Annotated in this window: 47 protein-coding genes, 2 tRNA genes and 2 pseudogenes; 31 read left to right on the top strand and 20 right to left on the bottom strand. The window is 63.5% G+C overall.

Annotated elements, in window-relative coordinates; translation table 11 throughout:
• Positions 1-125 precede the first annotated feature (125 nt).
• The 4 genes from V8352_RS05265 to V8352_RS05250 form a co-directional block, all read right to left on the bottom strand.
• A complete protein-coding gene (locus V8352_RS05265) occupies positions 126-803 on the bottom strand; it encodes a hypothetical protein (RefSeq protein WP_336423217.1) in 678 nt (225 codons plus the stop codon).
• Positions 804-954: 151 nt separating this feature from the next.
• On the bottom strand, positions 955-2145 hold the full coding sequence (locus V8352_RS05260) for a hypothetical protein (protein WP_336423216.1): 1191 nt from the start codon (positions 2143-2145) through the stop codon (positions 955-957).
• 90 nt (positions 2146-2235) lie between these two features.
• Entirely contained in the window at positions 2236-3990 is a 1755-nt protein-coding gene (gene ggt / locus V8352_RS05255) for a gamma-glutamyltransferase (protein ID WP_336423215.1), read from the bottom strand.
• 1 nt (position 3991) lies between these two features.
• A complete protein-coding gene (locus V8352_RS05250; protein WP_336423214.1) occupies positions 3992-4972 on the bottom strand; it encodes a 2-hydroxyacid dehydrogenase in 981 nt (326 codons plus the stop codon).
• Positions 4973-5077: 105 nt separating this feature from the next.
• On the opposite strand from V8352_RS05250, the gene V8352_RS05245 reads away from it, so the two are divergent.
• From V8352_RS05245 to V8352_RS05215, 7 genes are all read left to right on the top strand, one after another.
• Positions 5078-5653: an SH3 domain-containing protein gene (locus tag V8352_RS05245; protein WP_336423213.1), complete on the top strand. Its 576-nt coding sequence runs from the start codon at positions 5078-5080 to the stop codon at positions 5651-5653.
• Positions 5654-5850: 197 nt separating this feature from the next.
• Positions 5851-5925 (top strand) — tRNA-Gln (locus V8352_RS05240).
• A 398-nt stretch (positions 5926-6323) separates the two neighbouring features.
• The gene (locus tag V8352_RS05235; protein ID WP_336423212.1) at positions 6324-7172 is read left to right on the top strand and encodes a GGDEF domain-containing protein; all 849 of its coding nucleotides are present in this window, start codon (positions 6324-6326) and stop codon (positions 7170-7172) included.
• A 288-nt stretch (positions 7173-7460) separates the two neighbouring features.
• The gene (locus V8352_RS05230; RefSeq protein WP_336423211.1) at positions 7461-8486 is read left to right on the top strand and encodes a carbon-nitrogen hydrolase family protein; all 1026 of its coding nucleotides are present in this window, start codon (positions 7461-7463) and stop codon (positions 8484-8486) included.
• A gap of 88 nt (positions 8487-8574) precedes the next feature.
• Positions 8575-11334 (top strand): aminotransferase class I/II-fold pyridoxal phosphate-dependent enzyme, encoded by a 2760-nt coding sequence (locus V8352_RS05225; protein WP_336423210.1) that lies wholly within the window; start codon positions 8575-8577, stop codon positions 11332-11334.
• Positions 11335-11339: 5 nt separating this feature from the next.
• Positions 11340-12833, top strand: a complete 1494-nt coding sequence (locus tag V8352_RS05220; protein WP_336423305.1) for a biotin carboxylase — start codon at positions 11340-11342, stop codon at positions 12831-12833.
• A 50-nt stretch (positions 12834-12883) separates the two neighbouring features.
• A complete protein-coding gene (locus V8352_RS05215; RefSeq protein ID WP_336423209.1) occupies positions 12884-13894 on the top strand; it encodes a C45 family peptidase in 1011 nt (336 codons plus the stop codon).
• An 11-nt stretch (positions 13895-13905) separates the two neighbouring features.
• Here the strand turns inward: V8352_RS05215 and V8352_RS05210 are convergent, their stop codons facing one another.
• The 3 genes from V8352_RS05210 to V8352_RS05200 all read right to left on the bottom strand — a co-directional run bounded on the left by V8352_RS05210 (position 13906) and on the right by V8352_RS05200 (position 16534).
• On the bottom strand, positions 13906-14907 hold the full coding sequence (locus V8352_RS05210; RefSeq protein WP_336423208.1) for a GlxA family transcriptional regulator: 1002 nt from the start codon (positions 14905-14907) through the stop codon (positions 13906-13908).
• A gap of 74 nt (positions 14908-14981) precedes the next feature.
• Complete coding sequence (locus V8352_RS05205; RefSeq protein WP_336423207.1) at positions 14982-15761, bottom strand: inositol monophosphatase family protein; 780 nt, start codon at positions 15759-15761, stop codon at positions 14982-14984.
• Positions 15758-16534, bottom strand: a complete 777-nt coding sequence (locus V8352_RS05200) for a DeoR/GlpR family DNA-binding transcription regulator (RefSeq protein ID WP_336423206.1) — start codon at positions 16532-16534, stop codon at positions 15758-15760. The genes V8352_RS05205 and V8352_RS05200 overlap by 4 nt, the downstream gene beginning before the upstream one ends.
• A gap of 190 nt (positions 16535-16724) precedes the next feature.
• Between V8352_RS05200 and V8352_RS05195 the strand changes: the two genes are divergently transcribed.
• From V8352_RS05195 to V8352_RS05140, 12 genes are all read left to right on the top strand, one after another.
• On the top strand, positions 16725-17660 hold the full coding sequence (locus V8352_RS05195; RefSeq protein ID WP_336423205.1) for an ABC transporter substrate-binding protein: 936 nt from the start codon (positions 16725-16727) through the stop codon (positions 17658-17660).
• Positions 17661-17774: 114 nt separating this feature from the next.
• Positions 17775-18818, top strand: coding sequence for a quaternary amine ABC transporter ATP-binding protein (locus V8352_RS05190; RefSeq protein ID WP_336423204.1), 1044 nt, complete (start codon positions 17775-17777; stop codon positions 18816-18818).
• Entirely contained in the window at positions 18815-20812 is a 1998-nt protein-coding gene (locus tag V8352_RS05185; RefSeq protein WP_336423203.1) for an ABC transporter permease, read from the top strand. Before V8352_RS05190 ends, V8352_RS05185 begins: the two co-directional genes overlap by 4 nt.
• Entirely contained in the window at positions 20809-21705 is an 897-nt protein-coding gene (locus V8352_RS05180; RefSeq protein ID WP_336423202.1) for a phosphotransferase, read from the top strand. The genes V8352_RS05185 and V8352_RS05180 overlap by 4 nt, the downstream gene beginning before the upstream one ends.
• Positions 21702-24140, top strand: a complete 2439-nt coding sequence (locus tag V8352_RS05175) for a GcvT family protein (RefSeq protein WP_336423201.1) — start codon at positions 21702-21704, stop codon at positions 24138-24140. The genes V8352_RS05180 and V8352_RS05175 overlap by 4 nt, the downstream gene beginning before the upstream one ends.
• A 209-nt stretch (positions 24141-24349) precedes the next feature.
• Positions 24350-25381 (top strand): BMP family protein, encoded by a 1032-nt coding sequence (locus V8352_RS05170; RefSeq protein WP_336423200.1) that lies wholly within the window; start codon positions 24350-24352, stop codon positions 25379-25381.
• The gene (locus V8352_RS05165; RefSeq protein ID WP_336423199.1) at positions 25382-26926 is read left to right on the top strand and encodes an ABC transporter ATP-binding protein; all 1545 of its coding nucleotides are present in this window, start codon (positions 25382-25384) and stop codon (positions 26924-26926) included.
• Positions 26916-27965 carry an ABC transporter permease gene (locus V8352_RS05160; protein WP_336423198.1) on the top strand — a complete coding sequence of 350 codons (1050 nt, stop codon included), beginning with the start codon at positions 26916-26918 and terminating at the stop codon, positions 27963-27965. The genes V8352_RS05165 and V8352_RS05160 overlap by 11 nt, the downstream gene beginning before the upstream one ends.
• A 2-nt stretch (positions 27966-27967) precedes the next feature.
• Positions 27968-28912 (top strand): ABC transporter permease, encoded by a 945-nt coding sequence (locus tag V8352_RS05155; RefSeq protein ID WP_336423197.1) that lies wholly within the window; start codon positions 27968-27970, stop codon positions 28910-28912.
• A complete protein-coding gene (locus tag V8352_RS05150) occupies positions 28912-30183 on the top strand; it encodes an amidohydrolase family protein (RefSeq protein WP_336423196.1) in 1272 nt (423 codons plus the stop codon). Before V8352_RS05155 ends, V8352_RS05150 begins: the two co-directional genes overlap by 1 nt.
• Positions 30184-30360: 177 nt before the next feature.
• On the top strand, positions 30361-31734 hold the full coding sequence (locus V8352_RS05145) for an L-serine ammonia-lyase (protein ID WP_336423195.1): 1374 nt from the start codon (positions 30361-30363) through the stop codon (positions 31732-31734).
• A 7-nt stretch (positions 31735-31741) separates the two neighbouring features.
• Positions 31742-32674 carry a DMT family transporter gene (locus tag V8352_RS05140; protein WP_336423194.1) on the top strand — a complete coding sequence of 311 codons (933 nt, stop codon included), beginning with the start codon at positions 31742-31744 and terminating at the stop codon, positions 32672-32674.
• Positions 32675-32676: 2 nt separating this feature from the next.
• Here V8352_RS05140 and V8352_RS05135 read toward each other — a convergent pair whose 3' ends face one another.
• Positions 32677-33345, bottom strand: coding sequence for a thiamine diphosphokinase (locus tag V8352_RS05135; protein WP_336423193.1), 669 nt, complete (start codon positions 33343-33345; stop codon positions 32677-32679).
• A gap of 148 nt (positions 33346-33493) precedes the next feature.
• Between V8352_RS05135 and V8352_RS05130 the strand changes: the two genes are divergently transcribed.
• A complete protein-coding gene (locus tag V8352_RS05130; protein ID WP_336423192.1) occupies positions 33494-36193 on the top strand; it encodes a hypothetical protein in 2700 nt (899 codons plus the stop codon).
• Positions 36194-36288: 95 nt separating this feature from the next.
• Here V8352_RS05130 and V8352_RS05125 read toward each other — a convergent pair whose 3' ends face one another.
• Positions 36289-36771, bottom strand: coding sequence for a fasciclin domain-containing protein (locus V8352_RS05125; protein ID WP_336423191.1), 483 nt, complete (start codon positions 36769-36771; stop codon positions 36289-36291).
• Between the two features lie 193 nt (positions 36772-36964).
• On the opposite strand from V8352_RS05125, the gene V8352_RS05120 reads away from it, so the two are divergent.
• Positions 36965-37147, top strand: a complete 183-nt coding sequence (locus tag V8352_RS05120; protein WP_336423190.1) for a hypothetical protein — start codon at positions 36965-36967, stop codon at positions 37145-37147.
• A 75-nt stretch (positions 37148-37222) separates the two neighbouring features.
• Here V8352_RS05120 and V8352_RS05115 read toward each other — a convergent pair whose 3' ends face one another.
• Both V8352_RS05115 and V8352_RS05110 read right to left on the bottom strand, forming a co-directional pair.
• Entirely contained in the window at positions 37223-37939 is a 717-nt protein-coding gene (locus V8352_RS05115) for an RlmE family RNA methyltransferase (protein WP_336423189.1), read from the bottom strand.
• Positions 37936-39054, bottom strand: coding sequence for a Ppx/GppA phosphatase family protein (locus tag V8352_RS05110; protein WP_336423188.1), 1119 nt, complete (start codon positions 39052-39054; stop codon positions 37936-37938). The genes V8352_RS05115 and V8352_RS05110 overlap by 4 nt, the downstream gene beginning before the upstream one ends.
• 251 nt (positions 39055-39305) lie before the next feature.
• Here V8352_RS05110 and V8352_RS05105 point away from each other — a divergent pair, with 251 nt between their 5' ends.
• The 4 genes from V8352_RS05105 (at position 39306) to V8352_RS05090 (ending at position 42479) form a co-directional block, all read left to right on the top strand.
• Positions 39306-39626, top strand: a complete 321-nt coding sequence (locus V8352_RS05105; protein WP_336423187.1) for a virulence factor — start codon at positions 39306-39308, stop codon at positions 39624-39626.
• Positions 39627-39666: 40 nt separating this feature from the next.
• A complete protein-coding gene (locus V8352_RS05100; RefSeq protein WP_336423186.1) occupies positions 39667-40596 on the top strand; it encodes a methylenetetrahydrofolate reductase in 930 nt (309 codons plus the stop codon).
• Between the two features lie 21 nt (positions 40597-40617).
• Positions 40618-41676 carry a methyltetrahydrofolate cobalamin methyltransferase gene (locus V8352_RS05095; protein ID WP_336423185.1) on the top strand — a complete coding sequence of 353 codons (1059 nt, stop codon included), beginning with the start codon at positions 40618-40620 and terminating at the stop codon, positions 41674-41676.
• Positions 41677-42002: 326 nt separating this feature from the next.
• On the top strand, positions 42003-42479 hold the full coding sequence (locus V8352_RS05090) for a CHAP domain-containing protein (protein ID WP_336423184.1): 477 nt from the start codon (positions 42003-42005) through the stop codon (positions 42477-42479).
• A gap of 141 nt (positions 42480-42620) precedes the next feature.
• Here V8352_RS05090 and V8352_RS05085 read toward each other — a convergent pair.
• The 9 genes and pseudogenes from V8352_RS05085 to pdxH form a co-directional block, all read right to left on the bottom strand.
• Positions 42621-43052: pseudogene (locus V8352_RS05085) on the bottom strand (branched-chain amino acid ABC transporter permease); the annotation flags it as partial.
• Between the two features lie 58 nt (positions 43053-43110).
• Positions 43111-43281: pseudogene (locus V8352_RS05080) on the bottom strand (ATP-binding cassette domain-containing protein); the annotation flags it as partial.
• Positions 43278-43883 (bottom strand): glutathione S-transferase family protein, encoded by a 606-nt coding sequence (locus V8352_RS05075; RefSeq protein ID WP_336423183.1) that lies wholly within the window; start codon positions 43881-43883, stop codon positions 43278-43280. The pseudogene V8352_RS05080 and the gene V8352_RS05075, both read right to left, overlap by 4 nt.
• Positions 43884-43910: 27 nt before the next feature.
• On the bottom strand, positions 43911-44192 hold the full coding sequence (locus tag V8352_RS05070) for an ABC transporter substrate-binding protein (RefSeq protein ID WP_336423182.1): 282 nt from the start codon (positions 44190-44192) through the stop codon (positions 43911-43913).
• 196 nt (positions 44193-44388) lie between these two features.
• Positions 44389-48063, bottom strand: a complete 3675-nt coding sequence (locus tag V8352_RS05065; protein WP_336423181.1) for a vitamin B12-dependent ribonucleotide reductase — start codon at positions 48061-48063, stop codon at positions 44389-44391.
• Between the two features lie 632 nt (positions 48064-48695).
• A tRNA-Pro gene (locus V8352_RS05060) sits at positions 48696-48772 on the bottom strand.
• 100 nt (positions 48773-48872) lie between these two features.
• Positions 48873-49337: a DUF192 domain-containing protein gene (locus V8352_RS05055; protein WP_336423180.1), complete on the bottom strand. Its 465-nt coding sequence runs from the start codon at positions 49335-49337 to the stop codon at positions 48873-48875.
• Complete coding sequence (locus tag V8352_RS05050) at positions 49334-49894, bottom strand: cold-shock protein (RefSeq protein WP_336423179.1); 561 nt, start codon at positions 49892-49894, stop codon at positions 49334-49336. Before V8352_RS05050 ends, V8352_RS05055 begins: the two co-directional genes overlap by 4 nt.
• A gap of 312 nt (positions 49895-50206) precedes the next feature.
• A complete protein-coding gene (gene pdxH, locus V8352_RS05045) occupies positions 50207-50872 on the bottom strand; it encodes a pyridoxamine 5'-phosphate oxidase (RefSeq protein ID WP_336423303.1) in 666 nt (221 codons plus the stop codon).
• A 103-nt stretch (positions 50873-50975) separates the two neighbouring features.
• Here pdxH and fabI point away from each other — a divergent pair, with 103 nt between their 5' ends.
• The 6 genes from fabI to V8352_RS05015 all read left to right on the top strand — a co-directional run bounded on the left by fabI (position 50976) and on the right by V8352_RS05015 (position 57567).
• The gene (fabI, locus tag V8352_RS05040; RefSeq protein ID WP_336423178.1) at positions 50976-51782 is read left to right on the top strand and encodes an enoyl-ACP reductase FabI; all 807 of its coding nucleotides are present in this window, start codon (positions 50976-50978) and stop codon (positions 51780-51782) included.
• A gap of 72 nt (positions 51783-51854) precedes the next feature.
• Positions 51855-52355: a xanthine phosphoribosyltransferase gene (gene gpt, locus V8352_RS05035; protein WP_336423177.1), complete on the top strand. Its 501-nt coding sequence runs from the start codon at positions 51855-51857 to the stop codon at positions 52353-52355.
• A gap of 14 nt (positions 52356-52369) precedes the next feature.
• Complete coding sequence (locus tag V8352_RS05030; protein ID WP_336423176.1) at positions 52370-53575, top strand: aminotransferase; 1206 nt, start codon at positions 52370-52372, stop codon at positions 53573-53575.
• A 52-nt stretch (positions 53576-53627) separates the two neighbouring features.
• The gene (locus V8352_RS05025; protein WP_336423175.1) at positions 53628-55469 is read left to right on the top strand and encodes a peptidyl-prolyl cis-trans isomerase; all 1842 of its coding nucleotides are present in this window, start codon (positions 53628-53630) and stop codon (positions 55467-55469) included.
• 12 nt (positions 55470-55481) lie between these two features.
• A complete protein-coding gene (gene trpE / locus V8352_RS05020) occupies positions 55482-56990 on the top strand; it encodes an anthranilate synthase component I (protein WP_336423174.1) in 1509 nt (502 codons plus the stop codon).
• Between the two features lie 40 nt (positions 56991-57030).
• Positions 57031-57567: a pseudouridine synthase gene (locus tag V8352_RS05015; RefSeq protein ID WP_336423173.1), complete on the top strand. Its 537-nt coding sequence runs from the start codon at positions 57031-57033 to the stop codon at positions 57565-57567.
• Positions 57568-57671: the final 104 nt, after the last annotated feature.

The following is a 57671-nucleotide window of genomic DNA, read 5'->3' as shown; positions in this document are numbered from 1 at the left end:
CTCCGATGGCATTTGCAGCCCCGGTTCTATCAGTTTCACATCCGCGCGCGCAGCCCATCCGACCAAAGGGGGCGCGAAACCGACAAGGCGCGCGATGTCGCATCAAGGGCCCTGCCCCGCGCGCCCTATCGCCCCAGCGCCGCATCCAAGCGATCAAGCGGAAAGTACGGCGCCAGCAGCGGGCGCAGCTCGGCCCGGCGCGGCCCGGCGGGATCGTAGAGCGCGTGACAGAGGTAATCCTCAAGGAGGGACGCCTGCTGCTCGTATCCGAAATCGAGAAAGCTGGCCCCTGGCCCCGGCACATAGAAATAGGGGTCCATGGTCATGACGCTTTCCAGCGCAGCGCGCGCCGGGCGGTAGCCGGTGATGTGACGGTTCTGCCATTGCCAGACATGGACCAGCTCGTGCGCCAACACCAGCGCCTGGGGGAAGCGCGCCGCCTCGGGCCACGCAGGGGCCAGATCGGCGCGATAGAATTCATGGCTGAAATGCACCCGGTTCCACAATGCCCAGCCAGGCGGCGGGCCACTGCGCGGCTCGGGTGCCGACCGGGTGCAGAGGCCGGTGACAGTGTTTTCCTCGACAATTGGATACACATCCGAGGTGTCAGGGGCTGCGGGCGCTGGCGGCAGGGGCGCAAAGCCGCGCGCGATGCGCACCGCGTCCAGATCCAGCCGGGGTCCGATGATATCAGAGGCAAACCGGCGCTCATTCTGGGTCAGCGGGCGCGCGCACCCGGCCAGCACGGCAAGCGCCATGAGAAGAATTGCCGCCTTCAGCCAGAGCTTCCTGATCTGAATCATGCCTCTTGCCCCCAAAATCAACGCCCGGCTCGCCGATCATCATCGTCGCGCGATCCGGGCCGGATGCCAAGGGGCACTCGCGTCCAAAGTGTCAGTCCGATGAACTGGTTCACAGCCTTTGGCGAATGTCTCAGGGTAGCAGCGCGGCGCGTCAGTCGCGGCAGAATCTCCCCGCCGAGCCTTCGAGGCAACTGCTGCCGCCCGAAAGGGTCAGACGCGTCGGCTTGGCCTTGGGCGTCTCCTCGGCCTGCGCACTTGCGCGCGCCTTGCCGCCGCCCATGATGGAACCGGCAAAGGATTTGATCGCCTTGAGTGGCGCCGCAGGAGCGCTCGGAGCGATCTCTGCATGGCCGTCCGCCTCTGGCGCAGGGTCTTCCGGTTCGAGCGCCTTGATGCTGCCGACGCCCCAGCCATGGGCAATCTCGTTCAGGGCCATTTTCATCACGTTTTCCGGCGTTATCGCCCGCTCCATCCACGCCTGCGCAGCGGTGCTGCGGCGGTCGAGCAATTCTCCATGCAGCTTCAGCATCATGCCCGCCACCTCGGGCGCGGAATCCTGCGGGATCTGAGGCGCGTTTACGCCGACATAGGCCAGCGGATAGGAAAGCAAGCCATTCAGGCCGTCGTAGTCGATCCGCGCAAGGATATCGCGCAGGACGGCCTCATCCTCGGCGTTGCTCTCGATGCGCAGCCGAATGCTGTCGTGAAACCCCATCGGGGCCTCATAGGCCATGAAAGGCGTGTCATTGCCCGAGATTTGCGACGACGCGCCAAGCTTGCCGGGCAGCCGCCCATAGGCAACGCCACCGATCACGTCCCAACCTTCGGAGTCGGCGAAGATCGGAAAGGCGGCCAAGGTATCCCCCATCGCGCCAACGAGCGTGCGCGCGCCTTCGCGCGGCTTGTATTCGGCCCGCACGGCGATGATCTGTTCGCCCCGTTGATAGACCCACGTCTGCGCGTCACGGCGCTCCTCGCTGGCGCGGGCGCTCTTGGCACCCATGTTCTTGAGAATTTCGGGCACGTCATGCTGCGCTTCGTCCGGCGCTTTCTCGATGGCGCTGTTGTCACCGTCAAGCCATGCGCGGCGCGTCCAGCCCTCTGGCGCCTCAGGCAGAAAGATCCGCGCGCCGGCCTTGCGACGCTCCTCACGTTCGGACGCGGCGTCGGCTTCGGCGCGGGCTGTGCGCAGGCCCTCGACGCGCGCGCCATACGTGGCAAAATAGGCGCCGGGCGAAAACTGCCCCGGTGCCTGGCCGGCGGCATTCGCCTGATTGGCATAATCAATCGCGCCAAGCGCGGTGAGCGCGACCACTCCGAAACCAATGGCAAAATAATTCACTGCGGCATCCTCGATATCCCTATGGTGCCGCCGGTATGGCCCGGAACAAGGGCAATTTCAGGATGCTGGGATGGCGCTTTCGTGCCCGCCCTATTCGCCTATGGCCAGCCCTTCGCGGCGCGGATCTGCCCCGCCCGTCAGCCTCTCGCCGATGGCGATGGCGTGCAGGCCGGAGTTGAGCGCGCCCACGTCGGTGTCATAGCCCATCGCCTCCAGCGGCGCGGCCAATGCTTCGGCGTCGGTGCCCGCCTCGATGTCATAGGTGCCAAAGCGATTGACCAGATGCGGCATCGCCGTGATCGCCTGCGCATCCATGCCCCAATCAAGATGCGCGACAATGGAATTCGCAACGAAAGGGATAATCCTGCTGCCGCCGGGGCTGCCGATCACAAGGCGCGGGGCGCCATCCTTGAGGACGATCGTCGGCGCCATGGACGAGCGCGGCCGCTTGCCCGGCGCGGCGGCATTTGCGATGGGAACGCCCGCCTCGACGCTCGCAAAGCTGAAATCCGTCAATTCGTTGTTCAGAAGGAAGCCCGAGGCCATCAGGCGCGAGCCAAAGGCATTCTCGATTGTGGTCGTCATCGAGAGCGCATTGCCGTAGCGATCAACGATGGAGATATGCGAGGTCGAGGGCAGCTCGATCGACCTGTCATCGGCCCAGATCAGCGCATGATCGAAGTCAGGCGAGCCCGGCTGCACGTCGCTCAGCGCACTATCACCCTGCAAGAGCGCGCCCCGCTCCGCGAGATAGGCAGGCTCCAGCATGCCTTCCGTCGGCACGGGCACGAAATCGGGGTCGGCGACATAGCGGCCCCGATCGGCAAAAGCGAGGCGGCTGGCATCACCGATAAGACGCCACGCCTCGGGCGCAGCCGGGCCGAGCGCGGCCAGATCATAGGCCTCCAGCGCGCCCAACGTCTGACCAACCGCCAACGCACCCGACGACGGCGGCCCCATGCCGCAGACATCATGGCTACGGTAGGTCGCGCAAACGGCCGCGCGCTCCTTGACCGTATAGAGCGCCATGTCGAGCAGGCTGAGCGTGCCGGGATTGCCCGGCGCACCTTGCACGGCGCCGATGACCTGACGGGCTATATCGCCAGTGTAGAACGGCGCGGCCCCCTCGGCGGCAAAAGTCGCCAGCGTTTGCGCATAGGCCGGATTGCGCAGCAGATCGCCAGCCTGCAAGGCGCGACCGCCGGGCAGGAAATATGCGCGCGTGGCTGCAAAACGTTCCAGTGTATCGGCATTGGCGGCAATCGAGGCGGCCATGCGCGGGCTGACCTCAAAACCGCGCTCCGCATGCTCTTGCGCCTCGGTAAAGAGGTCCGCCCAGCCCAGCCGCCCCCAGCGCGCATGCACCTCGTCCAGCAGCATGGGCGTGCCCGGCACACCGACCGAGCGGCCGCCGACGACAGCATCGAAAAAGTCCATGGGCTGGCCCGCGTCGTTTTGAAACAAAAGCGGCGTCGCGCCTTGCGGCGCCGTCTCGCGCCCGTCGAGCGTGGTGAGGGCGCGTTTTTTTGCATCCCACCAGACGAGAAAGGCACCGCCGCCCAGCCCCGAGCTTTGCGGCTCCACGAGGCCCAGCACCAACTGAGCCGCGATCATCGCGTCCGCCGCGCTGCCACCCTGCCCCAGCACCCGCGCGCCCGCGCGGCTGGCGAGCGTATGGGCGGTGACGATCATCCAGTCGTCGGCCTCAACCGGCGCGCTGGCACTTGCCCTGTCAAAGCCGCCCACCTCCGGCGCGACACCATCCGCAGCTTGCTGCGCCGCTGCGCCGACGGCATTCATGACCCCCGTCGCAGCAAATATCAGCGCGATCAGCAGCGCGCGCATGTCAAAGCATCGCCGGGACGACCTGATCGGGCGGGCGGTGCCCGTCGGACCATGTCTTGATGTTCAAGAGCACCTTTTCGCCCATCTCGATCCGTCCCTCGACCGTGGCCGACCCCATATGCGGGAGGAGCACGACGTTCTTCATCTCTCGCAATCGCGGATTGGCCGCGTCTTCATAGACATCAAGGCCCGCGCCCGCGATCTCGCCCGCGCGCAACATCCGCGTCAGGGCGTTCTGGTCGATCACCTCGCCCCGCGAGGTGTTCACGATAACGGCCTCGGGCTTCATCAGCTTGAGCCGGCGCGCGTTCATCAGGTGAAAGGTCGAGGGCGTATGCGGGCAGTTGACCGAAATCACGTCCATCCGTGCGACCATCTGGTCAAGGCTCTCCCAATAGGTGGCTCCCAGTGCCTCTTCGGTCTCGCGGCGCAGGCGCTTGCGGTTGTGGTAATGCACCTGCATCCCGAACGCTCCTGCACGCCGGGCCACCGCCTGCCCGATCCGGCCCAGCCCGAGGATGCCAAGTCGCCGCCCCGAAACACGCCCACCCATCAGCGCTGTGGGCGACCATCCGGCCCATTCGCCCGATTGCATCATGGCCAGCCCCTCGGGGATACGGCGCAGCGAGGCAAGGATCAGCGCCATGGCCATGTCGGCCGTGTCATCCGCCGAGACGCCCGGCGTGTTCGACACCAGGATGCCGCGCTGGCGCGCCGTGGCCACGTCGATATGATCGACGCCCGCGCCATAATTCGCAATCAGCTTGAGCCGGTCGCCCGCCTGTCCGATCAAACCCGCGTCGATCCGGTCGGTCAGCGTCGGGACCAGCACATCGACGCCGCGCGCCGTCTCGGCCAACTCCTCGCGGGTCATCGGCGTGTCATCGCTGCGCAGCATGGTATCGAAGAGCTCGCAGAGGCGCGCCTCGACCGGTTCGGGTAGCCGCCGCGTAAGAGCGACACTCAGACGTTGCGATGGCATGGGGCGCCTCCTTGATCTTCCATATTCCGCGCTGAAGTGCCATGGTGGCGCAGGAACGGGCGAGGCACAAGAACCCCGCATACGAGAACGGGCAGATTTCCGATCATGGACAGTTTACACAAGCATGCAATCGCGCTCGCGCTCTGCGCCGCGCTTCCCTTTGGCACGGTGCCGGTCGGCGCAGGGCTTCTTGCCGCAGGGCTGGTTGGCGCGGGGCTGGGCACCGCCCTTCCGTCAGCGGCCGCCGCCCAAGAGCGCGGCCCTGTTACCAATCTGCCCCTGCCGCGCTACGTGTCGATGAAGGCTGCGGAAGGCAACGCGCGGCGCGGCCCCAGCCGGACCCACCGTATCGACTGGATCTTCACGCGGCGCGACCTGCCGCTCGAGATCACCGCCGAGCACGGACACTGGCGCCGGGTGCGCGACCGCGACGGCGTCGGCGGCTGGATGCATTACTCCCTGCTGTCCGGCGTGCGTACCGCCATCGTGGAGCGCGACATGGTCGCGATGCGCGCATCCCCAAACAGCGATGCTATGGTCAACGCACAGCTCGAAGTTGGCGTGATCGCCCGAGTTGATGAATGTAGCATCTCTTGGTGCGAGCTACAGGTCAGTGGCCACAAGGGCTGGGTTCCCAAGGCGGCGATCTGGGGTGTAGGGACGAACGAAATCCTCGACTGATCCATAGCGATTACCCCCATGATTTTGACTGCGCCGCCGCCGCGCGCAGAGTGGCGGTGCGGCAACTGTGCGGCGATCGCGCAGCACCGCGCACCGCGCGTTCAGAGGGCACCAATCCACGGACTGAACTTTCGTCCAGATTTTTCACTGTGGGGTCTTGCACCCCAAAGCGCACCGGTTTAACACCCACGCCACGTTGGGGTGTAGCCAAGCGGTAAGGCATCGGTTTTTGGTACCGTGTATCGTAGGTTCGAATCCTACCACCCCAGCCATTTCATTTCCGCATTACAGATAATTGGCCTCAGGGCGTTTCCGGGACCCAAAATGCCCCTGTTTATGCCCCCGTTGTCAGGGGCACCCAAAGTCTTGACCGGCTTACAGTCGCTTTCCGGGGCGTGTTAGGTGATTTACAAACACCCTGACCATATGGCCCGTCCAATCGGCCATGATGCAAACCCGGCCGAGAGCGATTAACCACAATATCGTAGACGGTTTTCCATCCTGGAACTCCTTCTTCGGACTTTAAAAATCCACCAAGTCAGCACTACTGACACCCCGGAAACCACGGGTTCCTCTGGGAAGTTACCCTTGGCAATCATGCCATTTTCTTTGGGTCTTTTGGAACGGATATCTCTGCCCAAAAGATCAGCAGCAATGAACTGAGGCCGCGATGAATACCTATGCCAGATTATCGAAACTGTTCCCGCGGAGCTTCACTGCAAAGGTCTTTTTCATTGCTTTCTGTGGAACGCATCTGCCTCTGATTGTAACCGTCAGCTTTCTGCTGATCGAGCGAGGGAGCTTTTTTGCAAACCTTGAGGTTGTGATTGTGATGCTGATCGGTACCCTCGTTGGAACCGCCGCAACGCTGATGGGACTTAATGCAATCCTGCGGCCGCTTTATCACGTTCGCGATGCAATGGAATCGTTCGAATTGCGCCGGGAGAAGGTTGCGTTGGCGAGCCATTATCGTGATGAAGTCGGCGAGATCATGTCGATGGCCAACCGACTTATTGCTGATGTCGACTTCGACCTTCGCAGAAAAGCCGATGCTGCAAACACCGATCCGCTGACTGGACTTCTGAACCGACGGGGCTTCGAGGAGATGCTGTCAGCCGAATCCGCTGGTGCGATCATCTTTGCCGATCTTGATCACTTTAAATCCGTCAACGACATGCATGGTCACGGCGCTGGCGGTCTGATGCTGCGAGAAGTGGCTTCGGTATTCAGTCAAGCGACCCGATCAAACGATATCATCTCTCGGTTCGGTGGCGAGGAGTTCGTGATGTTCTTGCCAAACGCCGATCTTCAGGAAGCTGTCCGCGTTGCGGAACGGGCCCGGGTGGAAATAGAAAGCCACCAAAGTCAGGACGGCATGTCAGTCACGGCATCGTTCGGAATTTCAGTGCTCAATGCAGGTGACAGCGTCAAAAGCAGCCTGAAGCAAGCCGACAGGGCCGTATATATCGCTAAATCATCCGGCAGGAATCGCGTATGCTTGGCTGATGAGGCGGCATGATACCCATGGTGATATGGTGTTCGAGCACCGGTTTTGGCATCCAAGCGCATGTCGAAACCTGCTGAGACCCTGCCGGGCAGTGGACCAACTCAAACTGGCGCTCGACGATTTGCTTGTTGCGCTGGCCCTGCCCGCAATCGAATTGATTGACGTTTGTGCAGGCAGCGCAGATCCAAGCCAGTGACGCAACGTCAAGGGGCCGCCTGTCACGTGTGCCCTGTTGTAAACATGCGTTTACATGTCGTAGGCTGCCGAACCATATCATGAATACCAAAGGAAAAATCGACCATGACGCCCTTCGCAATCGCAGGTGTTCAGATGTATGTGAACGCATTGCAACCCAACGTGGATGGGATGATCCACCGTCTCGACCTGCTGATGGCGCGCTTTCCCTGGACACAGATGGTGCTCTTTTCCGAGCTTGCTCCGTTCGGCCCGCTGACCAAGTTTTCCCTGCCGCTGCGCAATGAAACGGTCGACCGTTTCTGCGAGGCCGCACGGCGCCACAACGTGTGGCTGATCCCCGGCTCGATGTTCGAGACGGCTGACGACGGACGGATCTACAATACCTCGACCGTCATCAATCCGGCTGGCGAGATCGTCTGCAATTATCGCAAGGTGTTTCCCTTCCGCCCCTATGAGGCGGGCGTCGAAGCGGGCACGGGCTTTTGCGTTTTCGACGTGCCGGATGTGGGCCGGTTCGGCCTGTCGATCTGCTATGACATGTGGTTCCCCGAAACGACGCGCCAGTTGACCAGCCAAGGGGTCGAGGTGCTGCTGCATCCTGTTCTGACCGGCACGACCGACCGCGAGGCCGAGCTGTCGATTGCGCGCGCGACCGCGGCGCAGTTCCAGTGCTATGTCTTTGACGTGAACGGCCTTGGGGCGGGCGGCGTCGGCAAATCCTGCGTGGTCGATCCGACATCGACCGTGCTGCATCAGTCGGCAGGTCAGGAGGATATGTTCCCGATCGAGGTGGACCTGAGCCATGTGCGCCGCCAGCGCGAACGCGGCATGAAGGGCCTGGGCCAGGTCCTCAAGAGCTTCCGCGACCGGGAAGTCGATTTTTCGGTCTATGACCGCAGCAGCGGCACCGATGCGTATCTGCACGGGCTGGGGCCGCTCGAGATACCGGGCCAGGATACCACGGGCGCCGCGCGCGCCAATCTGGGCAATGATCTGGGCGGTCGGCCCGGATCGCACGGCGCGCATGGGGCGCACGCGCGCAATCGCGCAGGCAATGGCGCCGACGATGAGCATGCTCACGCAGTTCCGGGGGTCAAGGTCGGAGGCACGCCGCCCATCACCAACTGACACATATAACACATGCGGACGATCAGGATCTGACCGCGCGACACTTGCCACCATTTTCTGATCGCCTGCACACAAGCGGGGAAGAAACATGCACTCGATGGCAGACTATTATTCGGCGGTTCAACTGAGGGCCGATCGATGGAGCTCGCTTCGCGAGATATCTGCCGAACTGGCGCGCAGCAGCACGGGCCGCGCTTCCAAGAACCATATTGCCCAGATCGAAGAACTGCTTGACCAGTTATCCCCGATCGAGACGTTCTGGGCCTTTCCCGGCACCGCCGCCTTCGACATGCTGCGCCGTCATTTCGAGGCGGGCCATTACACCGATCTTGCCTTTACGGTGCAGCGCATCAGCCGCGCGCTGACCAGCGGCGCCTATCGCCGGCGCCACATCCCCTTGGACCGCGACGGCATCGAATCCGACGATCACGAGGACGAGGCGATGCAATCGCTGGAGGCGCGGGCACTGTCCAAACCGTACTTCGAAGTCATGGTCGTCGATAACCTGAACGAGCATCAGGAGCGGTGGCTGAAATCCAACTTCCAGCGCATGCGCCGCGCCGAGGATCCCTTTCAATATGAGCCGGTCGTCGTGCCCAGCCTTCAGGATGCGCTGATGGGGGTTCTGTTCAACCACAACATTCAGGCGATCGTGGTCCGCCCCGGCCTCACGCTGCATTCCAAGATGGTGCTGCCCATTCTAGAGCGGTATCTGAACCGCGCGGGCGGCATCGCGGCACTGGAAGAGCTGGACCCCGGCAACTACGGCCCCGAGCTGTGCCGCATGATCGCGCGCGTGCGCCCCGAGCTTGACGCCTATCTGATCACCGACCGCTCGGTCGAGGATATCGCGGGTCTTGACCTCGGCATTTGCCGCCGCGTCTTTTACAACCAAGAAGATTTCCTCGAGCTGCACCTCAACATCATTCGCGGAGTTCAGGCACGCTACAAGACGCCGTTCTTTACCGCGCTGGTCGAATATTCCAAGCAGCCGACGGGCGTTTTCCACGCCATGCCCATCAGCCGGGGCAAATCCATCAGCCGCTCGCACTGGATTCAGGACATGGGCGCCTTCTACGGCCCCAACATCTTTCTGGCCGAGACATCCGCCACCTCCGGCGGCCTCGACAGCCTGCTTGAGCCGCATGGCCCGATCAAGGAGGCGCAGCGTCTTGCCAGCCGCGCCTTCGGCTCGAAACAGACGTATTTCGCCACCAACGGCACCTCGACCTGCAACAAGATCGTCGTGCAAGCCCTTGTTCGGCCCGGCGATATCGTTCTGGTCGACCGCGATTGCCACAAATCGCACCACTACGGAATGGTGCTGGCCGGGGCGCAGGTCTGCTATCTCGACAGCTATCCGCTGAACGAATATTCGATGTATGGTGCCGTGCCGCTGAAAGACATCAAGAAGCAGCTTCTGGAGCTGAAAGCGGCGGGCAAGCTGGACCGCGTGCGCATGTTGCTTTTGACCAACTGCACCTTCGACGGCATCGTCTATAACGTCGAGCGGGTGATGGAGGAATGCCTCGCCATCAAGCCCGATCTGGTGTTCCTCTGGGACGAGGCGTGGTTCGCCTTTGCCCGATTTGGCCCCACATACCGCCAGCGCACCGCGATGAATGCCGCTGGCAACCTGCGCGAGCGGCTTCGCAGCGAGGCGCATACCAAAGCCTACGAAGAGCAGCAGGAAGAGCTGAAGGACAAGGGCGACGACGCATGGATCAACACGCGCCTCGTGCCGCCGCCGACCGCACGCGTACGGATCTACGCGACGCAATCAACGCATAAGACACTGACATCATTGCGCCAGGGCTCGATGATCCACGTGCATGATCAGGACTTCAAGGGCGAGGTCGAGGCCGCGTTCCACGAGGCCTACATGACGCATACCTCCACCTCCCCCAACTACCAGATCATCGCATCGCTGGACGTGGGCCGCAGGCAGGTCGAGCTGGAGGGCTTTGAATTCGTTCAAAGACAGGTCGAGGCGGCGATGTCGATGCGCCGCGCGATTTCCACCCATCCGCTCTTGCAGAAATACTTCAAGGTGCTGACGGCGGGCGATATGATCCCCGAGGAACACCGCGAGAGCGGCGTGACCAGCTATTACGATCCGCAGCAAGGCTGGACCGACATCTGGGACTGCTGGGAGAGCGATGAATTCGTGCTGGACGCAACGCGCGTGACGCTGGCGGTGGGCGGCACCGGCTGGGATGGCGATACGTTCAAGACACAGATCCTGATGGATAAATACGGCATCCAGATCAACAAGACGTCGCGCAACACCGTCCTTTTCATGACAAACATCGGCACCACGCGCTCGTCCGTGGCCTATCTCATCGAGGTGCTGGTCGAGATCGCGCGCGAGCTTGACGAGCTTCAGGATGACGCGTCGATGATGGAGCGGCGCGGGTTTGAACGGCGCGTGTCCAACCTGATGGACGATCTGCCCCCGCTGCCGGATTTCAGCCGCTTCCACGACAGCTTCCGATCAGGCGACGAGACACCCGAGGGTGACATCCGATCTGCCTTTTTCCTCAGCTATGACGACAAGAACTGCGATTATCTGGAGATGGATGGATCCATCCACGACGCGATGAGTTCGGGTAATGATGTCGTATCGGCGCAGTTCATCATCCCCTACCCGCCCGGATTTCCCATCCTGGTGCCTGGCCAGGTCGTCAGCGACGAAATCCTCGCATTCATGCGCGCCCTCGATGTCAGCGAGATCCACGGCTATCGCGCCGATCTGGGCCTGCGCGTCTTTACGCAGGACGCGCTGAAAAAGCAGGGCAAGGCGAATGCCGCCCGGCTGAAGCTGAACGACGCGCGCGCGAAATTCTGAACACAATCAAACAAAAAGAAACGAACAAGGGAGACAGAAAAATGGTAGCAGAACTCAAGAATATCTCGGAAATCCGCCGACATTTTCACCGCAACGAGGATCCGATCTATTTCATCTCGGCCACGAACTTCAATCTGCTGGGCCTCGATGAGTGGTGCAAGAACTTCAAGTATATCTGCTATATCGACTGCTACGGCGGCAAGCATCCCAATACCTTTGTCCCCTCCGAGCAGCCCCATGCGGAGTTCCAGTCCATCGAGGACATCAACAATTACCTTCTGCAGCACAAAGAGGTCATCGACCTCATCAAACGCCGGGGCGGCAAGCCGAAATTCGTCTTTCTCATGTTCGACGAGGAAACCGAGCGGCTGTCAAAGGAGTTGGGCGCCGATGTCTGGTTCCCCAAGGCCAAGCTGCGCCAGAAGATGGACAACAAGATCGAGACCGTGCGCATCGGCAACAAGGCCGGTGTGCCGTCGGTGCCCAACACACTGAGCGTCGTCGAAAACTACGAGCATCTGAACGAGATCTGCGAAAAGGCGGGCCTGGGGCACGATCTGGTGCTGCAATCGGCCTATGGCGACAGCGGGCACACCACTTTCTTCATCAAGTCCGAGGCCGATTTCCGCCGCCACGAACATGAAATCGTCGGCGAGGGTGAGATCAAGATCATGAAGCGGATCGACTGCCGCGGTTCGGCCATCGAGGGCTGCGCCACCAAGGAAGGCACCATCGTCGGCCCATTGATGACCGAGCTTGTCGGCTTCAAGGAGCTGACGCCCTATCGCGGCGGCTGGTGCGGCAATGAAATCTTCAGCACCGCCTTTCCGCCCAAGGTGCGCCAGAAGGCCCGCGAGCTGACGTTCAAATTCGGCGAGCAGCTCCGCAAGGAAGGGTATCGCGGCTATTTCGAGCTCGATTTCCTGATCGACAAGAAGACCGGTGACATCTGGCTGGGCGAGCTGAATCCGCGCATCACCGGCTGTTCGTCGATGACGAACCACGCGGCCTTTGCCCATGCGGATGCGCCCCTTTTCCTCTTCCACCTGCTGGAGTTCTCCAAGAAGAAATTCAGCCTCGACGTGGACGAGTTGAACAGCCGCTGGGCCGATCCCAAGATGATCGACAGCTGGTCGCAGATGGTCATCAAGCACACCGAGGATACCGTCGATATTGCAACGCAGGTGCCCGAAACGGGCATTTACCGGATGCGGGAGGACGGCAGCATCGACTTCAACCGTTTTGACTATCACCGCCGCGCGGTAGAGAGCGAGAACGAGGCGTTTTTCCTGCGCATCCTGCAACCGGGCGACTACCGCTATGAGGGGGCCGACATCGGCATCCTCGTGACGCGCGGCCGCTCGATGACCAACGGCTTCAAGCTGAACGAACGCGGCAAGCGCTGGATTCATGGCATCAAGCAAAGCGTCCATGGCCGCCCGATGCCCACGGCCGAGGCAGGGCCGGCGCTGAACGATCCGGCCTTCAAGATCATGTAAACGTCGGTTCGAGGTCGACCCTATGAAAAGGACACCATAGAACGGACACCATGAAACTGAACTGGCGCGCAATTTCCGAGGATGTGCCCGGCCCGAAATGGGCCGGGCTCTTCCGCGAATACTGGCCCGACTACCATCGCTGGTGGGCGCGCGAGGGGGCAGAGGCGCGTCCGGGTTTTCTTGACAGTCACAAGGCCCTGCGCGCCCACATGCCCGAGATGCTGCCGCTTTATGACCAGCTGGTCGAGCTGGCAGGCGGCACCGACCACGCGGCGCGGTTTCTCAGCTTTTACTGCCCGCCGCCCTATCTTGCCTCATGCTCGCAAGCCATCTGGCCCGGCGCAGAGCCGGTGATGGTGCGTAACTACGATTACTCGTCCAAGGCATTCGACAGCCTGACCCTGCGCACCGAATGGCAGGGCCGCGCCGTGATGGGCACATCCGACGGCCTCTGGGGGCTGGTCGATGGCATCAATGATGCGGGGCTGGCGGTTTCGCTGACCTTCGGAGGGCGGCGCGTGGTCGGCGACGGCTTTGGCGTGCCGATCATCCTGCGATACGTCCTGCAAACCTGCGAAACCGCAGAGGAGGCAGGGCGCGTTCTGGCCCGCGTGCCCACGCACATGAGCTATAACGTGACCGTCATCGACCGTCACCGCAAGTTCCTGACCGCGCTCATGGCCCCGGACCGGCCCGCCATCATCACCCATCAGGCGGTCGCAACGAACCATCAGGAGCGGGTCGAATGGGCCAGCCACGCGCGCTTTACCGCCACGGTCGAGCGCGAGCGGTATCTCTTGCAACGCCTGACGCTTCACGTCGAGGAGGAGGAAAAATTCATATCCGCCTTCCTGCGTCCCCCGCTCTATTCAACGCGCTTCGATCATGGATTCGGCACGCTCTACACCGCCGTGTTCCGGCCCCGTCAATTGCAGATGGAGCTGCGCTGGCCGCGTGCGCGCTGGCCATTCGACTTGCATGATTTCCGCGAGGATACCCGCGCGATCTATACGCCCGAGGGCGCGGCGACTGTCAAAGAGCCAGCCCCCTCCTCCGACTAGTGCGCCCGCCATCACCACCGCTTGCGGAATTTCCCCGGCGGCGTGTCGAACTTGGCCCGGAAGGCGCGCGCGAAGGCGGACGTGCCGCCAAATCCGGTAGCGGCCGCAATCTCGGCAATTGTCAGATCCGTCTCGCTCAGCAGCGAATAGGCCCGCGCTAGGCGCATGTCGGTATAATAGCGCCGCGGGCTGAGGCCGGTGTGCTGGGCAAAGCTCCGCTCGAGCTGGCGCTTGGAAATGCCCGCCGTGCGCGCGATGCTCTCGACGCTCATCGGCTCTTCCAGGTTCACCTGCATCAGGCGCATCGCCGCGATAAGGTGGCGATTGCGGCTGCCGATCACCGCCGATCGCGAGGTCTGTTGCGGCGCATGATCCGAGTGGCTGCGCCCGTGCAGGCACATGTCCGAAACGGTCAGCGCGAACTCGGGGCCAAAATCATCCTCGATCACGCTCAGCATCAGATCGGTGGAGGCCGATCCACCCGCCGCCGTCATCAGATCGCGGTCCACTTCGTAAAGGTTCGGCGTCGGCATGAGGCCGGGATACGCCTCGACAAAGGCGGGCTGATTCTCCCAATGCAGCGTAAAGACGCGGCCCCCCAGCAGGCCCGCACGCGCCAGCGTGAACGCCCCTGTGCAGATGGCCCCCACCGGCACCCCGTGCGCCGCCTGCCGCGCGGCCCAATGGGTGACGCCCGCATCCAGCGTCTCGGCCGGCTCGACCCCCGAGCAGATGAAGACCCGCGCGCCGCGCCCCGGCGGGCCAAGCGGCGCATCGGGCACGATGGCGATATTGTTCGAGCAGCGCACCGGCGCGCCCGCCTGCGTCATCGTGCGCCAGCGATACAGCTCCTGCTGCGAGATCTGGTTGGCGACGCGCAACGGCTCGATCGCCGCCGAGATGGCCAGCATCGTCAGTTTGGGCAGCAGCACGAATTCAAAAAGGCGCGGCGCGGTGACGCGCGGGATGCGAAAACTGGCCGCTCCCTTGGGGATGTAATCGGATTGGGTCATGTCGCCGCTCGCCGCTGAAACATCACGCCTTGCATGGTTGCACGCCAAGGCACATCTATCGCCCGCGCCACCCCTCAGCCGCCAATCACCTCAAGCAGCGCCGCATGCAGCGCGGGCGTTGCCGCCGTGACAACACGCCCATCCGAGCCGAGGGTCAGCGCCCGCCCCTCCCAATCGGTGATGATCCCGCCTGCCGCCTCGATCACGGGCGCAATCGGCAGGAAATCATAAGGCTCAAGGCCGATGTCGGTAACCGCGTCGATCTGGCCCGCCGCGACCATCGCATGAGGGTAGCAATCATAGGACATGCGGCGCGTATGACCGATCTTGCACAGCCGCGCAAAAAGGGCCGGGTCATGGTCGAACGTGCGCTCGGGCTCGTTGATGTAAACGCGCGCCTCGCTCAGCTGGGTTATGGCGCGCACCGAAATCGGCGCGCCATTCAGCGTGGCCGCGCCCCCCGATACGCCCACGTAGGTCTCGTCGAGCGCGGGCATGCGGATGATGCCTACCTGCGGCACGCCGGCCTGCAAATGTCCGATCAACATGCCAAAGCAAGGGTACCCGGTCAAAAAAAACCGTGTGCCATCAATGGGGTCAATGATCCAGGCCGGTCCGTCCAGAGACCCTTGGGTGCCGAATTCCTCGCCAAAGATGCCATGGCCGGGAAATTCTGCTTCGATGGCGGCGCGGATGGCCTCTTCGGTTGCGCGGTCGGCGATTGTGACGGGGCTGGCGTCCGCGTCATCCTTGACCTCGATCCCGAGGCCGTCGCGCCGAAAATGGCGCATTGGCACGGCGCTGGCGTCATTTGCTATGCGCGCGCCTATCACGGCGATCTGGTCAAGCGTCATGGGTCTGCCACCTCTATTGTCGTGGACCATTTTTGCGCCGCCTCTGCCACATTGCCGGGCGGCGCCGCATCCGTCACCAAGGTGTCGATCAGCGCGGGATCGCACAAGGTGATCGGCGCCGGGCGCCCGAACTTGGCCGCATCGGCAGCCACGATGCGCCGGGCCGCACCCTTGATGATCTCGCGGCTGAAATTTGCCTCTTCGAGGTCAAAGAGCATGAAACCATCCTCGGCCGTAATCCCGGCAGTCGACAGCACGGCAAGATCCGTCTTGAAGTTACGGGCAAAGGCCAACGCCTCGGCGCCGAACGCGCCGCCGTCATGCGCGCGCAGCGCCCCCCCGGCCATATAGACCTGATTGCCCCCGCGCGTCGCCAGCTTGTAAGCGACCGAAACCGAATTGGTGACCACCAGAAGGTCCGCATGGTCGCGCAGTGCATCCGCGATGTAGCTGGTCGTGCTGCCCACATCGAGAAAGATCGAGGTGCCGTCCGGAATCATCCCTGCAACATGGCGCGCGATGCGTTGCTTGGCCGCCGCGCCGATGCTGAGGCGGTGTTGGAAGTCCCCCTCACCGAACGTCTCGGCCAGGCGCGCGCCGCCGTGCATCTTGTCGACATGGCCCGCCTCGGCGAGCACCTTTAGATTGCGGCGCACGGTTTCTTCGCTCACGTCGAGCTCGGCGGCCAGACGTCCGACGCGCAGCGATCCGCCCGCGCGGCGCAGCGCATCGAGGATTTCCTGCTGTCTGTGCGTGGGATGCGCGCTGTCCATCGAACCTGCCTGATTGTTGCCAGCGCGATACACCACGCAGCACTGAATACAAACCGTATTTGGCACGGTCCCCACGATTAATCCAACATTAATCCACAAAATATGTTGCCATATGTTGCTTTCTGCGTTTCAATTCAAAATGTCGCACCCATTTGAACGAGGCGCGGCTGCCACTCAGGGAGACCATTTGATGAAACGTATTGCCACCTGCGCCGCCGCGCTCGCCGCGTTCTGTGCCCCCGCCCTTGCCGAAGTCGAAAGCCAGGACCCCATACGCCTGACCACGCACGACTGGACCGGCCAGATCATCACCACCACGATTCTCCAGAACGTGCTGGAAAAGGCCGGCTATAACGTCGAGCTGGTGCAGGCCGATTACATCGCCCAATTCGCGGGCCTGAAAACCGGAGACCTGCACGTCGCCTCCGAAATCTGGGAGACGACGGGCCGCGAGGCGATGGACGAGGCTATCGCCACCGGCAATGTCGTCAACATGGGCGAAAGTGGCATGATCGCCATCGAAGAGTGGTGGTATCCCAGCTATATGGAGGAGCGTTGCCCCGGCCTACCTGACTGGGAGGCACTGCGCGACTGCGCGGGCGAATTCGTAACTTCCGAGACCGCTCCGCTGGGCCGTTATCTTGGCGGGCCTGTCACATGGGGCGGCTTCGACGAAGAGCGCGTCGAGGCGCTTGGCCTCGACTTCGAGGTGGTCCACGCAGGCACCGATGCGGCCCTCTTTGCCGAACTGGAATCGGCCTATCAGCGCGAGGCGCCGATCGTGCTCTGGCTCTATTCGCCGCATTGGGCGCCCTCGAAATACGAGGGTAAATTCATCGAATTCCCGGAATACACCAAGGAATGTTACGAAGACCCCTCGGTCGGCGTGAACCCCGATGCTGCCTATGATTGCGGCAAACCCACCGGGCCGATCTGGAAGGTCGCATGGTCGGGTGTCGAGGAAAAATGGCCCGGCGCCGCCGAAATCATCCGCAACTACACGCTCACCAACGACGAGATGGGCGCCATGGTTTCCGCAGTCGATCTTGACGGCGAATCCATTGACGATGTGGCCAGCGAATGGATGACGGAAAACGAGGAGAAGGTCGACGGCTGGATCAACTGACCGGCGACACGCCTCACCTGCACTAATTCCTCCCTGAAACTGGCGGGGGGCGCGCTTTGCTCCCCGCCTTTTTTCAGCTTCGCACTCCCTGCCCCCTCTGCCCATGAGGTATTGATGCCACGCGCACGCAAATTGCTCTGCCGCGACGTCTGGAAGGTCTATGGCCCGGACGCCTCGGATTTCCTGCGCCAAACCCCCGACCCCAGTGATGACGCCTTGCGGGATGCGGGATTGATTGGCGCCGTGCGCGCCGCCAATGTCGAAATCCGCGAGGGCGAGATTTTTGTCATCATGGGCCTGTCGGGCTCGGGCAAATCCACGCTGGTGCGGTGCCTGTCGCGCCTGGTCGAGCCGACGGGCGGCGAGATCGAATTCGATGGCGAGGATTTGCTGGCGATGACTGGCGCGCAGTTGACCGAGCTGCGCCGCCGCAAGATCGGGATGGTGTTTCAGAACTTCGCGCTGCTGCCTCACTTGACCGTCTTGCAAAATGTCGCCTTCCCCCTCGACGTGCAGGGCGTGCCCCGCACCACGCGCGAGGCGCGGGCGCATGAAATGATCGAGACGGTGGGACTGAAGGGGCGCGAGGATTACTTTCCGCGCCAATTGTCCGGCGGGCAACAACAGCGCGTCGGCATCGCCCGCAGCCTCGTGGGCGAGCCCGAAATCTGGTTTCTGGACGAGCCGTTCAGCGCGCTCGACCCGCTGATCCGGCGCGAGATGCAGGACGAGTTCCTGCGCCTTCAGAGCCTCTTGCACAAGACGATCGTGTTCATCACGCATGACTTCGACGAGGCGATCCGCCTCGCGGATCGCATCGCGGTGATGAAGGACGGGCGCATCGTGCAGACCGCGACCCCCGAAGAACTGGTGCTGAACCCAGCGACGGACTATGTCGCCGAATTCACCAAACATATTCCACGCGGCAAGGTGCTGAGCCTTGGCGCTGTGATGGCACCCTTGGGCGACGGCCCCTTCGCCGGGGATCTGGAGGTTGGGAGCCGCGTGGCGGATGTGGCCGATGTCGTCGAGGCCGCCCAGCGCCCGTACCGCGTGATGAGCGAAGGCGCGCCGGTGGGCCAGGTGGATGCAGGTGCGGTCATCGACGTGCTGATCGGGCGCATCGGCGGCGGCGCAGAAGGCCGCGCGACCGCATGAGCTGGCGACGTCTGACCACGCCCGGCGCGCTCTTCTGGTGGGCGCTTCTGGCCGCGACATGGCTTCTGTCGAGCTATTCCTTCCAGCTTTACAAGGCGTTTGACGCGCGCTGGATCATCCGCTTTCCAAATAGCTGGCAGATCAATTTCGAGGGCTGGATTTCATCCGGGATGCGCTGGCTGCTCGAGGATGCCACATTCGGTCTCTTCACCTTTCGCGATCTGACGCGCTTTGTCTCTGGCGTGATCGAGATCCCCTATGACACCGCGCGCGCGCTTTTGGCCGATGGGTTCATCCACGGCCTCGGCTCGAACGCCGTCGAAATCGCGCCGCCGCTCAGCTGGATCGCGGTCGTGGCGCTGGTGGTGATGCTGGCGCGCTATGCCAAAGATTGGGCGCTGGCGGCGCTGGTGGGCGCGTGCTTTGTCTATCTGGCGGTCTTTGGCCAATGGCAGAGCGCGATGGTCACGCTGGCCTCGGTCGTGATTGCCGTGCCTATCGGTGTCATGGGCGGCCTTGCGCTCGGGATCGCCTGCTACCGCGCACCCTGGTTCGAAAGGGCCATGCGCCCGGTGCTGGACCTGATGCAGACGGTGCCGATCTTTGCCTATCTCGTCCCGATCCTCTTTCTCTTCGGCTTCGGGCCGGTCTCGGCGCTGGTCGCCACCGTGATCTACGCAATGCCGCCGATGGTGCGCGTCGCCACAGTGGCCCTGCAAACGGTGCCGCCCGAGGTGGTGGAGGCCGGGCATATGGCCGGCTGCACCAAGCGCCAGATGCTCTGGAAGGTGCTTGTGCCCTCTGCCGCGCCAACGCTGATGGTTGGGGTCAACCAGGTCATTATGCTGTCGCTCAACATGGTCATCATCGCCTCGATGATCGGCGCGGGCGGTCTTGGCTTTGACGTGCTCAGCGCGCTGCGCAGCCTCGATATCGGCGGCGGGATCGAGGCGGGGCTTGCCATCGTGGTGATCGCCATCGCGCTCGACCGCGTGAGCCAGGCATTCGCCACCCGCCTTCCCGATGCGGCCCCTCAGCGAGACGCCGGGATCGTTCAGCGCCACCCTTATGTCGCGGTCGCCGCAGCCCTCGTCGCAGGCACCTATATTCTGGGTCTTATGGTCCCCTTCGTGCAGGACTACCCCGAGCGCCTGACCCTCACCACCTCCGCCTTTTGGGAGGATGCGATGCGCTGGATCAACGTCACGTTCTTCGACACGCTTGATGCGATAAAATCGTTCTTCCTTACCTGGCTGCTTTTGCCCGTCAAACGCTTCTTCACCGGCATTCCATGGGCTTGGGGGATCATCGCTGCTGGCCTTGCGGCGGGGCGCGTGGGCGGCTGGCGCCTTGGCGCGATGGCCGCGATCATGGCGGCGCTGATCGCTTCGGTCGGGCTATGGGGCGAGGCGATGACGACGATCTACCTGTGCGGCGTCTCCGTGCTGATCGCCTATGGCATCGGCGTGCCCTTGGGCATCTGGGCCGGGCAGCGGGCGCGGGCCCATGCGTGGGTCGGGGCCTTCATCGACACGCTTCAGACCTTGCCCAGCTTCGTCTATCTCATCCCCGTGGTCATGCTCTTCCGTGTTGGCGAATTCTCGGCCATGATCGCGGTTGTGCTTTATGCCCTTGCCCCTGCCGTGCGCTATGCGGCCCACGGCGTGCGCAGCGTCGATCCGCAGATGATCGAGGCCGGGCTGGTGGCGGGCTGCACGCCCCGGCAGCTTCTGTGGCGGATCAAGCTGCCCCTTGCGGCGCCATCACTGCTTCTGGGGCTCAACCAGACGATCATGCTGGCGCTGTCGATGCTGGTCATCACCGCCCTCGTCGGCACGCGCGATCTGGGCCAGGAGGTCTATATCGCGCTGACCAAGGCCAACACCGGGCAGGGCATCGTCGCGGGCGTTGCGGTCGCCTTCATCGCCATCACTGCAGATCGCATTATCTCGGCCATGGCGGCCAGATCGAAGGAAAGGCTGGGACTGAAATGACACCTGACGAGGCCATCACCGCCGCGCGCGCCCTGCCCTGCTGGACCGCCGTCACCGCTGCCGCGCCGCTCGAGGGCGGGATCACCAATCACAACATCAAGGTGATGGACGAGGGCCGCGCCTATGTGGTGCGCCTCGGCACCGATATCCCCGAACATGGCATCCTGCGCTGGCACGAGCTGTCGCTCAGCCGCGCAGCAGCAGAGGCAGGTCTGTCGCCCGCCATCTATCACCACGAACCCGGCGCGCTGGTCATCGACTATATCCAGAGCGCCGCACTGGCCGAGGCGGACCTGCACGATGAGGCCACGCTGATGCAGGCGACAGACCTTGTCGCCGAGTTGCACCGCGAACTGCCAAAACACGCGCATGGCCCCACGCTGGCCTTCTGGGTCTTTCACATCCTGCGCAGCTATGCACATGATTTGCGCGCGCGCGGCTCGCGCCATACCCCCAAGCTGAGCGGCCTTCTGGACGAGGCAAGCGCGCTGGAGCGCGCCGTTGGCCCGGTGCAGATGGTGCTGGGCCATAACGACCTCTTGCCCGCCAATATCCTGCGCGGCGCGGATCGCATGTGGCTGATCGACTGGGAGTATGGCGGCTGGAACAGCCCGCTGTTTGATCTGGGCGGGCTGGCCAGCAATGCCGCCCTGCCCCGCGACGCCGAAGAAGCCATCCTGACACGCTATTATGGCACGGCTCCCGGCGCCGCGCTCTGGCGCAGCTATGACGCGATGAAATGCGCCTCGCTCCTGCGCGAGACGATGTGGTCGATGGTCAGCGAGCAAACCTCGCAGATCGACTTCGACTATGCCGATTACACCGACAAGAATTTGGGCCGCTACCGCGAGGCGCTGGCCGCCCTGCAAAGCCAAGGACACCTGACATCATGAGCGACTTTCCCAATCAGGCCCGCGCGGTCATCGTCGGCGGCGGGATCATAGGCTGCTCGACCGCCTATCACCTGGCCGATCTGGGCTGGGACGTGGTCTTGCTCGAGCGCAAGAAGCTGACATCGGGCACGACCTTTCACGCGGCGGGCCTCGTGGGCCAGCTGCGCTCCAGCGCGAACATCACGCAGCTTCTGGGCTATTCCGTCGATCTCTACAAACGGCTCGAGGCCGAGACGGGCCAGGCAACCGGGTGGAAGATGAACGGCGGTCTGCGCCTTGCATGCAACGAGGAGCGCTGGACCGAGGTCAAACGGCAGGCGACCACCGCGCATAGCTTTGGCCTCGAGATGGAGCTTCTGACGCCCTCCGAGGCGCAAAAGCTGTGGCCCTTGATGCAGGTCGATGACGTGATCGGCGCGGCCTATCTGCCCACCGATGGGCAGGCCAACCCCTCGGACATCACCCTGTCGCTGGCCAAGGGCGCGCGGCAAAAGGGCGCGCGCATCTTCGAGGACACCAAAGTGACGGATGTCATCGTCGAGGATGGCGTGATCCAGGGCGTCGAGACCGACAAGGGCCGCATCACGGCGCCCATCGTCATCGCCTGCTGCGGGCAGTGGACCCGCGCCTTTGCCAAAAAGGTCGGCGTCAACGTCCCTCTCGTCCCGGTCGAACATCAATACATGGTGACCGAGCAGATCGAGGGCGTCACCCCGGATCTGCCCACGCTGCGCGACCCCGACCGGCTGACCTACTACAAGGAGGAGGTCGGCGGCCTCGTCATGGGCGGCTATGAGCCCAACCCGATCCTCTGGGCCAAGAACGGCATCCCCAAGGATTTCCACTACACGCTGCTCGACAGCAATTTCGATCATTTCGAGCAACTGATGGAGCTGTCTTTGGGCCGCGTCCCCGCGCTGGAAACCGCGGGCATCAAGACGCTGACCAACGGTCCAGAAAGCTTTACCCCCGATGGCAACTTCATCCTCGGCGAGGCGCCCGAGCTGCGCAATTTCTTTGTCGGCGCAGGCTTCAACGCCTATGGCATCGCGGCAGGTGGCGGCGCCGGAATGGCGCTGGCCGAATGGGTCGCCAAGGGGCAGCCGCCCTATGACCTCTGGGCGGTGGATATCCGCCGCTTTGGCCGCCCGCATTTCGACGACGACTGGATCCGCGCGCGCACCTATGAGGCCTATGGCAAACACTACACGATGGCCTGGCCCAGCGAAGAGCACCAAAGCGCCCGACCCTGCCGCAAATCGCCTCTCTACGACACGCTCAAATCCCAAGGCGCTGTCTTTGGCGAAAAGCTGGGCTGGGAGCGGCCCAACTGGTTTGCCGAGACCGGGGAGGAGGCACATGACATCTACACCTTCGGGGTGCCCAACTGGCACAAACCCGTCGCGCGCGAGCACAAGGCCGCGCGCGAGGCGGCGGTGATCTTTGACCAGACCTCCTTTGCCAAGTTCGTCCTGAAGGGCCCGGATGCCGAGGCCGCCCTTGGGTGGATCGCGGCGAATGACGTGCGCGGCGCGCCCAGCACGCTGACCTATACCCAGATGCTGAACGATCAGGGCGGCATCGAATGCGATCTGACCTGCCTGCGCGTGGCCGCGGATGAGTATTACATTGTCACCGGCACCGGCTATGCCACCCATGATTTCGACCATATCGCGCGAAACATCCCAGATGGCATGAACGCGCAACTGGTCGATGTCACCTCGTCCTACGCGGTGCTGTCGCTGATGGGACCAAAGGCGCGCGATATCTTGCAAGCGGTCACCCATGCAGATGTGTCGAACGGTGCCTTTCCCTTTGGCACCGGGCAGACCATCGGGATCGCAGGCGCGTCCGTGCGCGCCCTGCGCGTGACTTACGTGGGCGAGCTGGGGTGGGAGCTGCATGTGCCAACCGAATACGCCGCCGCCGTCTACGCCGCGCTGGCCGAGGCGGGCGCAGAGCATGGCCTGCGCAATGCAGGCTACCGCGCGATCGAGACGCTGCGCCTTGAAAAGGGGTATCGCGCCTGGGCGTCCGACATCGGCCCCGACCACACCCCCTTCGAGGCCGGGCTGGGCTGGGCGGTCAAGCTGAAGACCAACGTGGACTTTCGCGGCCGCGAGGCCTGCGCGGCGCAAAAAGAGAACGGCGTGCGCAAGATCATGGCGACATTCACCACCGATCCCGGTGTGATCCTGTCGGGGCGCGAGACGATCCTCAAGGATGGCAAGCGCTGCGGATGGCTCAGTTCGGCAGGGTTCGGGCATACGGTGGGCGCGTCCATCGGGATGGGCTATGTCCGGTCCGACACCACGATCACCCGCGATGACGTGATGGCCGGTACCTACGAGTTGGAGGTCGCGGGCGAGAGGGTGCCCGCAAAAGTGCATCTGCGCCCCCTGCACGATCCGAAGATGGTGAACGTCAAGGCATGAGGCAGCGCAGGTTTGGTGGCTGCAATCTGGCGGTGCGCAGGCATCGCCAGAACACTCCACATGACGGCCTGCGTAAAATAATGGCGGTCACCGGGCGGGTTGCGCCCGCTCCGGTTGCAATCCATCCACAGCCGTCAAATGACTGGCGCTGACGCGATTTTGATTTTACGCTGCACCTGCATATGAAATTCCTGAGGGGACCCAGACACATGACCAAGGCACCGACACCGACGCGCCACTTCACGCGCCGCCGCTTTCTGGCCACCGCAGCCGCTGCCGCGCTGACCGTTGGCCTCATTTCCGGCGCGCGCCCCCTTATGGCCGCCGAGCCGATCAAGACCGCTGGCGTCTATACCGTCCCGGTCGAGCAGCAATGGGTCAGCCGCATCCACAAGGCCGCCACCGCAGCGGAAGAGCGCGGCGACATCGACTACGCCTTTTCCGAGAATGTCAGCAATACCGACTACGCCCGCGTCATGCGCGAATACGCCGAAAGCGGTTACACCCTGATCATCGGCGAGGCTTTCGCAGTCGAGCAGGAGGCGCGTGAGGTCGCGGCCGAATACCCCGACATCGCCTTCCTTCTGGGCTCCAGCTTCAAGCCCGACGATGCGCTGCCGAACTTCGCCGTTTTTGACAACTACATCCAGGATGCCTCGTATCTGACCGGAATCATTGCCGGATCGCTCAGCGCGAGCGGGAACATAGGCCTCATCGGCGGCTTTCCCATCCCCGAGGTGAACCGCCTGATGCACGCCTTCATGGCCGGCGTGCGCGAGACGAACCCCGATGCCAGCTTCCAGGTCAGCTTCATCGGCTCGTGGTTCGATCCGCCCGCCGCCAAGGAAACCGCCTACGCGATGATCGAGAATGGCGCCGACATGCTCTATGCCGAGCGCTTCGGCGTCAGCGACGCGGCACAGGAAAAGGGCGTGCTGGCCATCGGCAACGTGATAGACACTCAAGCGGATTATCCCGAAACGGTCGTCGCCTCGGCCATCTGGAACTTCGAGCCGACGTTGAACATGGCGATTTCCCAAGTGCAAAACGGCACGTTCAAAGCCGAGGACTACGGCCGTTTTTCCCTCATGAAGGAAGGCGGCGCCGAACTGGCCCCCCTTGGCACCTTTGCGGGCAAGGTGCCCGAAGAGGCGATGGACCTTGTCGAGCAGCGCGAGGCCGAGATCATGTCGGGCGACTACGTCACCGAAATCAACGACGAAGAGCCGAAGTCGAACTAAATGCCTGATAAGAAAGAGGCGCAGGTCGTCCTGCGCCTCGACCAGATTACCAAGCGATTTGGCGCCTTCACGGCCAATGACGCGATCAGCCTTACCCTACATCAGGGTGAGGTCATCGCGCTGTTGGGCGAGAATGGTGCTGGAAAAACGACGCTGATGAACATCCTCTTCGGCCAATACACCGCCGATGGCGGCACGGTCGAGGTGATGGGCACGCCCCTGCCCCCCGGCAATCCGCGCGCCGCGCTGGATGCGGGCGTCGGCATGGTCCACCAGCATTTCACGCTCGCCGAAAACATGACGGTGCTTGAAAACGTGACGCTTGGCACGCAGCCCCTCAGCGCGCTGCGGCAGGATCGCAGTGGCGCGCGGGCGCGAATCGCGCAACTGAGCCGGGACTTCAAGCTGACCGTCGATCCCGATGCCCGCGTCGGCAGCCTGACCGTGGGCGAGCGGCAGCGCGTCGAAATTCTCAAGGCGCTCTACCGTGATGCGCGCATCCTCATTCTGGACGAGCCGACGGCGGTTCTGACGCCGCAAGAGACGACCGATCTGTTCGAGACGCTGCGCAAGGCCGTGGCGCTGGGGCTGTCGATCATCTTCATCTCGCACAAGCTGCATGAAGTCATGGCGATCTCGGACCGCGTCGTGATCCTGCGGCACGGCAAGGTCGTCCATACCGGGCCCACATCCGGCACCGACCGCCACGATCTGGCCGCGCGCATGGTCGGCGGCGAGGTCAGCGCGCCCAAGGCCGAGCCGGGCACACCCGGCGCGCCGCTGCTGTCCCTGCGCGGCGTTTCCACGCCCGACAAGGGCGCGGCGCCGGGGCTGAAATCGCTCGACTTCACGCTTCATGCGGGCCAGATCACCGGCCTTGCTGGCGTGTCGGGCAATGGTCAGGCGGCGCTGGCGGCGCTGGTCGGCGGCATCATCCGCCCCGCATCGGGCACGTTGGCGCTGAATGGCGCGGATGTCACCGGCTGGTCGCCCCGCGAGGCGGTCCACGCCGGTATCGCGCGCATCCCCGAGGACCGGCACAAGACCGGCACCATCGCCGATTTCGACCTGACCGAGAACGCGATCCTCGAGACATACAAGGATGCCCCGTTCAGCAAGAATGGCTGGCTCAACTGGCGCCGCGCGCGTGCCTTCGCAGAAAAGATCATCAAGGGTTACGACGTTCGCTGCCCCGGCCCCGGCACGCGCATCCGCCTGCTGTCAGGGGGCAACATGCAAAAGCTGATCCTTGGCCGCGTGATGGAGGGCAGCCCCCAGATCATCCTCGCCAACCAGCCGGTGCGCGGCCTTGATATCGGCGCGGTCAACTATGTGCATACGCAGCTTCTGGCGGCGCGGGATCGCGGCGCTGCGGTGCTGTTGATTTCCGAAGATCTGGATGAAATCATGGCTTTGTCGGACGTTATTCATGTCATCTCCGAGGGCCGTCTGTCGCCTCCTTTCGCGCGCGGCAGCATGTCGCCCGCCGAGTTGGGTGTCTGGATGGCGGGACAGGGATTTGCGGAGACCGCCCATGCGTCTTGAGCCGATCGCAAATCCATCGCCCGCGCGCACGCTGGGCCCGCCCGCCGTCGCCATTGCCGCCACGGTCGTCATCGCGTCCCTTCTGGCGATGCTCGCGGGGGCCAACCCCTTCTCGGTGCTGGGCCTCATCATCCAAGGCGCCTTCGGCAGCAAGTTCGCCCTGCTAGAGACGTTGAACCGCGCGACGCCGCTGATCTTCACCGGCCTTGCCGTGGCCGTCGCATTTCGCGCGCGCCTGTGGAATATCGGCGCCGAGGCACAGCTATACGCAGGCGCACTGGTCGTCGCGGTGCTTGGCGCGGGCCTACTGAACTGGCCCGCCGCCATATTGCTGCCTGCCATGGCGATCCTCGCCATGATCGCGGGCGCGATTCTCTTGCTGATCCCCGCGCTGCTCAAGGTGCGCCTTGGCGTGGATGAGGTGGTCACGACCCTGCTCATCAACTTCATTTTCCTGCTCTTCGTCTCGATGCTGCTCGAAGGTGTGCTCAAGGATCCGATGGGCATGGGCTGGCCCAAGTCCGCGCGCCTCATCGAAGAGGCCCGCCTGCCCCGCATGGCCGAGGGGCTGCGCCTGCACTGGGGTTTCGGCCTTGCCCTCATCGCCGCCGGCATCACCTGGGTTATCGGCGCGCGCACCACGCTTGGCTATGAGATGCGCGCCGTCGGCCTGAACCGCGAGGCGGCGGAATTCGCGGGCATCCCGGTGGGCCGTGTCCTGATCAAGACCGCGCTTCTGTCGGGCGGGCTCGCCGCGCTTGCGGGCTATTCCGAGGTGGCCGGGCTCAAGGGCTCCCTCACGCTCGATCTCAGCCCCGGTTTTGGCTACACGGGCATCATCGTGGCGATGCTGGCCCTGCTCAATCCGCTTGGTGTCGTGGCCGCCGCGCTCTTTGTCGCGGGCATTTTCGTCGGCGCCGACAGCATGAGCCGCGCCGTCGGCGTGCCGACCTATCTGGCCGACATCATGCTGGCCACCGCGCTTCTCTTGATGGTGGTCGCCATATTGCTGACCCGGTTCCGCGTGGTGAGGGAGTAGCCATGGAGATCCTTGAAATCCTGCTGACCGCCAGCTTCTGGACCGCCGCGATCCGCATTGCCTCGCCCTTGATCTTTGCCACCCTGGGCGAGCTGATCTGCGAGCGCGCGGGCGTTCTGAACCTCGGGATCGAAGGGATCATGGTCGCGGGCGCCTTTGCGGGCTGGATGGCCGTCTATTCCGGCATCGGCCTCTGGCCCGGTGTCATTGTCGCCTTTTGCGTCGGCATGGGCTTTGGCCTCATCCATTCGATCCTGACGGTGCCTTTCGGCCTGTCGCAGCATGTCGTCGGCCTCGGGGTCACGCTTCTGGCCACGTCCAGCACCTACTATGCCTACCGCCTTGCCCTGCCAGAGGTGACATCCCCGCCCAAGATCGAGGCGTTCCAACCGCTCGAGATCCCGATCCTGTCGGAGATCCCACTGATCGGCCCGGCCCTCTTCGCGCAGACGCCGCTGACGTATCTGGCCTTTGTGATGGTTGCCGTGGTGTCGCTGACGCTCTATCGCACACCGCTCGGCCTCGCCGTGCGCGCAGCGGGCGAGAACCCGCAGGCGGTCGCGGCCCAGGGGCTCTCGGTCACGGCGATCCGCATGGGCGCGGTCATGGTCGGCAGTGGCCTGATGGCAATTGGCGGCGCGTTCCTGACGATGTCGGCCTTCAACAGCTTCTTCTTCGAGATGGTCAACGGCCGTGGCTGGATCTGCATCGCCCTCGTCGTCTTTGGCGCATGGAAGCCGGGCAAGGCGCTCCTCGGCGCGATCCTCTTTGCCGCCTTCGACGCGGCGCAGATCCGTCTGCAGCAGACACCGCTTGGCGCGAATATCCCCTATCAGGTCTTTCTCATGATGCCCTATTTCCTGTCGATCCTCGCCCTCGTCGTCATGTCGCGCCGGGCGGAGGTGCCGGCGGCGCTGATGGTGCCATTCAACAAAGGAGAGCGCTGATGTTCGATATCATCATCAAGGGCGGCACCCTGCCCGATGGGCGCACGGCAGATATCGGGATCGAAAAGGGCCGCATCAAGGCCATCGGCAGCCTGAATGCCGAGGCTGGCGAAGTGATCGACGCGGCGGGCGATCTGGTCAGCCCGCCCTTCGTCGATCCCCATTTTCACCTAGACGCCACCCAATCCTACGGCACGCCGCGCATCAACGCCTCGGGCACGCTGCTTGAGGGGATCGGCCTCTGGGGCGAGCTCAAGCAAGTGATGACCGAAGACGAGATGATCGCCCGCGCGCTGACCTATTGCGACTGGGCGGCCTCCATGGGTCTCTTGGCGATCCGCAGCCATGTGGACACCTGCGACGACACCCTCAAGGGCGTGCGCGCCATGCTGGAAGTGCGCGAGCAGGTCAAGGGCTACATCGACCTGCAACTCGTCGCCTTCCCGCAGGATGGTTTCTACCGCGACCCTACCGCGCGCGACAACACGATCCGCGCCCTCGACATGGGCGTCGACGTGGTCGGCGGCATCCCCCATTTCGAGCGCACGATGCAAGACGGTGCCGCCTCGGTGCGCGAACTTTGCCAGATCGCAGCCGATCGCGGCCTGCGCGTCGACATGCATTGCGACGAGACGGACGACCCGTTGAGCCGCCATATCGAGACACTCAGCTTCGAGGCCCAGCGCCTCGGGCTGGGGGGGCGCGTCAATGCCAGCCACCTCACGTCGATGCATTCGATGGACAATTACTACGTCTCGAAACTCCTGCCTCTTATTGCCGAGGCGGGCGTCTCGGCCGTGCCGAACCCGCTGATCAACATCATGATCCAAGGCCGCCACGATAGCTTCCCCAAGCGGCGCGGCCTCACGCGCGTCAAGGAAATGCAGGCCCATGGCATCACCGTCGGCTGGGGGCAGGACTGCGTGCTCGATCCGTGGTATCCGCTCGGCACCGCCGACATGCTGGACGTGGCGTTCATGGGCCTGCATGTCGCCCAGATGTCTTCGCCCGAGGAAATGGCGCGCTGCTTTGACATGGTCACGACCCTGAATGCGCAGATCATGGGCCTCGAGGACTACGGCCTGCGGGAGGGCGCGCAGGCATCGCTCGTCATTCTCGACGCCGCCACCCCGACCGAGGCGCTGCGCCTACGCGCCGCGCGCCTTTGCGTCATCGCCAAGGGGCGCGTCATCGCGCGCACCCCCCGCATGGACGCCGCGCTCACACTCCCCGGTCGCCCCATGCAGATCCGCCGACGCCACACCCCCTGACCCTTTCTTTTTGCTGAAAATATCCTGGGGTGAATTTGCCGAAGGCAAAGAGGGGCAACGCCCCTTCCCACCCCCAAAGGGTCAGGATCGCCCGCGCATGTCGCTTTCGGTATAGGCCGGGGCCGTGTAGGCTGTCACAACGGGCGAGGGTTCGTCACGCCCCAGAGGGAGGCCGCCATGTTCTTATCTGTCTTCGACATGTTCAAGGTCGGCATCGGACCGTCTTCATCGCACACGATGGGGCCAATGGTGGCCGCCGCGCGCTTTCTGGACAAGATGCGCGCCGCGCCCTTTACTCCGCATGGCGTCAAGGGGTCGCTGCATGGCAGCCTCGCCTTCACCGGCGTCGGCCATGCGACGGACCGCGCGACGATTCTCGGCCTCGCCGGATTTCTGCCCGAGACCTACGATCATGCCGCCGCCGAAAAGGTGCTGGACGAGATCCGCGAGACGCATACCCTCAGCCCCGAGGGTCTCGGCACGCTGGCGTTCAACCCCAAGGAAGACCTTCTTTTCGATTTCGGCCCCAACTTGCCCGGCCACGCCAATGGCATGATCCTGATGGCGACCGACATTCAGGGCGATACCATCCTGCAAGAGACGTATTACTCCATTGGCGGCGGCTTCGTGATGACAGAGGCCGAATTGGCGGCAGGGCGCAACACCGAAGAGGGCGCGCCTGTGCCCTACCCGTTCAAATCCGCCGCCGAGATGCTTCAGATGTGCGAGACATCGGGCAAGACCATCGCCCAGATGAAGAAGGCCAACGAGATTTCCCGCAAGGGCGAAACCGACATGCGCTCTGGCGTCGCGCGCATCTGGCAGGTGATGAACGACTGCATCGAGCGCGGCATGACCACCGATGGCACCCTGCCCGGCGGGCTGAACGTCAAGCGCCGCGCCAAGGGCATCCGCGACGCTCTGATCGCCGAGCGCGGTACGAACCAGAACGCCCCGCACAAGATCAACGACTGGATGAGCCTCTATGCCATGGCCGTGAACGAGGAGAACGCCGCCGGTGGCCAGGTTGTCACGGCGCCCACAAATGGCGCGGCGGGTGTCGTGCCCGCGGTCATCCGCTACTACCTTGATCACTACCCCGGCGCGTCCGAGGCGCATGTCGAGGATTTCCTGCTGACTGCCGCCGCGATCGGCGGCCTCGTCAAGTTCAACGCCTCCATCTCGGGCGCCGAGGCGGGCTGTCAGGCCGAGGTCGGCAGCGCCGCCGCAATGGGCGCCGCTGGCCTTTGCGCCGTGATGGGCGGCACGCCGATGCAGATCGAGAACGCGGCCGAGATCGCGCTGGAACATCACCTCGGGATGACCTGCGATCCGGTCAAGGGCCTCGTGCAGGTGCCCTGCATCGAGCGTAACGGTCTCGGCGCGATCAAGGCCGTCTCGGCCGCCAGCCTCGCGATGCGCGGCGACGGCACGCACCTTGTGCCGCTGGATGCCTGCATCGAGACGATGCGCCAGACCGGCGCCGACATGAGCGATAAATACAAGGAAACCTCTCTTGGCGGCCTTGCCGTCAACGTGCCCAACTGCTGAGCGCCCGATGCAAACCTCCCTGCCCTTGCCACTGCCCGCGGCGCGCGTGACACTCGGCATTCTGTTGATGGTCGCCTTCTCGTTGACCGCCCCCATCATGGACAGCTTCGCCAAGCTGATCGGAAGCGCGCTGCCGGTGGCGCAGGTGGCTGCCATCCGCTTTTTCGCGCAGGCCCTGCTGCTGACGCCGCTGGCCTACGCGATGGGATGGCTGCATATGCCGGGGCGCGCCGAGACGGCGCTGCATCTGGTGCGCGCGGCGCTGTTGCTGATCGCGACGGGATGTTTTTTCTACTCGCTTCAGTTCATGCCGGTTGCCGATGCCATCGCCATCTTCTTTGTCGAACCCTTCATCCTGACCCTTCTTGGCGGGCTTCTCTTGGGCGAGGCGATCGGCCCGCGCCGCTACATCGCCTGCACCATCGGCTTTGCCGGGGCCATGCTGGTGATCCGGCCCAGCTTTCAGGATGTGGGCGCACCCGCGCTCTTGCCGCTGGTCACGGCGCTTCTCTTTGCCTTCTACATGATCCTCACGCGGCGCATGGCGACGCGGATGCACCCCATCACGCTTCAGGCCTATACCGGCCTTGCCGCGCTGGCGCTTTCTCTGCCGGTGCTGGTCGCGCTGAACGGCTCGGGGCTGGCGCAGTTCGATCCCATTTGGCCCGCCGCGCGCGAGGCGTGGCTGCTGGTGGGCCTAGGCCTTGCCGCGACGCTCAGCCATATCTGCATCAGTTTCGCGCTAAAGTTCGCACCCGCCTCAACCCTGGCCCCTGTGCAATACCTCGAGATCGTGACCGCCACCGTCTTTGGCTTCTGGATCTTTGGCGATCTGCCGGACACCATGGCGTTCTGCGGCATCGCGCTGATCGTTGCGTCGGGCCTTTTCGTGTTCCTGCGCGAGCGGCATCTGGAGCGGCGGCCCCTGCCGCAGCCATGACGTCAGGGCCAGCGCGCCGGGTTCTTCATCAACATGCGCACCACCGCGTCCAGATGATCCACCGGCAGAATGACCAACAGCTTTGGCGCCGTCACGCCCAGTTCCACCGGGCCAGTGGCAAAATTCGATGTCCCGATCTGCCCGTCGGGGGTAAAGCAAAGGCCATCTATCGGCCAGTTCAGCCCTTCCGAGCGCCCCTCGACCGCGCCCATGGGAAACAGCGAGACGCGGCAGCCTTTGGGCAAGTCCAGCGTCATATGCGGCGGCGCAAGAAAGATCGCGTCATCCTCGCCGATCAGAACGCAGCGCCGCCTGCACCAGCGCACCAGCACGTTGCAGACCGCCAGTTGGTGATCCACCCGCGCGCCGCTGAAACCCGCGCCAACGATCAGGGGCGCCTCTATCCGGCTGATGCATTTCTCGAAATCCGTGCTGTCCTGCTCGGCCACAAGGTGCAGCGCGGCCTCGGGCAGCGCTGCGCGCACGGCATCCGGGATCGAATCGAAATCACCGATGACCGCCTCGGGCACCGCCCCGTGCGCCGCAAGCGTCGCCGCACCGCCATCGGCCGCGACGATGCGCTCACCGTGAAACAATGCGCGTTCCAGAACATGATCCGGCACGCTTGCGCCACCAATCAGCGCGACTGGGCCAGATTTGTGAACAATCATGTTAAAATCCTTCGGACTTACCGCAAAAAGGGAAACAGATCACAATATTGCCATGAAATGATACGCTCAGGAGCGCAGATTCGGTCCTCTTTGGGCTTGCCTGCCATGGTAAACGATGGCGTCGCAGTCAGGGAAAGGCGATTTTATTATGGTTAGCAACAGCAAGATCCTCACGGTCTCCTATGGCACATTTTCGTGCACACTGGAGGGCTTTGACGATTCTTTCGATACCATGAAGGCGATCGCCGAGTATTTTCGCGACCTTGCCGCCGATGACCGATATTTTGGCGCCGAGCCCCCCAGCCCGGACGCAGAGATGCTGGCCCGCATCGCCGAGCGCGAGATTTCCCGCCGTGTCGAGGTGCGCGGCAGCGACGGCAAGATCCACCTGCGCGCAGATCCCGCCGCATTGCCCGCCGCCCAGCGGGCCGCGCAACAGGCCGCCGCAGACAGCACCGTGGCCGCTCAACGCGATGACCTTGGGGATGATCCGGCACAATCCGAGCTGCCGAGCGCGGCCAGCCAAAGCGCCGCATTTGACCATCCCGAAGCGCCAGAGCCAGAGGCGACAACTGCGGCCCTGGGTAGCGCCATGGGGGCAAAGCCCGCTGAGCCCGTCAGCGACAGTATCGCCGAGAAGCTGCGCCGCATCCGCGCCGTGGCGGCGCCCGCCGCCGCAGGCCCGTCCTCGATGTCCGGCCCCGCACAATCCGCTGCCTATTTTGACGAGGACGAGCATGCGCAGGATTTCCTGACCGAGACAGCCGATTTTGGGCATCCGGAGGAGACTGCCGCACCCGACCAGGGCGAAATGCCGTCCTGGGAGGAGGCAAAAGAGCAGGCTTGGGAGGAGTCCGATGAGGAACCTTGGGAGGAGCCAAGGGAAACCGCATCCCAGAGCATCACTGCCGAGCCGGAGGCTGCGCAGGGTCCCGGCACAGAGGCGCCCATGGAAGGCAGCGATACCAATGCAGCCTCAGACGACGGCGCAGAAAACCCCTTGACGGAAACCGCCGAAACCGGCGCGCCCGAGGTAGAGGCCCCGCAGGTCACCGCGCCACAGGAAGAGCCGACAGCAGACGAGACCGAAGCCTTATCCACCGCACCGGCCTCGGCGGCTGCTGACGCAGAAGACGACGCCGATGACCAGCCAGAGACCACATTTGCGGAGGGCATTGCGACCGATGAGGTTATTCTGTCGCGCCTCAGCAGCGATCAGGATGAAGCGTCCGTTGCCGATACGGACGACGCCATTGATGCCACCATCTTGGACGCGTCGGAAATGGATGCTCCCCCTCCCTCCACGGTTGCGGAAGGCTATTGGGGCGTCGGTGCAGAGTGGGTCGGGGCCGAAGAGGATGACCTCGAAGCGATGCTGCGCCACGCCGAGGCAGCGCGCGAGACATCGGTGCGCCAGCAGGATGACACCTTCGAGGACGCGGCAGCAGAGGCCGCCCCCGAGCGGAACGACACATTGTCGCAGCTTCTGGCCGATGCGATGATTTCCGGCGATGACGCCGCCCCGACTGCCACGACTGACGACGCTGACGAGCCCGCCTCAGAGGCGCAAGCATCAGACGCGGATGAGGCACAAGACGTCGACACTGCGCCGCAAGATCTGGAAGAGCAGGACGCGACAGACGAGGACGCGACAGACGAGGACGTCGCGGCCGAGCAATCTGATGCCGAGCGGCCCATGGCAGCCCGCGTCATCAAGATGAAGCGCGCCGATCTCGACGCGGCGCTCGCAGGTGGCAGCCTGGAAGAAGAGATGGAGGCGAGCGGCGACGATCCCTCTTCGCTCAGCGCCGAGGCCGAAGCCGAACTACAGCGCGAATTGGCAGAAGTCGAAGCCGAGCTGCGGTCTGGCAATACTCCGACAGAGACCGGCCAAGAGACCGCCAGCCCATCGCCGGACATGGAAGTGCCCGAAGAGTGGACGGACCTCGAGGCCGACGACGACGCCGAGAACACCGAAGCGGTTGCTTCGCAGAGTGCAGATAGCGCCGTGAGCGATCCACGCCCGGACCATGGCGAGACGGACGATTGGGAGGACGACCGCGCCGAAGGCGGGGCGAGCGACCAAGACATCGCTCCGACCGAAACTCCGAGCGATGAGGACGGCATCCGCCGTGCCGGCCACCTTGGCACGCCTGCATCCGACGCGCAGGCCGCGCGGATATTTGAAGAGGCGGACACACAGCTCGAAGAGCCCGAATCGCACAAGCGCCGCACCGCGATCCAGCACCTGCGCGCCGCAGTCGCCGCCACCAAGGCCGAGCGCCGCGCTGGCGGGGCCATGCAGGCGGATGTGGATGATGAGCCCTACCGGAGCGATCTGCAAAATGCCGTCCGTCCGCGTCGTCCCCGCCCCGTCTCTACAGGCGTGACCCCGCGCCCCAGCGCGAGTCACCCCGCACGGCCGGCCCCGCTGAAGCTAGTCGCGGAGCAGCGCATCGATACCGACGTGCAGCCCGTGCGCCCGCGCCGCATCACCCGCGCCGATCTGGTTTCAGGGGGCACGGCCGGAACGGCAGCCGCAACCGACCGCGATCAGGATATGCGCGCCGGGGCGCCCGGCTTTGCCGAGTTTGCCGAACAGATGGGCGCAAGCTCCCTGACGGACATGCTCGAGGCCGCCGCCGCCTATATGGCCGATGTTGAGGGCATGCCGCAGTTCTCGCGCCCCATGCTCATGCAAAAGCTGCGCGAGGCACAGGAGGATGATTTCACACGCGAGGATGGCCTGCGCTCATTCGGAGAGCTTTTGCGTCAGGGCAAGCTGCAGAAACTCAAAGGGGGCCGGTTTGCCGTCACCTCAGTGACCGAGTTCCGCCAGTCGGCCTGAGCCGAATGAGGTCATGCCAGAAAAAACGCCGCCGAACACATGTTCGGCGGCGCATTGCGTTTCAGACGGCCACGCGTGCCTGGCCGAAGGATGCCTTACATGGACGGCATCAGCACGGTGTCGATCACGTGGATCACGCCGTTTGATGCTTCAATGTCGGCCGTCGTGACGGTCGCGTCATTCACCATGACGCCATCTTCGGTCATGATGGTGACGTCCGAACCCTCGACGGTCGCGGCAGTCATGTCGTTGCTCAGATCGGTCGACATCACTTTGCCCGGAACGACGTGGTAGGTCAGGATCGACGTCAATTGATCTTTGTTCTCGGGCTTGAGCAGGTCATCAACGGTGCCTTCCGGCAGGGCAGCAAACGCCTCGTCGGTCGGTGCGAAGACGGTGAACGGGCCTTCGCCCTTCAGCGTGTCTACGAGGCCGGCGGCCTCGACAGCAGCGACCAGCGTGGTGAACGAGCCAGCTTCAACTGCGGTGTCAACGATATCTTTGGAGTGGTTTTCAGCGAAAGCGGGCATTGCCAAGGCGGTCGAAGCGGCCAGAGCCATGAATGTTCTGCGGATCATAGTAGTCTCCTCTCTAGATGTCGCCGTCATCGGCGATGTGAGGGCTACGGCGCAGATGAGCCAGAGGATCACTCACGTATGCGTGATGGCCCGGCGCGGGGCTGCAGCTGCCTTCGACTTGCCCCGGCAGAGTCCAACTAAGCCCTTATTTATCAGGCGAAGTGACAGTCAGGCGACCATCAGGAGGGATCGCATGCGACATTTTGCCTTCGCCCCGCACGTGCCCGCGCGGCACGCGCGACTGTTTGAACTGATCCGGCAGCAAAACCGCGCCGCACGTGTTGCTGCGCGCATGGCAGGCGCGGCTCGACCCGATCCCGGCACCTTGGCGGAGGTCGCGCGCCGCGCCGCCGCGTCGTGGCAAAAGCTGCGCTAATGTCGTTTGGCACAAGCTGAGAATAAGCTCTGCGGGCCAAGGCCCTTCGCGCCTCTGGACCAAGCGATGAAAGCCTTAACCGCGAAATCCGGTCGCAATCACGAACTTCTCGGAGCTGCCCGAGCGTGAGGCCGGCGGTTTGACGTTCGCGACCTTGGCAAAACGCTGCTTCAGCAGTTTTTGCAACTCGCCTTCGGCTCCGCCGGCCAGCACTTTGGACACAAACGTGCCGCCCTCTTCCAGCACATCGAAGGCCAGATAGGCCGCCGCCTCGCAGAGCGATATGATGCGCAAGTGGTCGGTCTGCTTGTGCCCCGAGGAGGAGGCAGCCATGTCGGACATGACCACATCGGCCTTGCCGCCCAGCCATTCCTTGACCTTGTCGTCCGCGCCCTCATCCATGAAATCCAGCTGATGCAGCGTCGCACCCGCAATCGGCTCGATCTCCTGCAAATCCACGCCAAGGATGGTGCCCACGGCCTTGCCGCTCTTTTCCCCCAGCGCGTTGATGCGCGGCACAGCGACCTGCACCCAGCCACCCGGCGCACAGCCCAGATCGACCACCCGCGCACCCGGCACGAGAAAGCGGTATTTGTCGTCAAGCTCCATGATCTTGTAGGCGGCGCGGCCACGATAGCCCTCGTTTTGTGCGCGCTTGACATAAGGGTCATTCAACTGGCGTTGCAGCCAGCGCGTCGAAGACGCCGTGCGGCCCCGCGCGGATTTGACCTTGATCGTCAGATCCCTCTGGCCACGCCCCGACGTGTTCTTGCCGTCCGGTCCCTTGTTCATGCATCTTCCTCCACGCTCAGCACGCCGTCCGCCGACATTTGCGCATATAGCATCCCTTCACGCAGACCGCGATCCGCAACCGACAGCCGATCGGTCGGCCAACAGCGCAAAAGCGCCTGCAGAATCGCCGCCCCCGACATGATGAGCGCGTGACGGTCCAGCCCGATACGCGGATCGTTGCGCCGCCCGTCGGGACCAAGAGCAAGGTAGCTGCGAATGACCTTGTCGATTTCATCCGAGGTCATGCGCAGGCCGTCAACGCGATTGCGGTCGTAGCGCTTGAGGTTCAGGTGGCTGGCTGCAACGGTCGTGACCGTGCCGCTGGTGCCGACGATCTGAAACCCCTTGCGTGACTGCTCGCTCTTGTAGGGGGCGAACTCCATGAGGTTTTCCTCGAAAAACCAACTCATCAGGGCAAAGCGCGCCGCATCGTCCTCCACATCATGGAACTGGTCGCGCAGCGTGGCGACGCCCAGCGGCACACTGATCCAGTCGACGACGCGGGCACGCGGCCCATCACCGCCGCTTCCGGCGTTGAAGCCGCCGTGCAGACGCATGATGGCGCGGCGCCGGTCGCCGGGCGGCACATCCGTGAGGTCGATCCAGACCAGCTCGGTCGAGCCGCCGCCGATGTCGACGACCAGCAGCTGGTCGGTTTCGGGCGCCACCAGCGGCGCGCAACTGACCACGGCCAGTTGCGCCTCCTCCAGCGGGGAGATCACGTCGAGAGACAAGCCCGTCTCACGCCGGACGCGCGCCATGAACGAGGCCCCGTTGCCGGCGCGGCGGCACGCCTCGGTTGCGACGAGACGCATGGAGGTAACCTTGTGGCGCTTGAGTTTTTGCTGGCACACGCGCAGCGCCTGTATCGTGCGCCCGATCGAGGCGCGCGACAGTTGGCCGGTCTTTTCCAGACCGGCGCCCAGCTGCACCGACTTGCTAAAGCTGTCGATCACGCGGAATTGGCTGCCGCGGGGCTCCGCGATCAGCATCCGGCAGCTATTTGTACCCAGATCGAGCGCCGCGTAGAGCGGCGGTCGGCTGGGCGGTTTCGGCGCGGGGCTTTCAACTGGTTTCGGGACAGCGCCCGCACCTTCGGGACGCTTGGGCGTCATAGGGAACGCCCTCCATTTCGAGTTACACCCAAAGTATGGCCTCTGCGGCTTCGGCGCAAGCCCGCTGCGCGTAGCGCCGTGCCGCGGCTCACGCAGGACATGAATATTATGGGGTATCACCCGCATGGCACTGGCGGCGCCCACAGGTTAACAATCACGCGTCGCGCATCACGCGCGTTCGGTCGAAAACAGGCGCCGGACGCGGTATCAGGTGCATTAGACAGAGCGCAACATGCAGGCGGGGAATCATCATGGTTGATGTCACCATAGTCTACTGGCGGGACATCCCCGCGCAGGTCATCGTCGGCAAGGGCCGCAGCGGCGCCAAGCGCCAACTGCCCGAGCGGTTCGAGCAGGCCATCGACCGCGCCGCGATGAAGATCGGCGCAGGCGGCAGTGACGACTACCTCGCCGAGTGGCGCAAAGCCGCGCCCTATGCCGTCGAGGGCACCGCCGCCGAAGTGGCCGAGGCCGAGGCCGCCCGACTGGACACCGAATACGACCACGAGCGCATCAAGGCGCTGATCGCAAACGACGGCTGGAATGATCCCGCCGGCGCCCCCCCAGCATGACAATGATGGCATGACCCCACCTCGGATTAAGGAGGCTCTGATGGCCCTTTTGAACTTCAAGAAGCGCAGCGCGCCCGCGCATGCCACGCCCCCTGCCGCCGTCGAGGCGTTGCTCAAGGACTATTCGATCGAGGTCATGCCGCGCACGGCCGAAAAGGTCGACAATTTCCGCGATCTGCTGCCCGAGGGCACGCGCGTCTACATCGCCCATATCGAGGGCACGCCGATCGAGGATATGGTCGCCACGGCCAAACGTCTGGCGACGGACGGCTATCCGGTCATGCCGCATTTTCCTGCGCGTATCATCAAGGACCGCGCGATGCTGGCCGACTGGATCGCGCGCTATCAGGGCGAGGCGGGTGTCGATCAGGCGCTGGTGCTTGCGGGCGGCGTCTCGGAGCCGCACGGAGACTTTGACAGCTCGATGCAGCTGCTGGAGACCGGCGAGTTCGGCAAGGCGGGGTTCAAGCGTCTGCACGTCGCCGGGCATCCCGAAGGCAACCGCGATATCGACCCGTCGGGCGGCATGGACAATGTCAGCGCCGCGCTCAAGTGGAAGCAGGCGTTTTCGGAAAGCTCGGACGCCGAGATGGCGCTGGCCACGCAGTTTGCCTTCGAGGCGGGCCCGATCATCGAATGGGCCGACAGCCTCAAGGCCAATGGCATCGACCTGCCAATCCACATCGGCATCGCCGGCCCGGCCAAGCTTCAGACGCTTATCAAGTTCGCCATCGCCTGCGGCGTCGGCCCATCGCTGAAGGTGCTGCAAAAGCGCGCGATGGACGTGACCAAGCTGCTGCTGCCCTATGAGCCGAACGATATCATCAACCAGCTTGCCGCGCACAAGGCGGCTCACCCCGACTTCAACATCACCAACGTGCATTTCTTTCCCTTGGGCGGTATCAAGGCGAATGCGACATGGGCAATCGAGAACGGTGGCGCCTCGGGCGTGCCCGCCTCGGCCCAGTAATTCACAGATTAAGGACCGAACATGACCCGCACTATCGTCGAGAGCAAAACGAAAACCGCCGTCATCGGCTTTGACGAGCCCTTTTGCGTCATCGGCGAGCGCATCAACCCGACCGGCCGCAAGAAACTGGCGGCCGAACTGGAAGCCGGAGATTTCTCGACCGTCGAGCTGGACGCCGTCGCACAGGCCAACGCAGGCGCGACCGTGCTCGATATCAATGCGGGCGTGGTCTACAACTCCAACCCCAACCCGAACGAGACCGAACCGCCGCTGATGACCAAGATCATCCAGATGGTGCAAAATCTGGTCGATCTGCCGCTCTGCGTCGACAGTTCGGTTCCTGCCGCACTGGAGGCCGGGCTCAAGGCCGCCGAGGGGCGCCCCCTACTCAATTCGGTCACGGGCGAGGAGGATCGCCTGGAATACGTGCTGCCGCTGGTCAAGAAATACAACGTGCCCGTCGTGGCCATCTCGAACGACGATACCGGTATTTCCGAGGATCCCGATGTGCGCTTTGAAGTGGCCAAGAAAATCGTGCAGCGTGCAGCCGATTTCGGCATCCCGGCCCATGACATCGTGGTCGATCCGCTGGTCATGCCGATTGGCGCGATGGGCACGGCGGGCCTGCAGGTCTTTGCCCTCGTGCGCCGGCTGCGCGAAGAGTTGGGCGTCAACACCACCTGCGGCGCCTCCAACATCAGCTTTGGCCTGCCCAATCGCCACGGCATCAACAACGCCTTCCTGCCCATGGCGATGGGCGCAGGGATGACGTCGGCCATCATGAATCCGGTCGCCCTGCCCGTCCCGGCCTCGAAAATTGCCGAAAAGCGCGCCGAAGTCGCCGCCACCGGCCTCGAGATCCCCGAGGACATGGATGACGAGACGTTCTGCAAGCTCTTTGGCCTTGGCAGCACCAAGCCGCGGCCCGGCTCGGAAATGGAGGCAATTCGCGCCGCCAACTTCCTGACCAACAATGATGCCCATGGCGGCGAATGGATTCGCTTCAACAAGCAGCCGCCCAAGGCCGGCGAGGAAGGCCGCGGACGCGCCGGCCGCGTCGGCGGGCGCCGCCGCCGCTGAGCGATCTGGCAAACCGATGACAAAGGCCCTGCAATCTGCGGGGCCTTTTTTCATGCGCTCTCATACGTGCTGTGTTGAATTCAGGCGGTTTTTCGCCGGAGAAATTCTAATCACTTCGACTTGACGGAAAAGTGTAGCAAAACGTTACAAGAGGCGCCGCCGCGGCATACCCGCAGAGCATCAAAGCGTCCAAGGCAGAGCAGTTGCAGGCAAACCCGATCACGAGGGACGACATGAAGACAAGCACGACCCGACCCGCCTTGCGCGCGGCGCCGTTTCTATGCGTTGCTGCCCTCGCCCTTTCGGCTTGCTCAGGCGCGCCCCGCATGGACGAGGCTCCCGATTTTGGCGGGATCGACCCGGTGCGCGAGGCAATGGCGCTGCGCGAGGCGGAGACCTTGCGCGCAAAGGGCCAGCGCGTCTGGTGCGTGCCCTTCGCCCGCAACGTGAGCGGCATCAACATTCGCGGCAATGCCCATACCTGGTGGGGCAAGGCCAAGGACGGCTTTGACCAGAGCCACAGACCCGTCGTCGGCGCCGTCATGTCCTTTCGCGCGACATCCTCGATGCCGCTGGGCCATGTCGCGGTCGTGTCGCAAGTCATTTCAGAAGATCGCATTCTCATCGACCATGCCAACTGGCACCGCGATCAGGTCAGTCAGGACATGGCCGTGATCGATGTCTCAGGCAAGGGCGACTGGTCTGCCGTCCGGGTCGAAACCAATCCCGATGCCTTCGGCAGCGTCTATCCGGTCAACGGCTTTATCCTGCCGCCCAAGGAGCGTGTGGCCGATCAAGGCTGAGCCCCCGGCTGAATGACCTGACATATAAGTGGCAGGGGGCCGGCGCGGCCCCCTTTTTCGCGGCGGGCGCCTGAAGCGCATCGGTCATTTTATGCCCGGCGCTCCGCCAAAATCTGTAAACGAGGTTTCTGGCCGAACGCCTTAGCGCAGCCGTTTGTTGATCTCGCCCACGATCCCCGAGCGAAAAGTCAGCACGCAGACGATGAAGAGTATCCCAAGAATGACCAGAAGCGGAAAGCCGCTGGTCGCGGTGTAATTCTGTATCGTGACAATCAGGCCCGCGCCCACTGTCGGACCCGCAAAGGTGCCGACGCCGCCCAGCAGGGACATCAGGATCACCTCGCCCGACATTTGCCTCGCCACATCCGTCAGCGTCGCGATCTGAAAGACCAGCGCCTTGGTTGCGCCCGCCAGCACGGCCAGCGTTGCCGATATAACGAAAGCGCCCAGCTTGTAGCGATCTGCGCGATAGCCCAGTGAAACCGCGCGCGTCTCGTTCTCGCGCAGGGCCAGCAGGACCTGACCGAAGGGCGAATGGATCACGCGCCAGATGATGGCCATCCCAATCAGGAACACCGGCCAGAGTGATGCGGCCCGAAGTGGGTGTGTGAAACTTGGTCATCAAGCCAAACACGGTGGATTTGCCAGCCCCGTTGGGCCCGATCAGCGCGTGGATCGTGCCCTGCCGGATTGTCAGATCCAGATCGTCGACGGCATGAAACCCGCCAAAAGCCTTGGTCAGCCCCCGCGCGGGCAGCACAGCGTCCGGATCAGGTGCCGCCTGCGCGGCCACGGCGCTCATGATGGCACGGTCTCGGCAAGCGAGGGATGATGCGCGTTGCGCGCCCGCCACGCATCAAGCGCCGGGATGTCCGGGCGCCAGTCAGCCTTGGGAAAGCGGAAATCCACATAATCGAGTGCATTGGCAGCAGAAATTTCGGCGATGCCCATATGTCGGTCGCTCAGATCCCCGGCCAGTGACTCAAGCTGGGTCAATCCGTTCATCATCGACGCATAGCGGCGGCGTGCGACGGGATGGCTGTCATACTCTGTCGCGGCCAGATCGTCCGAGACGATCTTGCGCCCGATGATGACATGCACGGCTGCCTCGGTGATACCCCACGCGCGCCCGGCAATCTCATATTGCACCGGCGAGATCGCCTTGAGGTGCGAGCCCTCCGGCGCGCGCTTTGCCGCATAATCGGCAATCAACATTGCCTCGGTCATGACCGTCCCGTCATCCAGGATCAGTGTCGGCACCCGGCGGGCGGGATTGGCGGCAACCAGCTGCTCAGGGTCGGCCCAAGGGTTCAGGATATCCAGATCGAACGCTTCGCCCGCCTCGATCAGCATGGCATGGGCCAGCCGTGCGTAAGGCGATGTGGCGCTTTTCATCAGCTTCATGGGAAAATGCCTCCGCTATGTTGCCGGTCAGGCGGCGCCCGCGCCCGTGCAGGCGCCGCCCGCCGACAAGAGCGCCGAGGCCAGATCGTTGGTGTTGAGCGGATGCACCGTCTCGCCCACGACTTTGCCGCCCGCATCCTCGACCGCCTCGGTCGCATCCTTGGCAAGACCGTGGCCAAAGACGTAGTCGGCCGTCAGAAGATACCAGCTGTCACCGCCCCCCTCGACCACCGCGCCCGCGACGCCGCGCGCCAGTTCGCGCGTCGTTGGCGTCCATTGCACCGCGTAGGGCGAGCATTGATCGCCCACAAAATTCGGCGCCTCGATTTGACGGGATCGGCCCTCGAGTTATTTACCCGCGCGCTGGGTGCTTTGCCCTGATACCGCGCCCGAAGCGGAGGCAGCGCAAAGAAAAACCGGGGCGAAAATCGCCCCGGCTCTTGTCTCGCAGGTATGGCCAGCCAAACCGGCGCCCCCCGGTTGCTGCTTTGGCGGCGCTCGCTTCTCAGCTACAGCCGCTGGTTCCGCCGCAGGTGTTGCACTTCATGCAGGTGCCGTTGCGCACCAGTGTGTAGTTGCCGCAGTCACCGCAGGCCTCTCCCTCGTAGCCCTGCATCTTGGCCTTGGTGCGGGCGTCCATTGACATCGCACCCGTGGTGACGGTGGTGCTGGCGACATGCGCCGTGGCCGCCATCGCCGGGCCGCTTGCCGTTTCGGGCACGAGCGTTTGCAGCGAGCTGACCGGATCGCCGGAGGGCGCAAAGGCCTGACCGCCGTTCAGCACATACAGCTCCTGAGGCAGACGCTTGCGCAGATACCCGGTCGAGCTGATCTGCTTGAGCACTTCGAGGGATTTGCTGGCCGCGGCCTCGCTCATCTCGCTGATGTTGCTCACGCCTTCCTCTTCGCCCCGACCCAGATCGTCAAAGCTGTGGCCCGAGGGTTTCACATGCGCCAGATCGGTCCGGTCGAGATAGCTGACCGCCAGCTCGCGGAAGATGTAGTCGAGGATCGAGGTCGCGTTCTTGATGCTGTCATTGCCCTGCACCATGCCCGACGGCTCGAACTTGGTGAAGGTGAAGGCATCGACGAATTCCTCCAACGGCACGCCATATTGCAGGCCGACCGACACGGCGATGGCGAAATTGTTCATCATCGCGCGGAAGCCTGCCCCTTCCTTGTGCATGTCGATGAAGATCTCGCCCAGCTGACCATCGGCGTATTCGCCGGTGCGCAAATACACCTTGTGCCCGCCGATCACGGCCTTCTGGGTATATCCCTTGCGACGCTCGGGCATCTTTTCGCGGTGCGACTTGTGAATTTCCTTGATGATGATCTTCTCAACGATCTTTTCGGCAAGGGTGGCGGCCTTTTCGTGGTTCGATCCGCTTTCGAGGATCTCTGCCGCGTCGTCATCATCCTCAACGAGGGCCGATGCCAGAGGCTGACTGAGTTTGGAGCCATCGCGGTAGAGCGCGTTGGCCTTGACCCCGAGCGACCAGCTCAGCTCATATGCCTTCTGGCAATCCTCGATCGTGGCGTCATTGGCCATGTTGATCGTCTTGGAGATTGCGCCCGAGATGAAGGACTGCGCGGCGGCCATCATCGTGATGTGGCTGTTCACGCTGAGATAGCGCTTGCCACGCTTGCCGCAGGGGTTTGCGCAGTCGAAGACGCTGTAGTGATCGGGCTTGAGAAAGGGTGCGCCCTCAAGGGTCATGGTGCCGCAGACGTGATCATTGGCCGCCTCGATATCCTTCTTGCTGTAGCCCAGATGCGCCAAGAGGTCGAAAGCCGGATCGTTCAGCTTGGCCTCGGGGATGCCCAGCACATTGGTGCAGAACTCGGCGCCCAGCGTCCACTGGTTAAAGACGAAACGGATGTCGAAGGCCGACCCCAGCGCCGCGTCCACCTTGGCCAGCTCATTGGGGCCAAAGCCGTGACCGACGAGCGAGGTGTGGTTGATGCCGGGTGCGTTCCCGAGGGTGCCGTGACCAACGGCATAGCTGATGATCTCTTCGATCTGTGCGCTGCCATAGCCCAGCATTTCAAGGGCGGCGGGCACCGACTGGTTGATGATCTTGAAGTAGCCGCCACCGGCCAGCTTCTTGAACTTCACGAGGGCAAAGTCAGGCTCGATCCCGGTCGTGTCGCAATCCATGACAAGGCCGATCGTGCCGGTGGGCGCGATGACGGTGGATTGCGCGTTGCGATAGCCGTGCTTCTCCCCAAGGCTCAGCGCCTCGTCCCAGGTGGACATGGCCAGCTCGACAAGGCGGCTGTCAGGGCAACCGGCGATGTCCAGGGGCACGGGCTTGACGTCAAGCGCCTCATAGCCGTCGGTCTTGCCATAGGCGGCATTGCGGTGGTTCCGCATGACGCGCAGCATGTGCTCGGCGTTCCGCTTGTAACCGGCAAAGGGGCCCAGCTCGCCCGCCATTTCAGCAGACGTGGCATAGGCAACGCCCGTCATGATCGCGCTCAGCGCACCGCAAAGGGCGCGGCCCTCGACGCTGTCATACCCCAGACCCATGTTCATCAGCAGGCCGCCGATGTTGGCATAGCCAAGGCCAAGCGTGCGGAAGTCAAAGCTGCGCTGCGCGATTTCCTTGGACGGGAACTGCGCCATTGTCACGCTGATTTCCAGCGTCACGGTCCAGAGACGCGAGGCGTGCATATAGCCCTCGGCGTCGAAACGGCCGTCATCGTAGAACTTCAGCAGGTTCATCGACGCGAGGTTGCAGGCGGTATCGTCGAGAAACATGTATTCCGAACAGGGGTTCGATCCGCGGATCTCGCCATCTTCGGGGCATGTGTGCCACGCGTTGACCGTGTCGTGATACTGGATGCCCGGATCGGCGCAGGCCCATGCGGCGTGGCCCACGTCCTCCCAGAGGTCACGTGCCTTGATCGTCTTGGCCGTGGACCCATCAGTGCGGTTGATCAGCGCCCAGTCGGCATCGTCCTTGACCGCCTTGAGGAAGGCATCGGTGACGCGGATCGAGTTGTTCGAGTTCTGCCCCGAGACGGAAGCATAAGCCTCACTATCCCAATCGGTGTCATAGGTCGGAAACTCGATGCTCTCATAGCCTTGCTTGGCATAGTCCAGCACGCGCTTGACGTAGGTTTCGGGGATCGCGCATTTCTTGGCGCCGCGAATGGCATCCTTGAGTTGGGGATTGACCTTGGGGTCGACCGAATCCTCTAGGCTGCCATCCCAGGCGCGGATCGCGGCAAAGATGTCGTTCAGCTTTTCTTCGTGCATCTTGGAGCCGGCGACGATACTGGCGACCTTCTGCTCTTCCTTGACCTTCCAGTTGATGAATTCCTCGATGTCGGGATGGTCGGCATCGCAGATCACCATCTTGGCCGCGCGGCGCGTGGTGCCGCCCGACTTGATCGCACCCGCCGCGCGGTCACCGATCTTCAGGAAGCCCATCAGGCCCGACGACTTGCCGCCACCCGACAGCGGCTCGTTCGCAGCGCGCAGGGACGAGAAGTTCGTGCCGGTGCCCGAGCCATATTTGAACAGGCGCGCCTCACGGACCCAGAGATCCATGATACCGCCATCACCCACAAGATCATCCTTGACCGATTGGATAAAGCAGGCATGCGGCTGCGGATGCTCGTATGCGGAGGTCGATTTGGTCAGCTTGCCGGATTTGTAATCGACATAGTAATGCCCCTGCCCCGGACCATCGATGCCGTAGGCCCAGTGCAGACCGGTGTTGAACCACTGCGGGCTGTTGGGCGCGCCCATCTGGCGGGCCAACATCACGCGCATCTCGTCAAAATAGGCCTGCGCGTCGGCCTCGGTGGTGAAATAGCCACCCTTCCAACCCCAATAGGCCCAAGCACCGGCAAGGCGGTCAAACACCTGCTTGGCGCTCGTCTCGCCGGTGGTCTCGACATTGTCGCCATCGGGGACGGACCGCCACAGGAACTCGGGCACACCCTTTTCCTTGACGCGCTTGAGGCGCACGGGAACGCCTGCCTTGCGGAAATATTTCTGGGCGATGACGTCGCTGGCGACCTGGCTCCAGCCCGAGGGCACTTCGACATTGTCCAACTTGAAGACCGAACTGCCGTTGGGATTGCGGATCTCCGAGGAAGTCACTGTGAACTCCAGATCTGCGTATGCGTCCTGCCCGGCCTTCGTGAACTTTCTGTCGATTTTCATGTCGCTGCCTCTCGCCCCGCGTGGGTGCATTTGTGTGGATGATCGCCCAGCCACGCCGTTCCGCGCCGGGCCTCTCAGTCGTCAGGAACATCCCACGCAGCGCCTGCGAACACCCCTGGTGCACGCCTGCCTAGCCTTGAATTCCGGCAGCTGTTGTGACTGTTCCGCGCCAGCCCGAACACACTACATATTGTGGGTGCGCTAGGCGGCCTGCACAACCTGACGCATTGGCACCTATACAGTCAATCTCAAATTTACCCAAAATTCATCTCTTTCCCGTTGACCTTTCGGCCATCATGCGGCGGCCCATCCGGGCATCCGACTCATGCGCCGATTCATGCACAGCATATCCACAGGCGGCACGAGATCGGGCACGGCGCCGCCAGCCTTTCAAATCCATTTGTTTTAATATGGTTTAGCGCGCGAGGCTGAGACAGAGCATCAAGGTTATCCCGCCCTGTGTCTGGATGTGGGCGCAGTGCAGGCCGGCGGCGCACATGGCGCGGCAGTCGGAAAAAACTTTTCCACCCCTGCGCCGACCGATGCATCCGCGCCACAGGCAAGCGCGCAGACGCGTGCCATCGCCTTGGCAAACCGTAGCGACGGAACGCAAACATGATGTTGAGAGAATATGGTCGGGGAGGCAGGATTCGAACCTACGACCCCCTGTACCCAAAACAGGTGCGCTACCAGACTGCGCCACACCCCGAACCATGGGCGAGCAATACGCAGAAACTTGACCGTTGAAAAGCCCGAATACGGGCAATCAGCACGACGCGCGCCAAGAATTGCGCATCAAACCCGTAAGATCAGCAGGTCCAGGCGGCGCGCTCGGCCGCAAACGACGGATGCCGCAGCTGCGAGCCCTCCGCGATTCCCAGCCGCTCGGCCAAACCGCCGTTGATTTCGAGCACGGCCTTGATGTCATCCCCGCCCATTATGGGCGTCAGATCGCCCGGAACCGCGTTGGAATGAACGCGCGCGACCGTCCCGGTCGCGTCAAGAAAGATCATATCAAGCGGGATGAGTGTGTTCTTCATCCAGAAGCCGACGGTGCGCGTGTCGGGATAGACAAACAGCATTCCCGCAGATTGCGGAAGCGATTCGCGAAACATCAGACCTTGCGCGCGCGTCTCTGCATCGTCGGCCAGTTCGATCGCAAAGCGGGCCTGCCCCCAATCGCCGCGCAGATGCACGGTATCGAGGCTGCACTCTTCGGCCGCAAGAACAGGACCGCTGAGCGCCAGCGCGAGCACGATTGCCAGAAGCCTCATTTTACAGCGCTCTCCCAGCCGTTCACCTCGGCCGCCATGCGGCCTCTCTTGCCCTCGATGACCCGCATCGCCAGCGCCTCGCCCGGCTGAAGATCGGCCAGACCCGCGCGGCGCAGCACCTCGATGTGCACGAAGATGTCCCGATTGTCGCCGAACGCATTGGCAAAGCCGAAGCCCTTTGCCTTGTCGAACCATTTGACACGCGCAGGCAGCAGCGGCGCATTATGAAATACATCGGCGTCGATCTCTTCGAAATCGGCAAGCGCCGGCATCTGTCCGGTCTTGGGTGGCACGATGCCATGTACCGCAGTCGCCTGAACGCCCCGTGCCGTGACCTGCACATCAAGATCGACGATCGCCGCATCCGCCACCGAGCTTTGTCCGAACGAGCGTAGCACGTTGGCGTGCAGCAGGATGTCGTCCCCGCCGTCATCCGCCAGGACAAAGCCAAACCCGCGCACAGGGTCGAACCATTTGACGCGACCCTGAACGCGGCGCGTGCCCGCATCCTGCGATGCGGCGGCATGCGCCGCTTGGCTCTGGCTTATGTCAAACATGCCCACCTATGCTATACCTCTCGCTCATTAAGCTGAAATTGTACCGCTTTCGCATTCCTGCGTCTACGCCCGATGCATCTTATTACACGCATAACGTGTATATTGCGCAAGAGGTTGCCGCAAGCCGTGATGCGAACGGCGTTATTTCGCCAAAAATCGCTATATTCGACCGCAGAGCACCAAATCAACTATTGTTTACGCCACAGAGTGCGGCGGCTTTAATCAACCTAAGAGGGTGCCGCAAACCTGAACCACAGCTTTGGGGCAGAGCGCTGCGCACGATTTAACCGATGACAATAATGGCGTGACGCCTCAAGGGTTCAGTCGCGTAACCTCCCAAGGAGCGCTGGCATCTGCGCGGCGCCAGACGAAACGGTCGTGGAGGCGATAATCACCATCGGCCCAGAATTCGATTTCGACCGGTGTGATCTTGAAGCCGCCCCAAAACGGCGGGCGCGGCGGATTGATCCCGTGCCGGGCCGAAACCTTGGCGACCTCCGCCATCAGCGCACCTCGGCTGGACAGCGGGCGCGACTGCTGCGATGCCCAGGCGCCCAGCCTGCTCTTGAGCGAGCGCGACGCATAATAGGCATCCGCCTCGGGGCCATCCTGCCGGGTAACCGGGCCGCGCACGCGGATCTGGCGCCGCAGAGTCTTCCAGTGCATGACGAACCCGGCCTTGCCGCTGGCGGCCAGTTCCTTGCCCTTTGCACTTTCGTAGTTTGTGTAAAAGACAAAGCCGTCTTCCGAGATTTCCTTGAGCAAAACCATGCGCATGTTGGGCATTCCGTCCGGGTCGACCGTCGCCAGTGCGATGGCATTTGGATCGTTCGGCTCGCTCGCCTCGGCCTCCGACAGCCAACTGCGTGCGATCACAAAGGGATCGTCTCCGGCGAATTTCCCGTCTCGTTCGGCCATGTCAGTCCCTCTTCGAAATTGCGCGTCACGCGCCGTCCTATGCCCCAGCCCGCGCGGCATTTCCAGCGCCAAGCGCCCATGCCCCGGAACGGCGACCCTTGATGCACCCCTGCCAATCGCCTAAAGGATTGGCACTAATAGTCAGTTGGGTCAGGATCGGGACATGTCAAACACTCTTATGGCGGGCAAGCGCGGGTTGATTATGGGCCTTGCCAATGACAAGTCCATCGCGTGGGGCATCGCCCAGGCCTGCGCCGATGCGGGCGCCGAACTGGCCTTTACGTACATGGGCGACGCGTTCAAGAAACGGGTTGAGCCGCTGGCCAGATCGCTTGGCTCCGAAGTGATGATCAACTGCAACGTCTCCGACCCGGCCTCGATCGACGCGGCCTTCGCCGAGATCGAGCGTGTCTGGGGCAAGATCGACTTTCTGGTCCATGCCATCGGCTTTTCCGACAAGAACGAGCTGCGCGGGCGCTACATCGACACCAGCCGTCAGAACTTTCTCGATACAATGGATGTGTCCTGCTACAGCTTTACTGCCGTTGCCAAGCGCGCGGAAAAGCTGATGGGCCCCGGCGGCTCGATGCTGACGCTGACCTATTACGGCGCCGAGCAGGTAATGCCGCATTATAACGTCATGGGCATCGCCAAGGCCGCGCTTGAGGCGTCGGTCAAGTATCTCGCCGAGGATCTGGGCAAGGACGGCATCCGCGTCAACGCCATTTCGGCCGGCCCGATCAAGACGCTGGCCGCGTCCGGCATCGGCGATTTCCGCTATATCCTCAAGTGGAACGAGCTGAACTCGCCCCTGCGCCGCAACGTGACCATCGACGATGTCGGCAAGGCCGCGCTCTTTCTGCTCAGCGATCTGGGCAGCGGGACCACGGGCGAGAACCTGCATGTCGATGCAGGGTATCACGTGGTCGGCATGAAAGCCGTCGATGCCCCTGACATCGACAATACTTGAGGATTGGTTCCTTCAGCCGCTTCGGCACTGAAGATCAGGCGCGCCGCGTTAAGCGTTTCAACCGGAGTATCCATGTACGAGCCCCTGCCCCACGAAAAAGGCTTTCATGTCAGCTGGGATCAGCTGCACCGCGATGCGCGCGCGCTTGCGTGGCGTCTGGATGGCAAGGGACCGGATGACGGTGCATGGCGCGCTGTCGTTGCCATCACTCGCGGCGGCATGGCCCCCGCGATGATCGTCGCACGCGAGCTGGATGTCCGGACGGTCGATACGATCAGCGTCAAGAGCTATGATCACCAGACCCAAGGCGCGGCCCAGATCCTGAAATCACCTGATATGCAGATCGTCGGGGATGGCACTGGCGTGCTGGTGATTGACGATCTGGTGGATACGGGCCGCACCCTCGATGTCGTGCGCGCCCATATGCCCAACGCCCATATCGCCACGGTCTATGCCAAGCCGATGGCCAAGGATCGCGTCCAGACCTTCGTGACCGAAGTCAGCCAGGACACCTGGATCTTCTTTCCCTGGGATCTGGCCCTGCAATACGTCCAGCCCTATCGCGGCAAATGAAGGAGACACGCCACATGAGCCGCACAAGACAAAGTTTCGCCCCGCCCGTTATGGAGGCCCGCCGGTGGCTGGCGGGTGTAGATTTCCCGCCCGAGCGCCCTTTGATCAACGTGAGCCAGGCCGCCCCCGTCGAGGTGCCGCCCGAAGGGCTGCGCCGCGCGATGGCCGAGGCGTCGATGGATTTGGCCGACGCGCATCTTTATGGTGCGGTTCTTGGCCGCGACGATCTGCGCGCCGAGGTGGCCAACCAGTGGAGCGCGGCCTACGGCGGCACCATCGGCGCGGAGAATGTCGCCATCACATCGGGCTGCAATCAGGCGTTTTGCGCCGCGCTTGCCACGCTGTGCGATGAAGGCGACGAGGTGATCCTGCCCACCCCTTGGTATTTCAACCATAAAATGTGGTGCGACATGACAGGTGTGCGCACCCTGCCCCTGCCCGTGCGCGAGGGTCTGCTGCCCGACCCCGATGAGGCCGCGGCGCTGATTACACCGCGCACCCGCGCGATCGTGCTGGTCACACCCAACAATCCCGGCGGGGTGGAATATCCGAGCGACCTCCTGCGCGCCTTCTTCGATCTGGCGCGCGCGCACGACATCGCCCTCGTTGTCGATGAAACCTACCGCGATTTCGACGCGCGCACAGGTGCGCCCCATGACCTTTTCACCGACCCCGATTGGGACGACACGCTGATCCAGCTTTATTCGTTCTCAAAGGCCTATCGCCTGACCGGACACCGCGTCGGCGCCATGGTGACCTCGCCCGCGCGGTTGGACGAGGCCGAGAAATTCCTTGACTGCGTTGCCATCTGCCCCAATCAGCTGGGCCAGATCGGCGCGCTCTGGGGAATGCAGAACCTCGCCCAGTGGCTTGCAGGCGAGCGGGCCGAGATCCTTGACCGGCGCGCGGCGATTGCCGAGCAGATGCCGAAACTGGTGGCGCAGGGGTGGGAGCTCAAGGGCGTTGGCGCCTATTTCGCCTATCTCGCGCATCCCTTTGCCGAAGGCTCGGACGTGCTGGCGCCGCGCCTTGTGCGCGATGCGGGGGTGCTGACCCTGCCTGGCACGATGTTTACACCCGCGGCAGACCCCTCGGGCGCGCGGCATTTCCGCATCGCCTTTGCCAATGTCGACCGCAGCGGCATCGAAACGCTGTTCGCGCGTCTGGCGTCCCTTGGCGGGCCGGGCTGGCCCCTTGCCCCTGATGGCCCGAGCGCATAGACAAACGGGATCACGATCACGCACCCCCGAGACCGACAAAGGCGCCCCAAACATGCGATCCAACAGCATTTCCAAATCCGCAATGTGGGTCCTCATGGGCCTCTTGATCCTTGGCCTCGGCGGCTTTGGCGTGACCAATCTGGGCGGCGGTGTCACCCGCATCGGCTCGGTCGGGGATACCCCGCTCGATATTGACGACTACTCCCGCGCTCTGCGCCAGGAGGTCAACGCCGCCGTGGCCGAGACAGGCGAGCCGCTGCCCTTTTCCGAGGCTCAGGCACAGGGCATACCCGACCGCGTGCTGTCGCGCCTTGTCTCGCAAGCCGCGCTCGAGGATGAGGCGGCGCGCATCGGTATATCCGTCGGTGATGAGACGCTGGCCCGCCAGATCATGGAGATTCCCGGCTTCCAAGGCGTGGATGGCCAGTTCGACCGCGAGGGCTATCGTTTCGCACTGGAACGCGCGGGTCTGAGCGAGGGCGCCTTTGAAGAGGATGTGCGCGCCGAAACCGCCAGCACGCTGGTGCAGGGCGCCGTCATCGCAGGCGTCAGCACGCCCGAGGCCTATACGGATGCCCTGCTGAACTACATCGCCGAAGAGCGCGACGTGACCTTCGCCGCGCTGGCGCGCAGCGATCTGAGCAGCGGCCTGCCGGTGCCTACGGATGAGGATCTGGAAACCTATTATCAGGCCAACATCCCCCAGTTCACGCAGCCCGAGACCCATGCCATCACCTATGCCTGGCTCACGCCCGAAATGATCATCGACGATGTCGAGGTCGATGAGGCCTCCCTGCGCGAGGCCTATGCCGACCGCGAGGAAGAGTTCAACCAGCCCGAGCGCCGACTGGTCGAGCGTCTGGTCTATTCCGATGAGGCCGCCGCCGAGGCCGCACGCGCCGAGCTGGATGCGGGCGAGGCCACCTATGACGATCTGGTCGAGGCGCGCGGGTTGACGCTTCAGGATGTCGATTTGGGCGATGTGGATATGGACAATCTGGGCTCTGCCGGAGAGGCCGTCTTTGGCGCGAGTTCAGGCGATGTCGTCGGCCCCGTCGAGACCGATCTTGGCCCCGCCCTCTTTCGCGTCAACGCAGTCCTGCAAGCACAGACCACTCCCTTTGAAGAGGCCGAAGGCCAGCTGCGCGACCTGCTGGCAGGCGACCGCGCCGCGCGCGTGATCGAGAGCCAGGTCGAAAGCACGAATGATCTGCTGGCCGGCGGCGCCACGATCGAAAACCTCGCGGCAGAGACGCAGATGCAGGGCGGCACGATCGACTGGCGCCCCGGTATGAGCGAAGGAATCGCAAGCTATTCCGCATTCCGTGACGCGGCCGAAGAGTTGCAGGAGGGCGATTTCCCCGAGATCATGAGCCTTGGCGATGGGGGCATCTTTGCCATGCGCCTGGACGAGATCATCGAGCCGGCGGTGCAGCCCTTTGAAGAGGTCCAGCAGGAAGTTGCCGCCGCATGGGCGCGCGAAGCACTGATCGAGGCGCTGCGCGAGCAGGCCGAGGATGTGGTTGCGCAACTCGAGGATGGTGCCAGCTTCGAAGAGGTCGGCCTGACGCCCCGCAGTGTCGAGAGCCTGACGCGCCAGGGCTCTGAGGCAGGCACACCGCCGGGCACGATCCCGACGATTTTCGAGATGACCGAGGGCGAAGTGCGCACTGTCGACGGCGACGCGCGCCTCTTCATCATCCGCCTCGATTCGGCTTCCGTGCCGCAGGCCGAGGGGGATGAACTGAACCGCATCCGCACCAGCCTTCAGGATTCGGCGGCAAACGACATCGCGCAGGACCTCTATCAGGCGCTGGCCGACGATATCCGCGCGCGGGCGGGCATCACGCTTGACCAGCAGGCAATCGCCGCCGTTCACGCCAACTTTCAGTAAGGACGTGCGCCCGTGGAGTTGACCCCCTCTTTCGATGCCTTCGCTGCGGGATATGACGCAGGGCAAAGCCAGCTGGTCTACACCAGGCTTGCCGCCGATCTGGATACGCCCGTCTCGCTGATGATGAAGCTGGCGGGCGCCGCCACGGACGCCTTCATGCTGGAATCGGTCACCGGCGGCGAGGTGCGCGGGCGCTATTCGATCATCGGGATGAAGCCCGATCTGGTCTGGCAGTGCCACGGCACCATCTCGCGCATCAACCGCGCCGCGCGCTTTGATCCTGATGCGTGGGAGGAGCAGACGGGCGACCCGCTGACAAACCTGCGCGCGCTTATTGCCGAAAGCCGAATTGATCTGCCCGAGGATCTGCCCGCCGCCAGTGCGGGCCTCTTTGGCTATCTCGGTTATGACATGATCCGGCTGGTCGAGCATCTGCCAAACGTCAATCCCGACCCCTTGGGCCTGCCCGATGCGCTGATGCTGCGTCCTTCGGTCATCGCCGTGCTCGACGGCGTCAAGGGCGAGGTGATCGTCGTTGCCCCCGCATGGCATGAGCCCGGCCAGACCGCCCGCGCCGCCCATGCGCGTGCTGCCGAGCGTGTGATGGATGCCGTGCGCGACCTCGATCGCGCCCTGCCGCAAAGCAGGGGCCTCGGCCAGGCCGCCGAGGATGGCGAGGCGGTGTCGAACTTCACGCGCGAGGATTACAAATCCGCCGTCGAAAAGGCCAAGGACTACATCAAGGCAGGGGATATCTTTCAGGTGGTGCCCAGCCAGCGCTGGACACAGCCCTTTGCCCAGCCGCCTTTCGCGCTCTACCGCAGCCTGCGGCGCACGAACCCCTCTCCCTTCATGTTCTATTTCAATTTTGGCGGGTTTCAGGTGATCGGCGCCAGCCCCGAAATCCTGGTGCGTGTTATGGACGGCGAGGTAACGATCCGCCCCATCGCAGGCACCCGGCCCCGCGGCGCCACACCCGAAGAGGATCGCGCCAACGAGGCCGACCTGATGGCCGACACCAAAGAGTTGGCCGAGCATCTGATGCTGCTCGATCTTGGGCGCAATGACACCGGGCGCGTCTGCAAGGTCGGCACCGTGCGCCCGACCGAGGAATTCATCATCGAGCGCTACAGCCACGTCATGCATATCGTCTCGAACGTGGTGGGCGAGCTGGCCGAGGATCAGGACGCGCTGAGTGCGCTTCTGGCGGGTCTTCCGGCTGGCACCGTCTCGGGCGCGCCCAAGGTCCGGGCGATGGAGATCATCGACGAGCTGGAGCCTGAAAAGCGCGGCGTCTATGGCGGCGGCGTGGGCTATTTCAGCGCGGGGGGCGACATGGATATCTGCATCGCCCTGCGCACCGCAGTGGTCAAGGATGCACAGCTCTACATCCAGGCGGGCGGCGGCGTGGTCTATGACAGCGATCCCGAGGCGGAATACATGGAGACGGTGCACAAATCCAACGCCATCCGCCGCGCCGCCGCAGACGCCAGCCGCTTTGGCGGCAGCGGCAACAGCTGATGCCGGCCGAATTTCGGCAGGACTTAGGGCATCTGCGCAAATGGCGCGCCTGATCCTCTTGAACAAGCCGCATGGCGTTCTGTCGCAGTTCACCGATGAGGGCAGCGGCCATCCGACCCTGGCCGATTATGTGAATGTGCCGGGCGTTTATCCGGCCGGGCGGCTTGACCGCGACAGCGAGGGCCTCTTGATCCTCACCGACGACGGGAAACTGCAGGCCCGCATCGCCGATCCCAAATTTAAGAAACCCAAGACCTATCTGGCCCAGGTCGAAGGTGTGCCGGATGACGCGGCGCTGGCGGCCCTTGCAAAGGGCGTCACGCTCAAGGACGGGCCGACGCAGCCCGCACGGGTCCGCCGGATCGAGCCGCCAGACCTTTGGCCGCGCGTGCCGCCCGTGCGCTATCGCAAATCAGTTCCCGACAGCTGGATCGAACTGACCATCACCGAGGGGCGCAACCGACAGGTGCGCCGGATGACCGCGTATGTGGGCCATCCCACCTTGCGCCTCGTGCGATGGCGTATCGGCGACTGGACGCTGGACGGCATTGCCCCCGGCCTGTGGCGCGACGCCTAACAGGCTGCTGAATAAGTCGGGCTTGAAGGACGTTGTTCCTGCCGCATGGATTTCAAGGCGGTTCTCTGTGGCATCGGCGGCGGACGCCCGGTTTGGGATGCTCC

The organism is Roseovarius sp. D0-M9, assembly GCF_037083805.1.
Classification (GTDB): Bacteria; Pseudomonadota; Alphaproteobacteria; order Rhodobacterales; family Rhodobacteraceae; genus Roseovarius.
Note: the sequence above shows the minus strand (reverse complement) of the source record. Positions and strands in the feature narration are given on the sequence as shown.

Coding starts and splice junctions, on each gene's coding strand:
- ggt (WP_336423215.1), bottom strand. CDS start 3,990: ATGCGCGCGCTGCTGATCGCGCTGATATTTGCTGCGACGGGGGTCATG.
- V8352_RS05210 (WP_336423208.1), bottom strand. CDS start 14,907: ATGACCCAATCCGATTACATCCCCAAGGGAGCGGCCAGTTTTCGCATC.
- V8352_RS05015 (WP_336423173.1), top strand. CDS start 57,031: ATGGCGCGCCTGATCCTCTTGAACAAGCCGCATGGCGTTCTGTCGCAG.
- V8352_RS05150 (WP_336423196.1), top strand. CDS start 28,912: ATGTTCGATATCATCATCAAGGGCGGCACCCTGCCCGATGGGCGCACG.
- V8352_RS05050 (WP_336423179.1), bottom strand. CDS start 49,894: ATGTTTGACATAAGCCAGAGCCAAGCGGCGCATGCCGCCGCATCGCAG.
- pdxH (WP_336423303.1), bottom strand. CDS start 50,872: ATGCCGCGCGGGCTGGGGCATAGGACGGCGCGTGACGCGCAATTTCGA.
- V8352_RS05110 (WP_336423188.1), bottom strand. CDS start 39,054: ATGACGCCCAAGCGTCCCGAAGGTGCGGGCGCTGTCCCGAAACCAGTT.
- V8352_RS05125 (WP_336423191.1), bottom strand. CDS start 36,771: ATGATCCGCAGAACATTCATGGCTCTGGCCGCTTCGACCGCCTTGGCA.
- V8352_RS05075 (WP_336423183.1), bottom strand. CDS start 43,883: ATGAAGCTGATGAAAAGCGCCACATCGCCTTACGCACGGCTGGCCCAT.
- V8352_RS05225 (WP_336423210.1), top strand. CDS start 8,575: ATGCACTCGATGGCAGACTATTATTCGGCGGTTCAACTGAGGGCCGAT.
- V8352_RS05245 (WP_336423213.1), top strand. CDS start 5,078: ATGGACAGTTTACACAAGCATGCAATCGCGCTCGCGCTCTGCGCCGCG.
- V8352_RS05265 (WP_336423217.1), bottom strand. CDS start 803: ATGATTCAGATCAGGAAGCTCTGGCTGAAGGCGGCAATTCTTCTCATG.
- V8352_RS05065 (WP_336423181.1), bottom strand. CDS start 48,063: ATGAAAATCGACAGAAAGTTCACGAAGGCCGGGCAGGACGCATACGCA.
- V8352_RS05135 (WP_336423193.1), bottom strand. CDS start 33,345: ATGATTGTTCACAAATCTGGCCCAGTCGCGCTGATTGGTGGCGCAAGC.
- V8352_RS05200 (WP_336423206.1), bottom strand. CDS start 16,534: ATGGACAGCGCGCATCCCACGCACAGACAGCAGGAAATCCTCGATGCG.
- fabI (WP_336423178.1), top strand. CDS start 50,976: ATGTCAAACACTCTTATGGCGGGCAAGCGCGGGTTGATTATGGGCCTT.
- V8352_RS05185 (WP_336423203.1), top strand. CDS start 18,815: ATGAGCTGGCGACGTCTGACCACGCCCGGCGCGCTCTTCTGGTGGGCG.
- V8352_RS05155 (WP_336423197.1), top strand. CDS start 27,968: ATGGAGATCCTTGAAATCCTGCTGACCGCCAGCTTCTGGACCGCCGCG.
- V8352_RS05195 (WP_336423205.1), top strand. CDS start 16,725: ATGAAACGTATTGCCACCTGCGCCGCCGCGCTCGCCGCGTTCTGTGCC.
- V8352_RS05145 (WP_336423195.1), top strand. CDS start 30,361: ATGTTCTTATCTGTCTTCGACATGTTCAAGGTCGGCATCGGACCGTCT.
- V8352_RS05115 (WP_336423189.1), bottom strand. CDS start 37,939: ATGAACAAGGGACCGGACGGCAAGAACACGTCGGGGCGTGGCCAGAGG.
- V8352_RS05120 (WP_336423190.1), top strand. CDS start 36,965: ATGCGACATTTTGCCTTCGCCCCGCACGTGCCCGCGCGGCACGCGCGA.
- V8352_RS05165 (WP_336423199.1), top strand. CDS start 25,382: ATGCCTGATAAGAAAGAGGCGCAGGTCGTCCTGCGCCTCGACCAGATT.
- V8352_RS05130 (WP_336423192.1), top strand. CDS start 33,494: ATGGTTAGCAACAGCAAGATCCTCACGGTCTCCTATGGCACATTTTCG.
- V8352_RS05095 (WP_336423185.1), top strand. CDS start 40,618: ATGACCCGCACTATCGTCGAGAGCAAAACGAAAACCGCCGTCATCGGC.
- V8352_RS05025 (WP_336423175.1), top strand. CDS start 53,628: ATGCGATCCAACAGCATTTCCAAATCCGCAATGTGGGTCCTCATGGGC.
- V8352_RS05170 (WP_336423200.1), top strand. CDS start 24,350: ATGACCAAGGCACCGACACCGACGCGCCACTTCACGCGCCGCCGCTTT.
- V8352_RS05205 (WP_336423207.1), bottom strand. CDS start 15,761: ATGACGCTTGACCAGATCGCCGTGATAGGCGCGCGCATAGCAAATGAC.
- V8352_RS05230 (WP_336423211.1), top strand. CDS start 7,461: ATGACGCCCTTCGCAATCGCAGGTGTTCAGATGTATGTGAACGCATTG.
- V8352_RS05160 (WP_336423198.1), top strand. CDS start 26,916: ATGCGTCTTGAGCCGATCGCAAATCCATCGCCCGCGCGCACGCTGGGC.
- V8352_RS05215 (WP_336423209.1), top strand. CDS start 12,884: ATGAAACTGAACTGGCGCGCAATTTCCGAGGATGTGCCCGGCCCGAAA.
- V8352_RS05180 (WP_336423202.1), top strand. CDS start 20,809: ATGACACCTGACGAGGCCATCACCGCCGCGCGCGCCCTGCCCTGCTGG.
- V8352_RS05175 (WP_336423201.1), top strand. CDS start 21,702: ATGAGCGACTTTCCCAATCAGGCCCGCGCGGTCATCGTCGGCGGCGGG.
- V8352_RS05090 (WP_336423184.1), top strand. CDS start 42,003: ATGGACGAGGCTCCCGATTTTGGCGGGATCGACCCGGTGCGCGAGGCA.
- V8352_RS05100 (WP_336423186.1), top strand. CDS start 39,667: ATGGCCCTTTTGAACTTCAAGAAGCGCAGCGCGCCCGCGCATGCCACG.
- gpt (WP_336423177.1), top strand. CDS start 51,855: ATGTACGAGCCCCTGCCCCACGAAAAAGGCTTTCATGTCAGCTGGGAT.
- V8352_RS05250 (WP_336423214.1), bottom strand. CDS start 4,972: ATGCCATCGCAACGTCTGAGTGTCGCTCTTACGCGGCGGCTACCCGAA.
- V8352_RS05235 (WP_336423212.1), top strand. CDS start 6,324: ATGAATACCTATGCCAGATTATCGAAACTGTTCCCGCGGAGCTTCACT.
- V8352_RS05190 (WP_336423204.1), top strand. CDS start 17,775: ATGCCACGCGCACGCAAATTGCTCTGCCGCGACGTCTGGAAGGTCTAT.
- V8352_RS05140 (WP_336423194.1), top strand. CDS start 31,742: ATGCAAACCTCCCTGCCCTTGCCACTGCCCGCGGCGCGCGTGACACTC.
- V8352_RS05105 (WP_336423187.1), top strand. CDS start 39,306: ATGGTTGATGTCACCATAGTCTACTGGCGGGACATCCCCGCGCAGGTC.
- V8352_RS05030 (WP_336423176.1), top strand. CDS start 52,370: ATGAGCCGCACAAGACAAAGTTTCGCCCCGCCCGTTATGGAGGCCCGC.
- V8352_RS05055 (WP_336423180.1), bottom strand. CDS start 49,337: ATGAGGCTTCTGGCAATCGTGCTCGCGCTGGCGCTCAGCGGTCCTGTT.